The sequence below is a fragment of the Rahnella selenatireducens genome, assembly GCF_046449555.1.
Classification (GTDB): domain Bacteria; phylum Pseudomonadota; class Gammaproteobacteria; order Enterobacterales; family Enterobacteriaceae; genus Rahnella; species Rahnella selenatireducens.
The window spans coordinates 55,437-112,445 of record NZ_JBKEZJ010000005.1 but is presented as its reverse complement, the minus strand read 5'-3'; the positions used below and the strand labels follow the sequence as shown (position 1 = coordinate 112,445).

At 54.1% G+C, this 57,009-nt stretch carries 56 protein-coding genes (2 of these 56 running past the window's edge); 25 read left to right on the top strand and 31 right to left on the bottom strand.

Features of this window, described 5'->3' with window-relative positions; translation table 11 throughout:
• The 8 genes from ACLBVC_RS10335 to fliR form a co-directional block, all read left to right on the top strand.
• Positions 1–498: the 3' portion of a flagellar hook-length control protein FliK gene (locus tag ACLBVC_RS10335; protein ID WP_410149524.1), read on the top strand. 897 nt of this gene lie to the left of the window's left edge; only the last 498 of its 1,395 coding nucleotides appear in the window; the start codon falls outside the window, past its left edge; its stop codon occupies positions 496–498.
• Positions 499–712: 214 nt separating this feature from the next.
• Positions 713–1,213, top strand: coding sequence for a flagellar basal body-associated protein FliL (gene fliL, locus ACLBVC_RS10330; RefSeq protein WP_410149523.1), 501 nt, complete (start codon positions 713–715; stop codon positions 1,211–1,213).
• A gap of 7 nt (positions 1,214–1,220) precedes the next feature.
• Positions 1,221–2,237, top strand: coding sequence for a flagellar motor switch protein FliM (fliM, locus tag ACLBVC_RS10325; protein ID WP_410149522.1), 1,017 nt, complete (start codon positions 1,221–1,223; stop codon positions 2,235–2,237).
• Complete coding sequence (gene fliN, locus ACLBVC_RS10320; RefSeq protein WP_104922229.1) at positions 2,230–2,646, top strand: flagellar motor switch protein FliN; 417 nt, start codon at positions 2,230–2,232, stop codon at positions 2,644–2,646. The genes fliM and fliN overlap by 8 nt, the downstream gene beginning before the upstream one ends.
• A complete protein-coding gene (fliO, locus tag ACLBVC_RS10315) occupies positions 2,646–3,083 on the top strand; it encodes a flagellar biosynthetic protein FliO (RefSeq protein ID WP_410149521.1) in 438 nt (145 codons plus the stop codon). Before fliN ends, fliO begins: the two co-directional genes overlap by 1 nt.
• 23 nt (positions 3,084–3,106) lie before the next feature.
• Positions 3,107–3,880: a flagellar type III secretion system pore protein FliP gene (gene fliP, locus ACLBVC_RS10310; RefSeq protein WP_410149694.1), complete on the top strand. Its 774-nt coding sequence runs from the start codon at positions 3,107–3,109 to the stop codon at positions 3,878–3,880.
• Between the two features lie 161 nt (positions 3,881–4,041).
• Complete coding sequence (gene fliQ, locus ACLBVC_RS10305; protein ID WP_104922231.1) at positions 4,042–4,311, top strand: flagellar biosynthesis protein FliQ; 270 nt, start codon at positions 4,042–4,044, stop codon at positions 4,309–4,311.
• Positions 4,312–4,314: 3 nt separating this feature from the next.
• Complete coding sequence (gene fliR / locus ACLBVC_RS10300; protein ID WP_410149520.1) at positions 4,315–5,100, top strand: flagellar biosynthetic protein FliR; 786 nt, start codon at positions 4,315–4,317, stop codon at positions 5,098–5,100.
• 85 nt (positions 5,101–5,185) lie between these two features.
• On the opposite strand, the gene rlmC is transcribed toward fliR, so the two are convergent.
• The 10 genes from rlmC to ACLBVC_RS10250 form a co-directional block, all read right to left on the bottom strand.
• Positions 5,186–6,319 carry a 23S rRNA (uracil(747)-C(5))-methyltransferase RlmC gene (rlmC, locus tag ACLBVC_RS10295; RefSeq protein WP_410149519.1) on the bottom strand — a complete coding sequence of 378 codons (1,134 nt, stop codon included), beginning with the start codon at positions 6,317–6,319 and terminating at the stop codon, positions 5,186–5,188.
• Between the two features lie 86 nt (positions 6,320–6,405).
• Entirely contained in the window at positions 6,406–6,852 is a 447-nt protein-coding gene (locus ACLBVC_RS10290) for a YbjO family protein (RefSeq protein ID WP_410149518.1), read from the bottom strand.
• A 64-nt stretch (positions 6,853–6,916) separates the two neighbouring features.
• Positions 6,917–7,762 carry a putrescine ABC transporter permease PotI gene (potI, locus tag ACLBVC_RS10285; RefSeq protein ID WP_152326960.1) on the bottom strand — a complete coding sequence of 282 codons (846 nt, stop codon included), beginning with the start codon at positions 7,760–7,762 and terminating at the stop codon, positions 6,917–6,919.
• Complete coding sequence (potH, locus tag ACLBVC_RS10280) at positions 7,759–8,712, bottom strand: putrescine ABC transporter permease PotH (RefSeq protein ID WP_410149517.1); 954 nt, start codon at positions 8,710–8,712, stop codon at positions 7,759–7,761. The genes potI and potH overlap by 4 nt, the downstream gene beginning before the upstream one ends.
• 10 nt (positions 8,713–8,722) lie before the next feature.
• On the bottom strand, positions 8,723–9,856 hold the full coding sequence (gene potG, locus ACLBVC_RS10275) for a putrescine ABC transporter ATP-binding subunit PotG (protein ID WP_410149516.1): 1,134 nt from the start codon (positions 9,854–9,856) through the stop codon (positions 8,723–8,725).
• 167 nt (positions 9,857–10,023) lie between these two features.
• Positions 10,024–11,133 carry a spermidine/putrescine ABC transporter substrate-binding protein PotF gene (potF, locus tag ACLBVC_RS10270; protein ID WP_218522394.1) on the bottom strand — a complete coding sequence of 370 codons (1,110 nt, stop codon included), beginning with the start codon at positions 11,131–11,133 and terminating at the stop codon, positions 10,024–10,026.
• Between the two features lie 425 nt (positions 11,134–11,558).
• The gene (locus tag ACLBVC_RS10265; RefSeq protein ID WP_410149515.1) at positions 11,559–12,041 is read right to left on the bottom strand and encodes a type III secretion system chaperone family protein; all 483 of its coding nucleotides are present in this window, start codon (positions 12,039–12,041) and stop codon (positions 11,559–11,561) included.
• 148 nt (positions 12,042–12,189) lie between these two features.
• Positions 12,190–13,092, bottom strand: coding sequence for a 30S ribosomal protein S6--L-glutamate ligase (gene rimK, locus ACLBVC_RS10260; protein WP_410149514.1), 903 nt, complete (start codon positions 13,090–13,092; stop codon positions 12,190–12,192).
• An 18-nt stretch (positions 13,093–13,110) separates the two neighbouring features.
• A complete protein-coding gene (gene nfsA, locus ACLBVC_RS10255) occupies positions 13,111–13,833 on the bottom strand; it encodes an oxygen-insensitive NADPH nitroreductase (protein ID WP_410149513.1) in 723 nt (240 codons plus the stop codon).
• A 49-nt stretch (positions 13,834–13,882) separates the two neighbouring features.
• On the bottom strand, positions 13,883–14,086 hold the full coding sequence (locus ACLBVC_RS10250) for a hypothetical protein (RefSeq protein ID WP_410149512.1): 204 nt from the start codon (positions 14,084–14,086) through the stop codon (positions 13,883–13,885).
• Between the two features lie 31 nt (positions 14,087–14,117).
• Between ACLBVC_RS10250 and ACLBVC_RS10245 the strand changes: the two genes are divergently transcribed.
• Positions 14,118–14,384 carry a GrxA family glutaredoxin gene (locus tag ACLBVC_RS10245; RefSeq protein WP_120130989.1) on the top strand — a complete coding sequence of 89 codons (267 nt, stop codon included), beginning with the start codon at positions 14,118–14,120 and terminating at the stop codon, positions 14,382–14,384.
• A 63-nt stretch (positions 14,385–14,447) separates the two neighbouring features.
• On the opposite strand, the gene ybjM is transcribed toward ACLBVC_RS10245, so the two are convergent.
• A complete protein-coding gene (ybjM, locus tag ACLBVC_RS10240; RefSeq protein WP_410149511.1) occupies positions 14,448–14,822 on the bottom strand; it encodes an inner membrane protein YbjM in 375 nt (124 codons plus the stop codon).
• A 327-nt stretch (positions 14,823–15,149) separates the two neighbouring features.
• Here ybjM and ACLBVC_RS10235 point away from each other — a divergent pair, with 327 nt between their 5' ends.
• Complete coding sequence (locus ACLBVC_RS10235) at positions 15,150–16,832, top strand: aspartate:alanine antiporter (protein WP_410149510.1); 1,683 nt, start codon at positions 15,150–15,152, stop codon at positions 16,830–16,832.
• Between the two features lie 208 nt (positions 16,833–17,040).
• On the opposite strand, the gene ACLBVC_RS10230 is transcribed toward ACLBVC_RS10235, so the two are convergent.
• From ACLBVC_RS10230 to ACLBVC_RS10210, 5 genes are all read right to left on the bottom strand, one after another.
• A complete protein-coding gene (locus ACLBVC_RS10230; RefSeq protein WP_410149509.1) occupies positions 17,041–17,352 on the bottom strand; it encodes a hypothetical protein in 312 nt (103 codons plus the stop codon).
• 76 nt (positions 17,353–17,428) lie between these two features.
• The gene (locus ACLBVC_RS10225) at positions 17,429–17,788 is read right to left on the bottom strand and encodes a bleomycin resistance protein (RefSeq protein WP_410149508.1); all 360 of its coding nucleotides are present in this window, start codon (positions 17,786–17,788) and stop codon (positions 17,429–17,431) included.
• 177 nt (positions 17,789–17,965) lie between these two features.
• A complete protein-coding gene (ompC, locus tag ACLBVC_RS10220) occupies positions 17,966–19,075 on the bottom strand; it encodes a porin OmpC (protein ID WP_410149693.1) in 1,110 nt (369 codons plus the stop codon).
• Between the two features lie 455 nt (positions 19,076–19,530).
• On the bottom strand, positions 19,531–19,818 hold the full coding sequence (locus ACLBVC_RS10215; RefSeq protein WP_152326950.1) for a hypothetical protein: 288 nt from the start codon (positions 19,816–19,818) through the stop codon (positions 19,531–19,533).
• The gene (locus ACLBVC_RS10210) at positions 19,811–20,326 is read right to left on the bottom strand and encodes a GNAT family N-acetyltransferase (RefSeq protein WP_410149507.1); all 516 of its coding nucleotides are present in this window, start codon (positions 20,324–20,326) and stop codon (positions 19,811–19,813) included. The genes ACLBVC_RS10215 and ACLBVC_RS10210 overlap by 8 nt, the downstream gene beginning before the upstream one ends.
• 86 nt (positions 20,327–20,412) lie before the next feature.
• On the opposite strand from ACLBVC_RS10210, the gene ACLBVC_RS10205 reads away from it, so the two are divergent.
• A complete protein-coding gene (locus ACLBVC_RS10205; RefSeq protein WP_410149506.1) occupies positions 20,413–21,147 on the top strand; it encodes a class I SAM-dependent methyltransferase in 735 nt (244 codons plus the stop codon).
• Positions 21,148–21,447: 300 nt separating this feature from the next.
• Positions 21,448–22,053, top strand: coding sequence for an undecaprenyl-diphosphate phosphatase (gene ybjG / locus ACLBVC_RS10200; protein ID WP_410149505.1), 606 nt, complete (start codon positions 21,448–21,450; stop codon positions 22,051–22,053).
• A gap of 82 nt (positions 22,054–22,135) precedes the next feature.
• Here the strand turns inward: ybjG and ACLBVC_RS10195 are convergent, their stop codons facing one another.
• Complete coding sequence (locus ACLBVC_RS10195; protein WP_152326946.1) at positions 22,136–23,347, bottom strand: serine hydrolase; 1,212 nt, start codon at positions 23,345–23,347, stop codon at positions 22,136–22,138.
• 310 nt (positions 23,348–23,657) lie between these two features.
• On the opposite strand from ACLBVC_RS10195, the gene ACLBVC_RS10190 reads away from it, so the two are divergent.
• Positions 23,658–23,996 carry a GlpM family protein gene (locus ACLBVC_RS10190; protein ID WP_410149504.1) on the top strand — a complete coding sequence of 113 codons (339 nt, stop codon included), beginning with the start codon at positions 23,658–23,660 and terminating at the stop codon, positions 23,994–23,996.
• Positions 23,997–24,003: 7 nt separating this feature from the next.
• On the opposite strand, the gene ACLBVC_RS10185 is transcribed toward ACLBVC_RS10190, so the two are convergent.
• Positions 24,004–24,939: a LysR family transcriptional regulator gene (locus tag ACLBVC_RS10185; protein ID WP_410149503.1), complete on the bottom strand. Its 936-nt coding sequence runs from the start codon at positions 24,937–24,939 to the stop codon at positions 24,004–24,006.
• 156 nt (positions 24,940–25,095) lie between these two features.
• Here ACLBVC_RS10185 and ACLBVC_RS10180 point away from each other — a divergent pair, with 156 nt between their 5' ends.
• The 3 genes from ACLBVC_RS10180 (at position 25,096) to ACLBVC_RS10170 (ending at position 28,565) form a co-directional block, all read left to right on the top strand.
• Positions 25,096–26,517, top strand: a complete 1,422-nt coding sequence (locus ACLBVC_RS10180; RefSeq protein WP_410149502.1) for a M20 family metallopeptidase — start codon at positions 25,096–25,098, stop codon at positions 26,515–26,517.
• The gene (locus ACLBVC_RS10175) at positions 26,514–27,797 is read left to right on the top strand and encodes an MFS transporter (protein ID WP_410149501.1); all 1,284 of its coding nucleotides are present in this window, start codon (positions 26,514–26,516) and stop codon (positions 27,795–27,797) included. Before ACLBVC_RS10180 ends, ACLBVC_RS10175 begins: the two co-directional genes overlap by 4 nt.
• 147 nt (positions 27,798–27,944) lie before the next feature.
• Positions 27,945–28,565 carry a glutathione S-transferase family protein gene (locus ACLBVC_RS10170; RefSeq protein WP_410149500.1) on the top strand — a complete coding sequence of 207 codons (621 nt, stop codon included), beginning with the start codon at positions 27,945–27,947 and terminating at the stop codon, positions 28,563–28,565.
• 53 nt (positions 28,566–28,618) lie between these two features.
• On the opposite strand, the gene ACLBVC_RS10165 is transcribed toward ACLBVC_RS10170, so the two are convergent.
• On the bottom strand, positions 28,619–29,770 hold the full coding sequence (locus tag ACLBVC_RS10165) for a PQQ-dependent sugar dehydrogenase (protein WP_410149499.1): 1,152 nt from the start codon (positions 29,768–29,770) through the stop codon (positions 28,619–28,621).
• A 297-nt stretch (positions 29,771–30,067) separates the two neighbouring features.
• On the opposite strand from ACLBVC_RS10165, the gene ACLBVC_RS10160 reads away from it, so the two are divergent.
• The 3 genes from ACLBVC_RS10160 (at position 30,068) to yicI (ending at position 35,174) form a co-directional block, all read left to right on the top strand.
• On the top strand, positions 30,068–31,141 hold the full coding sequence (locus ACLBVC_RS10160) for a sugar ABC transporter substrate-binding protein (protein ID WP_410149498.1): 1,074 nt from the start codon (positions 30,068–30,070) through the stop codon (positions 31,139–31,141).
• A gap of 182 nt (positions 31,142–31,323) precedes the next feature.
• Positions 31,324–32,691 carry a glycoside-pentoside-hexuronide family transporter gene (locus ACLBVC_RS10155; protein ID WP_195814624.1) on the top strand — a complete coding sequence of 456 codons (1,368 nt, stop codon included), beginning with the start codon at positions 31,324–31,326 and terminating at the stop codon, positions 32,689–32,691.
• 158 nt (positions 32,692–32,849) lie between these two features.
• Positions 32,850–35,174 (top strand): alpha-xylosidase, encoded by a 2,325-nt coding sequence (gene yicI / locus ACLBVC_RS10150; RefSeq protein ID WP_410149497.1) that lies wholly within the window; start codon positions 32,850–32,852, stop codon positions 35,172–35,174.
• 90 nt (positions 35,175–35,264) lie between these two features.
• On the opposite strand, the gene xylR is transcribed toward yicI, so the two are convergent.
• From xylR to xylF, 4 genes are all read right to left on the bottom strand, one after another.
• A complete protein-coding gene (gene xylR, locus ACLBVC_RS10145; protein ID WP_410149496.1) occupies positions 35,265–36,452 on the bottom strand; it encodes a D-xylose utilization transcriptional activator XylR in 1,188 nt (395 codons plus the stop codon).
• 188 nt (positions 36,453–36,640) lie between these two features.
• On the bottom strand, positions 36,641–37,840 hold the full coding sequence (gene xylH / locus ACLBVC_RS10140; RefSeq protein ID WP_410149495.1) for a xylose ABC transporter permease XylH: 1,200 nt from the start codon (positions 37,838–37,840) through the stop codon (positions 36,641–36,643).
• Positions 37,833–39,374, bottom strand: coding sequence for a xylose ABC transporter ATP-binding protein (locus ACLBVC_RS10135; protein ID WP_410149494.1), 1,542 nt, complete (start codon positions 39,372–39,374; stop codon positions 37,833–37,835). The genes xylH and ACLBVC_RS10135 overlap by 8 nt, the downstream gene beginning before the upstream one ends.
• 67 nt (positions 39,375–39,441) lie before the next feature.
• On the bottom strand, positions 39,442–40,434 hold the full coding sequence (xylF, locus tag ACLBVC_RS10130; protein WP_410149692.1) for a D-xylose ABC transporter substrate-binding protein: 993 nt from the start codon (positions 40,432–40,434) through the stop codon (positions 39,442–39,444).
• A gap of 383 nt (positions 40,435–40,817) precedes the next feature.
• On the opposite strand from xylF, the gene xylA reads away from it, so the two are divergent.
• Positions 40,818–42,137 (top strand): xylose isomerase, encoded by a 1,320-nt coding sequence (xylA, locus tag ACLBVC_RS10125; RefSeq protein WP_410149493.1) that lies wholly within the window; start codon positions 40,818–40,820, stop codon positions 42,135–42,137.
• A 137-nt stretch (positions 42,138–42,274) separates the two neighbouring features.
• Complete coding sequence (xylB, locus tag ACLBVC_RS10120) at positions 42,275–43,726, top strand: xylulokinase (protein ID WP_410149492.1); 1,452 nt, start codon at positions 42,275–42,277, stop codon at positions 43,724–43,726.
• A gap of 701 nt (positions 43,727–44,427) precedes the next feature.
• Here the strand turns inward: xylB and lsrG are convergent.
• The 6 genes from lsrG to lsrA are packed head-to-tail and all read right to left on the bottom strand — an operon-like array spanning position 44,428 to position 50,329.
• A complete protein-coding gene (gene lsrG / locus ACLBVC_RS10115) occupies positions 44,428–44,718 on the bottom strand; it encodes a (4S)-4-hydroxy-5-phosphonooxypentane-2,3-dione isomerase (protein WP_410149491.1) in 291 nt (96 codons plus the stop codon).
• Between the two features lie 3 nt (positions 44,719–44,721).
• Positions 44,722–45,597 (bottom strand): 3-hydroxy-5-phosphonooxypentane-2,4-dione thiolase, encoded by an 876-nt coding sequence (lsrF, locus tag ACLBVC_RS10110; protein WP_410149490.1) that lies wholly within the window; start codon positions 45,595–45,597, stop codon positions 44,722–44,724.
• Positions 45,598–45,629: 32 nt separating this feature from the next.
• Positions 45,630–46,634 carry an autoinducer 2 ABC transporter substrate-binding protein LsrB gene (gene lsrB, locus ACLBVC_RS10105; protein ID WP_410149691.1) on the bottom strand — a complete coding sequence of 335 codons (1,005 nt, stop codon included), beginning with the start codon at positions 46,632–46,634 and terminating at the stop codon, positions 45,630–45,632.
• Positions 46,635–46,659: 25 nt separating this feature from the next.
• Entirely contained in the window at positions 46,660–47,682 is a 1,023-nt protein-coding gene (gene lsrD / locus ACLBVC_RS10100; RefSeq protein WP_410149489.1) for an autoinducer 2 ABC transporter permease LsrD, read from the bottom strand.
• The gene (lsrC, locus tag ACLBVC_RS10095) at positions 47,682–48,758 is read right to left on the bottom strand and encodes an autoinducer 2 ABC transporter permease LsrC (protein ID WP_410149488.1); all 1,077 of its coding nucleotides are present in this window, start codon (positions 48,756–48,758) and stop codon (positions 47,682–47,684) included. The genes lsrD and lsrC overlap by 1 nt, the downstream gene beginning before the upstream one ends.
• Positions 48,752–50,329: an autoinducer 2 ABC transporter ATP-binding protein LsrA gene (gene lsrA, locus ACLBVC_RS10090; RefSeq protein WP_410149487.1), complete on the bottom strand. Its 1,578-nt coding sequence runs from the start codon at positions 50,327–50,329 to the stop codon at positions 48,752–48,754. Before lsrA ends, lsrC begins: the two co-directional genes overlap by 7 nt.
• A 231-nt stretch (positions 50,330–50,560) precedes the next feature.
• On the opposite strand from lsrA, the gene lsrR reads away from it, so the two are divergent.
• The 4 genes from lsrR (at position 50,561) to ACLBVC_RS10070 (ending at position 54,613) form a co-directional block, all read left to right on the top strand.
• A complete protein-coding gene (gene lsrR / locus ACLBVC_RS10085) occupies positions 50,561–51,535 on the top strand; it encodes a transcriptional regulator LsrR (protein ID WP_410149486.1) in 975 nt (324 codons plus the stop codon).
• Positions 51,536–51,605: 70 nt separating this feature from the next.
• Positions 51,606–53,198, top strand: a complete 1,593-nt coding sequence (gene lsrK, locus ACLBVC_RS10080) for an autoinducer-2 kinase (protein ID WP_410149690.1) — start codon at positions 51,606–51,608, stop codon at positions 53,196–53,198.
• 322 nt (positions 53,199–53,520) lie between these two features.
• Positions 53,521–53,925 (top strand): CidA/LrgA family protein, encoded by a 405-nt coding sequence (locus ACLBVC_RS10075; protein ID WP_410149485.1) that lies wholly within the window; start codon positions 53,521–53,523, stop codon positions 53,923–53,925.
• Positions 53,918–54,613, top strand: a complete 696-nt coding sequence (locus ACLBVC_RS10070; RefSeq protein ID WP_410149484.1) for a CidB/LrgB family autolysis modulator — start codon at positions 53,918–53,920, stop codon at positions 54,611–54,613. The genes ACLBVC_RS10075 and ACLBVC_RS10070 overlap by 8 nt, the downstream gene beginning before the upstream one ends.
• A gap of 304 nt (positions 54,614–54,917) precedes the next feature.
• On the opposite strand, the gene flgL is transcribed toward ACLBVC_RS10070, so the two are convergent.
• Both flgL and flgK read right to left on the bottom strand, forming a co-directional pair.
• Positions 54,918–55,880: a flagellar hook-associated protein FlgL gene (gene flgL, locus ACLBVC_RS10065; RefSeq protein ID WP_195814613.1), complete on the bottom strand. Its 963-nt coding sequence runs from the start codon at positions 55,878–55,880 to the stop codon at positions 54,918–54,920.
• Positions 55,881–55,907: 27 nt separating this feature from the next.
• Positions 55,908–57,009, bottom strand: the 3' portion of a protein-coding gene (gene flgK / locus ACLBVC_RS10060) for a flagellar hook-associated protein FlgK (protein WP_410149483.1). 551 nt of this gene lie beyond the right edge of the window; only the last 1,102 of its 1,653 coding nucleotides appear in the window; the start codon falls outside the window, past its right edge; it ends in the stop codon at positions 55,908–55,910.

Here is a 57,009-nt window from a genome sequence, read left to right as displayed (position 1 = left end):
ACCACCACCAGCGTCGTCACCGCGCCGTCCACGCCGGTGCTGAACGCCCAGCTGGGCACGCCGGAATGGCAGCAACAGCTCGGTCAGCAGGTGATGATGTTTAACCGTCAGGGACAACAGACGGCACAACTGCGTCTGCATCCTGAAGATCTGGGTTCCATTCAGATCAGCATGAAGATTGAGAACAATCAGGCACAGCTGCACTTTGTGTCCGGCCACAGCGGCGTTCGTTCCGCCCTTGAAGCCGCCATGCCAGAGCTGAAAACTGCGCTGGCCGACAGCGGCATCAGCCTCGGGCAAAGCAGCGTCGGCAGCGACAGCTCGCAATGGCAGCAGGCTCAGCAACAAAGCTCACAGTCCGGTACGCCTCAGGGTGACGCATCAAGCTGGGCGGCGTTCAATTCCGGCAGCAGCACGTCGGTCAGTGACGCCCTGCCCGTTCCTGCGTCAATTGCGCAGCGGATTGGCGGAAATAACAGCGTGGATATCTTTGCGTAGCGTTTTGCAGATGCGTAAAACCTCGCAAAATTGTTTCAGATAATTGCAGCCGGTCAGTTCTCCCTTAATTCAAACGGCAGAGCTGACCTTATTTACCCCGCCTATTCTGACTATTGAACAACAGGATAAGCGGGATAATCATTCTCAGAATTGACTCAGCAGTCCGGTGCTCCTCACGCCAGTCTGCTCATACTTACAGGAAATCGCCTCATCCATGTCTGACTCTGCTCTCACGGCGTCGCGTAAGAAAAAAAAGCGGCCGTTAATGATGATTCTGCTGTTACTCATTACCCTTGGAGCCTGTGGTGCGGCCGGTTACGCCTGGTGGATGATGCACAAACAGCAGCCTGCGAACGGTAGCGCGGCTGAAGTGAAGAAGAGCGAGCCCCCTGCGGCGCCGATCTTCCTGGCACTGGATACCTTTACCGTTAACCTGCAAACGCCGGATAACGATCCGGACCGCGTGCTGTACATCGGACTGACCCTGCGTCTGCCCGATGAACAGAATCGGGCTATTCTGAATGAATACCTGCCTGAAGTTCGCAGTCGTCTGTTGCTGCTCTTGTCCCGCCAGAAGACCGGCGATCTGGCCAGCGAAGCGGGTAAGCAACAACTGGTGCAGGAGATCAAACAGGTTCTGGACGCGCCACTGGTCAAAGGTCAGCCACCTCAGGTGATCAACGACGTGCTTTTCACTGCTTTCATACTGCGATAAACAAATTATGGGCGACAGCATTCTCTCACAGGCCGAGATCGACGCACTGCTTAACGGCGACAGTGACAGCGCAGCCGAGTCGGCAAGCGCAGCACAGACCAAAGCGTCGGACGACGGTGTAAAACCTTTTGACCCCACGACGCAACGTCGCGTTGTGCGTGAGCGGTTACAGGCGCTGGAAATCATCAACGAGCGTTTTGCCCGTCACTTCCGTATGGGGCTGTTTAACCTGTTGCGCCGTAGCCCGGACATCACGGTCGGGCCGATCAAAATCCAGCCTTACCATGACTTCGCCCGCAACCTGCCGGTGCCGACCAACCTGAACCTGATCCACCTGAAGCCCTTACGCGGCACGGCGCTGTTTGTGTTTGCGCCAAGCCTGGTCTTTATTGCGGTGGATAACCTGTTTGGCGGTGATGGCCGTTTCCCGACTAAAGTGGAAGGCCGCGAATTCACCCACACCGAACAGCGCGTCATCAAACGTATGCTCACGCTGGCGCTCGACGCTTACGAAGATGCGTGGAGCGGCGTTTACAAGCTGAGTGTGGAATATGTCCGTGCTGAATTGCAGATTAAGTTCACCAACATCACCTCTTCCCCGAACGATATCGTGGTCACCACGCCGTTCCACGTGGAAATCGGTGCGCTGAGCGGTGATTTCAACATCTGTATTCCGTTCAGCATGATTGAACCTTTACGCGAGTTGCTGACCAATCCGCCGGTCGAAAACTCGCGTCATGAAGAAAGTCAGTGGCGTGAAAACCTGGTGCATCAGGTTCAGCAATCTGAACTGGAGCTGGTGGCGAATTTCGTTGAAATCCCGCTGCGCCTGTCTCAGATACTGAAACTGCAACCGGGTGATGTTCTGCCGATTGAAAAACCGGATCGTCTGATTGCACACGTCGACGGCGTTCCGGTGCTGACCAGCCAATATGGCACCATAAACGAACAATACGCCCTGCGCGTTGAACATTTGATCAACCCAATTTTAAATTCTCTAGATGAGGAACAGCCCCATGAGTGACACCAATAAACCGTCTGACGCCGGATCGGATAACGTTGACGATTTATGGGCTGATGCGTTTAACGAACAACAATCTGCGGGCAGCGCCAAAGCGTCAACCGAGGGTGTTTTCGCCGCGCTGGGTGCCCAGGACGGAGCGGGCAGTTTGCAGGATATCGACATGATCCTCGATATTCCGGTGAAGCTGACCGTCGAATTAGGCCGTACCAAAATGACCATAAAAGAACTGCTGCGTCTGTCGCAGGGTTCTGTTGTCGCACTCGATGGCCTGGCCGGTGAACCGCTGGATATCCTCATCAACGGTTATCTGATTGCTCAGGGTGAAGTCGTGGTTGTCGCCGACAAATATGGCGTACGCATCACCGACATCATCACACCGTCCGAGCGTATGCGCCGGTTGAGCCGCTGATGAGCCAGACTGCGGCCACGGATTCCCCGTACGTTCAGGGTGCTCAGACTCTCGCCACGACGCAGACTTCAGCCCAGGCATTGCCCGCCAGTTCTGTACTGACACAGGTCAGTACGGTACTCGGCGGCATTCTGCTGCTGATCCTGTGCATCGGCTGGGTGGCCAAACGCACCGGCTTCGCGCCGCAGTCCAAAAATAACAAACTGCTGAAAGTGACGGCCAGTGTTCAGGTAGGTCGTAGCGAAAAAGTGGTGATCGTGGAAGTGGATAATACCTGGCTGGTGCTGGGCGTGACCGCGCAAAACATCACTCCGCTGCACACACTGAGCGCGCCACCGGAAGTACAAACGCCGGATTCAGGCACTACAGACAGTCAGCCTGCGGATTTCCGTCAGCTGATGCAGAAAATGTTGAAACGTCCGGGAAAGCAGGCATGACCCACTCCGCCGTGAACAAATTGATGAAATCCGCCTTTACCGCTGCCCGTCAGCGCCCTGTTCGCCTGTTCACCCGCCTGTGCCTGCCGCTGCTGCTGTTTATCAGCCCGGCCGCGTTCGCACAGTTGCCCGGTATTATCAGCCAGCAGATGTCCAATGGTGCCCAGAACTGGTCGCTGCCCATTCAGACGCTGGTGTTTATCACCACGCTGACTCTGCTGCCCGCCATGTTGCTGATGTGTACCAGTTTTACCCGAATCATTATCGTACTTGGCCTGCTGCGAAATGCGCTGGGTACGCCGTCCGCGCCGCCAAACCAGGTTCTGCTGGGGCTCGGCCTGTTCCTGACCTTTTTCGTGATGGCGCCGGTCTTCGACAAAATCTACACAGACGCCTATCAGCCGTTTAGCGAAAACAAAATCACCATGCAGGATGCGATGGACAAAGGCGCTCAGCCGCTGCGCCAGTTCATGCTGCGCCAGACCCGTGAAAGCGACCTCGCACTGTACGCCCGTCTTGCAAACATCCCGCCGCTGGCGGGCCCCGAAGCCGTACCGATGCGTATTCTGCTGCCCGCTTATGTCACCAGCGAACTGAAAACGGCATTCCAGATTGGCTTCACTGTATTCATTCCATTCATGATTATCGACCTGGTCGTCGCCAGCGTGCTGATGGCGCTGGGGATGATGATGGTGCCACCGGCTACCATCTCACTCCCCTTCAAGCTGATGCTGTTTGTGCTCGTCGACGGCTGGCAACTGCTGCTCGGTTCATTGGCACAGAGTTTTTACAGTTAATAAAACGCCTGACCTGATGGGCGTCTTGCTCCTCCCACTGCGAAGGGGGAGGCCGGTAGGGGGTTTAGCAGGCAACGCCAGAGATGCCATTAATACCCCACCCCAACCCTCCCCTTCGCAGGGGAGGGAGCTAAACCGTCTTCTTTTATGAGAACCGTGAAATGACACCAGAGTCCGTTATGGCATTAGGTAATGAAGCGATGAAAGTGGCTTTGGCCGTTGCCGCACCGCTGCTGCTCGCGGCGCTGGTCACCGGGCTTATCGTCAGCCTGTTGCAGGCGGCGACGCAGATCAACGAACAAACGTTGTCCTTCATTCCTAAGATTCTGGCCGTGGTCGCGACCATCGTAATCGCCGGTCCGTGGATGCTGAATCTGCTGCTCGATTACATGCGTACGCTGTTTTCCAACCTGCCTTACATCATCGGTTGACCCATGGTTTCCTTCGACAGCACGCAACTGGCCGGATGGCTCAGCATGTATTTCTGGCCGCTGCTGAGGATTCTGGCCCTGATCAGCACCGCGCCGATCACCAGCGAGAAATCCGTCCCGAACCGCGTCAAACTCGGTCTGGGCATGATGATCACGTTTCTGATTGCGCCTTCGTTACCGCCTGTCGATACCCCGATATTTTCCACGCCTGCACTGTGGCTGGCGATGCAACAAATCATGATCGGCACCGCGCTGGGCATCACGATGCAGCTGGCATTTGCCGCTATCCGCATGGCGGGTGAGATCATGGGACTGCAAATGGGGATTTCTTTTGCAACGTTTTACGACCCCAGCAACCGCCTGAACACCCCGCTTCTGGCGCAATTTCTGAACCTGCTGGCCGTCCTGCTTTTCCTGAGTTTCAATGCCCATCTGTGGCTGATTTCCCTGCTCGCCGACAGTTTCCACACGTTGCCCATCAGCCCGAATCCGGTCAACGCCGAAGGATTTATGGCCGTGGCGAAAGCGGGCAGTATTATCTTCAGCGGTGGCCTGATGCTGGCCTTACCGATTGTGACGCTGCTGCTCACGCTCAACATGGCGCTCGGCCTGTTAAACCGCGTCACGCCACAGCTTTCCGTATTTGTTATCGGCTTCCCGTTAACCCTCAGTATCGGCATTCTGGCCATCGGCCTGATGATGCCCATGCTCGCCCCGTTCAGCGAGCATCTGTTCAGCGAAATTCTGGATAAACTGGTATTAATCATGAATCAGTTTGCGGCAGAGTAGCGTCGCTACGACCCATTCGCCACAAACTGCATCTCCCCGATTTTTCAGACGGTGAGTTTGCCGTTCTTGCACCGGACTCATCGCATTATATTTCCCGTGTCAGCAGCGCCATCACTTCGTAATGCACAGTATGCGGAAACATGTCGAAAAGCTGGACACGCTGGATGCGGTAGCCCGGCAACAGAGTCAGATCTTTCGCCATCGTCTGCGCGTTACAGCTGGAATACAAAATGGTGTCCGGCGCCATCTGGTTCAGGTAATCACAAAGCGTTTTGCCGATGCCACGGCGTGGCGGATTCACCAGGACCAGATCCGGAACGTCACCTTTTCCGGTCGCAAAACCAGTGGAATCCAGCGCCTGGAATTCGACGTTTTTCAGCCCCAGACGGCTGGCTGATTCTCTGGCACAGGCGATGGCTTCCGCGCTGATTTCAATGCCGGTCAGTTTCATATCCGGCGTGGCACAATGCAGGCCAAAACCGCCGACACCGCAGAACAGATCCCACATGCTGGCAATATTGCCGCGTTCATGTACCCAGTCACGCGCGCTGGCGTAAAGCCGTTCAGCGACCTGCGGATTGGTCTGGAAGAAGCTCTGCGGACGGATAAACATCGGCACATGGTTAAATTCTTCTTCGAGACGTTGCATGTCCGTTAGCGGGATTTCGGTGTCGCCTTCGAGGATCGCCATATGCACCGGCTGGATATTGGCCGAAATCACGGTCAGCTGTGGCAACTGCTGTTGCAGCCACGGCAGCGCGGCGCGCAGCTGGGCAAGTTTGGCTTCAGAACGCAGAACAAAACGCAGCATCATGCCGCCGTCTTTCTGGCTTTCGGTCAGCAGCAGGAATTTCAGTTCGCCACGCTTACGCGCCACGTTGTATGGCGTAAGACCGGCACGGGCGATAAAGGTTTTGAGCACTGAAAATACGGCCGGAAAACGGGCGGGATACAGCGGACATTCGCATAAATCTACCGGCGTACCGTCGCGATGCAACATGCCGAGCAACGGGCGCTCCACGCTGCCGCTGACCACCATTTTCGCTTTATTACGAAACGCACTTTCCGGCCCGGTCACCGGTTCGCGCCATTCTACCACCGGCAAACCTTCCAGCAGGGAGTGTAAATCCCGCTGTTTGTCGGCTAACTGTTGCGAATAAGGCGTGTCGAGCCACTGACATGAGCGGCAGGTTCCGGCGGTATAAAGTGCGCAGTGCATGAAAGAATTCCGGTCATCGAATACGGGGAAAAATCTGGCGCGCAGTGTATCACCACAAGGCCTGAAAGGCTCACCTGCGGCAGGTGCTATTTACGTTTCGCAAAGTAGCGACGGCTGCTGGCTGGCACGAAAAGCAGGAGCAGAACCACAATATCGGGGATTTTTTGCACCAGCAGCGCAGTGAGAAAATCGCCCTGTGTGTCGACATCAAAGCGAAAAATACGCGGCCCGAACCATTCGAAAGACGCCAGCAGCATGTAACCGACGACAATCAACTGGCAGCCAATAAACGCCCGGCGCCCCCAGATCCGCGCACGCATCATCGCGTACGCCGCACGGCATTCAATCAGCACAATCAGCAGGCTGGTCAGCAGAATAAAACAGTTCAGCCACGACTCTGCGCTGACTTCGATAAAGCTCATCAGCCCTGAAAAACCCATGGCGTCAAACAGCAAGATAAACTCAAGGCAGCGCGTGGCAACAATCGCCGAGGCTGCAATCATGACGGGAACAGGGATAAATGCCAGTTTCATACTTCCGTTTGGGCTCTCCATTTACGTTCAGGGCGGAAAATCCGCCCTGAAAATTATCTTATATTTAGCTACGCTGTGCGCGCTGGATATCCTTGATCCGCTGTTTCTCAGCTCTGGACATAAACCACCAGGCAATCATGCCAATGATGCCCACCACCAGCAGGATGAGCGTCGCCAGTGCGTTGATTTCCGGGTTAACGCCCATACGCACACTGGCGAAGACCAGCATCGGCAAGGTCGTTGCGCCCGGCCCGGCGACAAAACTGGCGATAACCAGATCGTCAAGCGACAGCGTAAACGCCAGCAGCCAACCGGAAATCAGCGCGGGCAGGATCATCGGCAACGTAATGATGAAGAAGACTTTCACCGGCGCCGCGCCTAAATCCATTGCGGCTTCTTCGATGGAACGATCCAGTTCGCGCAATCTCGCCGACACCACGACCGCCACATATGCACTACAAAACGTCACATGCGCCAGCCAGATGGTGAACATGCCGCGCTCAGCAGGCCAGCCAAAAGCGTGCCCCATCGCCACAAATAGCAGCAGCAGCGCCAGACCAGTGATCACATCGGGCATAACCAGCGGTGCGGTCAGCATAAACGCAAAACCCGTCGAGCCACGAAAGCGCTGGAATCGCACCATCACGACCGCCGCCAGCGTACCGACAATCACTGCCATGGTGGCGGCTGCGGTAGCAATCGTCAGGCTCATTCCCACCGCGCTAATCATCGCAGAATCGTGGAAAAGCTGAGTATACCAGCGGGTAGACCAGCCCGCCCAGACCGTAACAAGCTTGGAGCTGTTAAACGAATAAATAACCAGCATCAGCATCGGCGCATACAAAAAAGTAAAGCCGAGCACGAGAATAAGAATTCGCCACGGCGAACGGACAACCGGCAACTGATTCATTCTTTTTCTCCCAGCTCTTTATTTTGGTATTTCTGGAACCACAGGATTGGCATGATCAGCAGCAACAGCATGACCACCGCCACCGCAGAGGCCACCGGCCAGTCGCGGTTATTGAAGAATTCCTGCCACAACACGCGCCCGATCATGTTGCTGTCCGGGCCACCGAGCAGTTCAGGGATCACGTACTCGCCGACAGCCGGAATAAACACCAGCATGGAACCGGCGATAATCCCGCCTTTGGTCAGCGGCATAATCACTTTGAAGAAGGTTTTCATCGGCCGCGCACCGAGATCGGACGCCGCTTCCACCAGCGAATAGTCCATGCGGGTCAGCGCGGTGTAAATCGGCAGGATCATAAACGGCAGATATGAATAAACAATCCCGATATACACCGCCAGATTGGTGTGCAAAATCACCAGCGGCTGGTCGATGACGTGCAGCCAGAGCAGCACGTTGTTCAGTACGCCGTTGTCTTTGAGGATGCCAATCCAGGCGTAAACGCGGATCAGGAATGACGTCCACGACGGCAGGATCACCAGCAACAGCAAAATGTTACGCATGGATTTGCTGCTGTGCGCCACGGCCCACGCCAGCGGATAACCGATGAGCAGGCACATAATCGTGGAAATGGCGGCCACTTCCAGCGATTGCAAATAGGCATCAATATAAAGCGGATCCTGCGTGAGCCCGATGTAGTTACCGATATTGAGCGCAATATCGAGCATGCCATCTGACCAGGTGACCAGATCGGTATACGGCGGAATGGCGCGCGCCATCTCGGCAAAACTGATTTTAAAAACAATCAGGAACGGCAATAAAAAGAGCAGCAGGAACCACACCAGCGGCAATAAAATCACCAGTTTGCGGCCATGACGTTGTTGCAGGCGTCCAATCCCGGCTTTGAATCCGCCCGGAGGTTTCGCGGTGGTCACTTCAGAAATCACAGACATCATCGCCCCCTTAAACTGTCAGCACGACGCAGCTGTCGGCTTGCCAGCACAGACGCACTTCGTCGCCCCAGGTTGGCATGCCTTTGCGGAAACGGTGACCGTTTTGCAATTGCGCTGTAATCATCTGGCCGCTGTGCAGTTTGACGTGGTAAATCGACAGGTCGCCCAGATACGCAATGTTCACGACTTCGCCCACCGCAAAGTTGCAGCCGTCTTTCGGCACCTCTTCGCAGAGCATGATTTTTTCCGGACGCAGCGCGACAAACACCGGTACGCCGTCCACCACCGAGACATCCGGATCCACTTTCAGCGGATGCAAAAGCCCCGGCGACGTCAGCACTAACGCATCATCCAGACGTTCTTTCAGCACGCCTTCAAACACGTTCACCGAACCGATAAATTCGGCGCTGAAACGGCTGGTCGGGTGCTCGTAGATTTCTTCCGGTTCACCGATTTGCACAAACTTGCCGCGGTTCATGATGGCGATACGCCCCGCCATAGTCATGGCTTCTTCCTGATCATGCGTCACCATCACGCAGGTCGCACCGACGCGCTCAAGAATATCGACCACTTCGAGCTGCATACGGTCACGCAATTTTTTATCCAGCGCGCCCATCGGTTCGTCGAGCAGCAATAATTTTGGCCGTTTCGCCAGACTGCGGGCTAACGCCACGCGCTGACGCTGACCGCCGGAAAGCTGATGCGGTTTACGTTTGGCGAATTCCTGCATGTGGACCAGCGTCAGCATTTCTGCTACGCGGCTTTTGATTTCCGCAGACGGCAATTTGTCCTGCTTAAGCCCGAACGCGATGTTTTGTTCAACCGTCATGTGCGGGAACAGCGCGTAGGACTGGAACATCATGTTGATCGGACGCTGATACGGCGGTACCTGCGAGAGGTCCACGCCATCGAGCACAATCTGCCCCTGCGTGGGCTGCTCAAAACCGGCGAGCATGCGCAACAGAGTCGATTTCCCACAACCGGACGCGCCGAGCAGTGCGAAAATCTCCCCTTTATAGATGGTCAGGCTGACATCATCCACGGCGGCCTGGCCGTCAAAAGACTTGGTTAAATTGCGGATCTCCAGCAAAGGCGTGAAACCTTTCTGGGACTTAGGCTGAGGGCGTGGAATGACGTCGTTCACTCAGAGGAATCTCCGGTATCAAAATGAAGCAGTATCAAATAAGCATAACAGTCAGGGGGAAAAGTGCCTGATTTCTATGCCCAAAAGCGGCCGGAACAAAATGCCAGCGGCCCCGCAGTGATTGTGCGGAGCCGCTGTAGTCTTCCTGACCTTTTCTAAAACGGGTACTACTTGCCGGTTTTTACCTTGGTCCACGAGCGTGTAATTACGCGGTCAATCTTCGGATCCTGAACTTTCAGGCTGAAGAGTTTGGCCTGCACATCGGCCGGTGGATAAATGCCCGGGTTGTTGCGCACATCTTCATTCACCAGTGGCGTAGCCGCTTTGTTGCCGCTCGCGTAGTAAACGGTGTTACTGATTTGCGCGATCACTTTCGGTTCCATCAGGTAGTTGAGGAACTGGTAGGCTTCGTCGAGATTTTTCGCATCAGCCGGAATAGCGAAGACGTCGAAGAATGCCAGCGCGCCCTCTTTCGGAATGCTGTACGCCACGTTTACGCCGTTTTTCGCTTCTTTCGCGCGGTTAGACGCCTGCATTACATCACCCGCCCAGCCGATCGCCACACAAATGTCGCCATTGGCCAGATCGTTGATGTACTGGGAAGAGTGGAAATAGCGAATGTTCGGACGCAGTTTCAGCAGCAGATCGTTCGCGGCACCAGTGTAATCCGACGCTTTGGTGCTGTTCGGATCGAGATGCAGGTAGTTAAGCACGGTGGCGTAAATTTCAGCCGGTGCGTCGAGGAATGAAACGCCGCAGCTTTTCAGTTTCTCTAAGTTTTCAGGTTTGAGCACCAGATCCCAACTGTCTACCGGCGCGTCTTTACCCAGCACGGCTTTCACTTTATCGACGTTGTAGCCGATACCGGTGGTCGCCCACAGATAAGGGATCGCGTATTTGTTGCCCGGATCATGTTGCGCCACCATTTTGAGCAAATCAGGATCGAGATTTTTGTAGTTGGGCAGTTTGCTCTTATCCAGCGGCTGGAAAACGCCCGCGGACAACTGACGCTCAAGGAAACTGGCCGACGGCACAACCAGATCGAACCCGGTGCTCCCTGCCATCAGTTTGCCTTCCAGCACTTCGTTGGAGTCAAACACGTCGTAAACCACTTTGATGCCCGTTTCTTTCTGGAAATCAGGCACGGTGTTAGGTGCGATATAATCGGACCAGTTATAGATATGCAGCGTTTTCTCTTCCGCAGACGCTGTGACGGACGCGGCCATAACCAGACCGGCGACAACACCCGATAACCACTTTTTACGCAGGGTGAACATCCGTTACTACCTCCAAGACAGGGGAATATAAATTGAATTTGTATCACTCAGACTGATACAAAACCTTTCACACTAATGCCAGCGCTCACCCATGAAACTTGCATAGACATTCAACGCTGACGCATACGCTGCCTGCGAATTAACCGTTTGGTTTTACGACGTAATCACGCGTGGTGCAGAGTCAGAAGCATAGCGCCTGCAACCCCGGTGTACCAGCCTCCTGAGACAAAACCGGCGTTTATCGATTATTTATGCAGATTTGGTCTATACCGTCTGGCATTTTGGCTTTTAACAAAGTGAAATATCTGGCAACACCGACACAAACGCAGCATAACTTATGGCGAAAGCGAATAAAGGCAGCGGAGCCGCAATAAACACGGCTCGCAGGAAAGGATCTTCAGAGGGAGAGAAATAACTAACGGGCTTTAGTGCAACAAAGGCAGGTTCATGGAAACGGCCGGTGTGCCTTCTTCATCATCGCCAAGGAACAGTAAATCGTTGGCGTGGGCTTCAAGAATAATCATCGACATCTGCTCTTCCGCCTGTTGCAGAAAGAAAGCGAATTGCTCTTCGGTCACGCCCACGGCTATCGTCAGCGACTGGCAAACAATCAGTTTCGGCAAATTGTCATCCTGAATATCGACAAAGGCCTTGATGGTCAGCGAGCTGGCGTTAATCGAGCTTAAATCTGCGACCAGCGGGATCAGCGCTGTGGGTTTCACTTCGGCCAGCGCGGAGAACAAAATTACGTTATCCACGATATCGAGTTTGGCATCAAAAATGCCATCAAAATTCTGCATATGCGGCAAATGGAGAGCCTGACAGGAATCACACTCGAAAAAAGAAATGCCCAGCTGATCCAGCCAGCGCCGCAGCAGCGCCAAATCAGGGACGATGAGCGAATCCATAGAATGCCTCACAAGTTCAAAACAACGAGAATAACCACGCCTTCGCAACACCCGCAGCGTTACGAAGGGGGTCATAGCTTACGGAATATTACCGGTCAGCGCTACGACCAAAGGCCTTTTGATGCAGATTAGCGTCGGTAATTAAGATTTAGCCGCCAGATTTGAGCCGGAATCCCGGCTTCGCCCGCTGTTCGATGTAATCAATCATCATGCCCGCAATATCCAGGCCGGTTGTGGTTTCTATGCCTTCCAGGCCCGGCGATGCATTGACTTCCATCACCAGCGGGCCACGGTGCGCACGCAAAATATCCACACCGGCGACGTCAAGCCCCAGCGTCAGCGCCGCTTTTACCGCAATTTCTTTCTCTTGCGGTGTGATTTTGACGTTGGTCGCGGTTCCGCCGCGATGAAGGTTGGAACGGAAATCGCCCGGTTTGGCCTGACGTTCAATCGCCGCCACCACACGTTTTCCCACCACCAGACAGCGGATGTCACGCCCTTCGGCTTCGCGGATATATTCCTGAACCAGAATGTGCGCATTCAGCCCGCGGAATGCGTCAATCACGCTTTCCGCCGCCTGACGGGTTTCAGCCAGCACCACGCCGATGCCCTGCGTGCCTTCGACCAGTTTCACCACCAGCGGCGCGCCGCCGACCAGCGCGATGAGATCGGACGTGTCATCCGGCGCATTGGCAAAACCGGTGATCGGCAGATCAATGCCTTCGCGCGCCAGAATCTGCATCGAGCGCAACTTGTCTCGCGCGCGGGTAATCGCCACGGATTCATTGAGTGGAAAACTACCCAGCATTTCAAACTGGCGCAGCACAGCTGTGCCGTAAAACGTTATTGCGGAGCCGATGCGCGGGATCACTGCATCATATTTATCCAGCTGACGCCCGCGATAATGCACGCTTGGCGCAGCCGGGTTGATATTCATATAGCAGGAGAGCGGATCGATGATGTCGATCTCATGCCCCCGGGCCTCTGCGGCTTCACGCAGCCGTTTACATGAATACAAAGACCCGTCACGGGAAAGAATTGCAATCTTCATCCGACACTCCATCGCCGATTAGCGTGTTGCCCAGCCTTGCATGTGTAATGCGTCCAGCATAAATGGACGCTGTTCCTTTTTCAGGGTACGGATTATCAGCGCGCTCCAGGTATCATGGCGAGCGTTGCTGTCACGTTGCAGATAGTAGGCGCTGAGTTCTTCGTCATATTGCGCCAGACGTTCTTTATCCATCGGCTGATAACTGTTTTCATGAACCAGCATAGACTGTGGCATACGCGGCTTGACCTGATGATCCTGCGCCGGGGTGCCGATACAAAAACCGAATAACGGCATCACGAATTTCGGCAATTTCAGCAGCGCGACAACATCTTCCACCTGATTACGGATCCCCCCGATAAACACGCCGCCCAACCCGAGTGATTCGGCGGCGGTCATGGCGTTTTGCGCCATCAACGCGGTATCCACGCAGCCGAGCAGCAGTTGTTCCGCCAGCCCCAGTTCGGCCTCGGGGTTAATCTGCAAGTTGCGGTTGAAATCGGCACAGAAGACCCAAAATTCAGCGGCACTGGCCACGTATTGCTGCCCGCCGGTGTACTGCACCAGCGCTTCGCGTAGCGCGGGATCGGTGACGCGGATAATCGATGAACACTGCAAAAAGCTGGAAGTCGAGGCAGATTGCGCGGCAGCAATGATCGCCTCACGCTGTTCATCGGATACCGGCTGGCCGGTAAAAGAACGGATAGAACGGTGTGAGCGCAGAAGATCGATAGTCGGCGTCATTAAAAATTTCCTGAAGGGATGAAAAAGCGAAAACAGATGCTGCAATCATTCATGCTGCGCGCCCTGTTTGCAAGGCTTGTGACATCAAATGCTGTAACAATGTGCGGTGCCAAAAAAAACCTGATTCTTCATTTGGATAGGCAAAAGGTATCAGACCGACAGGTAATTCCTGCTTTTTTTTGTGGCTTGCAACAGGCATAGTAGCGACATCAAAAAGGTGACGTGCATAACAAAAATAGTCACTCCCTTTCATTTATCTCGCTGGTATTAACAAAGGAGTCTCCATGTTTGCAGTAATTTTCGGGCGTCCTGGCTGTCCTTATTGTGTTCGCGCAAAAGAGTTGGCTGAAAAACTGACTGAAGAACGTGATGATTTCAATTTCCGCTACATCGACATCCACGCGGAAGGCATCACCAAAGCTGATCTGGAAAAAACAGTGGGTAAACCTGTTGAAACTGTTCCTCAGATTTTCCTCGATCAGAAACACATTGGCGGCTGCACTGATTTCGAAGCCTATGCCAAAGAAAACCTGGCTTTGTTCAGCAACTGATAAGTTCTGAACTCAGCAAAAAGGCGCTCATTGAGCGCCTTTTTTTATTGCATCGGAAAATGTTTACCTGTGTTGTATGAACTGTTTATACGCAGTAAAAAGCAGCTGTATCAACATCGCGCCCAGCACGCACCAGAAAATTGCACTGGTCGCATAAGCCACTTCCTGCACCAGCGGACGCACTCGCGGATAAAACATCAAACGCAATGCGGTACAAACGGGTACCGAAATCAGCGCACCAATCAAAGATGAAAATATCGGCGAATCGCGATATATCAGCCCGGTCAGCAGACCCGGCAATAAAAATAGCAACAACCCGTATTCCGGACCGGGCGTAATATCTCTAACAACTATCCAGCTATTTTTTAACGAAATAAAAATAATAACAAACATAATGCAACAAAATAGCGGGGCTATTAACTTTCGCAAAAATGCCATCTGACTTCCTCCTTAAAGTTGGCGAGATTTACAGGCCATTGCACTGCATGAAATGCGGTCATTTTTACCTGACAGAGCCTTGCCGGCTCACTTCCCTGACGCGTTCCGCAATCCCGCGAAACACAAAAAAAGCGTTCAGTTGATTTATACGGGCTTTTCTCTGGCTGAACAGACGTTCTATGACTAAAATGACGCCCGAAACCTGCTTTTCTATTTCACGATTTGAGAAACATAGAGTGTTTTAAAAAGTAGGAATTTTCCGGATCTGAATTTATCCTTTACATTCTCCTATATCAAGAATTTGTTGGTAAACAATAAGTTATCCTTGTGAACATAAACGTCGCTAGTTTGTTAAACGGGAATTACATCCTGTTATTATTTGTGGTTTTGGCACTGGGCTTGTGCCTGGGGAAAATTCGCCTGGGCTCCGTTCAGCTCGGAAATTCTATTGGCGTATTAGTGGTTTCGCTGCTTTTAGGCCAGCAACACTTCAGCATTAATACGGAAGCGCTTAACCTCGGTTTTATGTTGTTTATTTTTTGTGTTGGCGTTGAAGCCGGTCCTAACTTTTTTTCAATTTTCTTCCGGGATGGCAAAAATTATCTGATGCTGGCGCTGGTAATGGTGGGCAGCGCGATGCTTCTGGCGCTCGGTCTGGGCAAGGCTTTTGGCTGGGACATCGGTCTCACCGCCGGTATGCTCGCCGGTTCCATGACCTCCACACCGGTTCTGGTGGGTGCGGGAGACACGCTGCGCAATACCCTCGCAGGCAGTAATATGCTCAGCCCCGCGCTGGATAATCTGAGCCTCGGCTACGCGCTGACGTATCTTATCGGGCTGGTCAGCCTGATCTTCGGCGCACGCTATTTGCCAAAACTGCAACATCAGGATTTGCCAACCAGTGCGCAGCAAATCGCCCGCGAACGTGGTCTGGACACAGACAGTAAGCGAAAAGTTTATCTTCCGGTGATCCGCGCCTATCGTGTCGGACAGGAACTTGTGGCCTGGGCGGACGGTAAGAACCTGCGTGAACTGGGGATTTATCGCCAGACGGGATGTTACATCGAACGCATCCGCCGTAATGGAATTCTGGCGACGCCTGACGGTGATGCGGTATTGCAGGTCGGCGATGAAATTTCGCTGGTCGGCTATCCGGACGCGCACTCACGTCTTGATCCGAGTTTCCGTAACGGGAAAGAAGTTTTCGACCGTGACCTGCTCGATATGCGCATCGTGACGGAGGAAGTGGTGGTGAAAAACAATCACGCCGTTGGTAAACGTCTGAGCCAGCTTAACCTGACCGATCAGGGTTGTTTCCTTAACCGCGTGATCCGCAGCCAGATTGAAATGCCAATCGACGACAGCATTGTGCTTAACAAAGGCGATGTGTTGCAGGTTAGCGGCGACGCACGTCGTGTGAAAAGCGTGGCAGAGCGCATCGGCTTTATTTCCGTTCACAGCCAGCTTACTGATTTGCTCGCCTTCTGCGCCTTTTTCATCGTCGGCCTGATGATCGGGCTGATCACCTTCCAGTTCAAAAGCTTCAGCTTCGGGATTGGTAACGCCGCGGGCCTGCTGTTCGCCGGTATCATGCTCGGCTTCCTGCGCGCCAACCACCCTACTTTCGGCTACATTCCGCAGGGTGCGTTGAATATGGTGAAAGAGTTCGGGCTAATGGTCTTTATGGCAGGCGTCGGGCTCAGCGCCGGAGCGGGGATCAACAACGGACTTGGCGCAGTCGGCGGACAAATGTTGCTGTCCGGCCTGATTGTCAGCCTGGTACCTGTGGTGATTTGCTTCATCTTCGGCGCCTACGTTCTGCGGATGAACCGGGCATTACTGTTCGGCGCCATCATGGGCGCACGCACCTGCGCACCGGCCATGGAAATCATTAGCGACACCGCCCGCAGCAACATTCCGGCACTGGGTTATGCAGGAACCTACGCCATTGCTAACGTATTACTGACACTCGCGGGGACGCTGATCGTCATCATCTGGCCGGGAGCCTGACGTAAGTTGTTGATCACGAATGTGGCAAAAAAAAATCAATAATTTTTTTATATTTTTGCCACATTGCGCGAACTTTTAAAGTGGAGCGAAGTCTTAATTAGTGCCACTGCTTTTCTTTGAAGTCCCCAAATTTGGAGAGCCCGTCAATCCCGCCTTTTTAGGTTCAAGATTGTCGGGTTTTTTCTTTTCTGGTTGCTGAAACACCCTCTTAAAGCTCTGCCACACCCTTCACTTCATGCTGAAATACATAGGGATCTGAGAGCAATTCGAACCGCTCATCGTCTTGGTAAGTAACTGCAACATGGTAGTCATCGCCAGCAAAAGCTTTCACTGCCTCGATATCCTGCCAATAAGTAGCAAGAAAGAAATGTTCCCAATCACCCTGCGTAACTCTTTTAATAAGCGAACCCAGATTACCTTTAATTCCCTGTGAATGCTGTACACCGGTAATTTGCAGATGTTCAGCAAATCCTGTTGCATGTTTTGCCGGTACACATCCGTGCCAGGTTCTTACAATCATTTTTGCATCTCCAAAATGTATTGAGTTCGATAACATACCGAAGATCTAACTGATATGTTCCACTTCAGTTTTTTCCCTAATTCTCAATCACCCGCAATAACGTTCCGTCGATATCAATCAGCGCGCCCATTTTTAATCCCCACGGCTGCATTTCTGGCAGATGAATGCATGGCCGCGTTTTCCTGTCCTGCCCTATTCCGGCGGCAATAAATTCATCAAAAATGGCATCGGCATCATCCACGCGCAGGCAGCAACTGAACCAGCTGGTTTGCGGGTCGAGATCGACGTGCAGGAAGAATTCCAGCGTAATACCGCCGCGGCTCATGATGAGCCAGCTGTCGTCGATATAGCCGGTAGTAAAGCCTATACTGCTGTAAAAGCGTTGAGTCTCTGCGAAATCCCGGGAGGGAAGATTGGGTGTGGCGTGATCAGTCATTGGCGGCTCTCAGTCGTCGGATTCGAACTTCACGTGCCGTGAATCATGCCTGAACGAAAATACAGGGGAAAGTGCGGGGAATAAGATTTTGTGAGAAAGGTCATCTCCCGCCTTGCAGCGGGAGATTTAGACACGAGAGACGCAGATGCCCTTAACTTTCAGGGCAGCGTCGGTTTATCAGAACTGATAAACCAGGCCTACGGCCACAACGTCGTCGGTATTGATGCCAGCATCGCGAGTCAGGCGGGTGTCATCCATCAGGTTAATTTTGTAATCCACGTAGGTCAGCATGTTTTTGTTGAAGAAGTAAGACGCGCCAACATCAACATATTTGGTCAGGTTCTGGTTGCTGTAACCTGGGACATTACGTGCGTGAGACTGTACGTAGGCAATGGACGGACGAAGACCAAAGTCGAACTGGTACTGTGCCACGGCTTCAAAGTTTTGCGCTTTATCAGCGTAACCGTAAGCGGTGCTGCCTGCTTTACCGAAGCGGTTTGCGTTGTAGCTTTGGGTGTACATCGCCGCCAGGTAAACATTGTTGGCATCGTATTTCAGGCCGCCGCTGTACGCGGTCGCTTTGTCGCCGTTACCAATGATTGCCGGGTTGTTGCGGCCGTTCTGCTCGTTGGTGCGGTCAGAAGCCATCATTGCGGCTGCTGCGCTGAAACCTTCGCCCAGGTCATAAGACAGGGACATGCCGTAACCGTCGCCGTTCTGAGCTAATACGTCACGACCGTTGTTAGATTCAGTTGCGCTGCCGTTTTTTCCCTGGTACTGAACCGCGATATCCAGACCTTCGACTGCGCCGAAGAAGTCTTTGTTACGGTAAGTCAGCACGCCGTTTGCACGCTGGAACATGAAGTTGTCTGCGCCGTAAGTGTCGCCGCCGAATTCTGGCAGAACGTCGGTCCAGGCTGCGACGTCATACATCACGCCGTAGTTACGGCCGTAGTCCAGTGAACCCCACTGCCCAAATTTCAGACCGGCAAAACCTACACGGGTGAAGTTGTTATTATCAGCGCTTTCAGCAGAGTTCAGGGCTGCCTGATATTCCCACTCACCGTAACCGGTCAGTTCGTTATTAATCTGCGTTTCACCACGGAAGCCCAGACGCATATAAGACTGGTCGCCATCAGTGCTGTCATCGTTGGAGAAATAATGCAGACCGTCCACTTTACCGAATAGGTCGAGTTTGTTGCCGTCTTTATTATAGATTTCAGCAGCGCCGGCAGTGCCAGCCATCATCAGAGCGGGAATGACCAGAGAAAGTACGCGTAATTTCATCATCAATATCCTTGATTATTTATAAGCCGTCTAAAATGCCATCCGGCAAGTGTTATTATCCGGTTACCGTGAAGTTATACCTTCCCTTCTTATGGCCCGGAATTGACGTGCGTAAAATTAAACGATGAGAACTTTGGTTGCAACCTGTAAATATTTGAAATAAGTTTCGTTTGGAAATCGTTTATATAAAAACCACGCACCACATTGAGATATATGCATTTAATAACAATGCTTTATGTTAAGATAATAACGAATTGAAATTATAATAAATTACAGAAACCATTCTGAATCGAAGAGATAATATCCACTTCTGGCGGAGTCAGCAGGCGAATTTACCCGTCAGATTAAAGATATTCTGTGTAAGGTTTTGTATATTCCAGTGAGATAATTCATCCTTTGGTTAATAAAAAACCACCAAGATGGTGGCTTTTCAAACATCAATTCCGTGCGGAAGTTTACATAATTCGTTCGAGCCGCTGATCCTTACCGCCTAAACGTCCGTCAGTCTGATTCCACTCTTTTTCATACGCTTGATAGGCAAATACAAATGCCTGATGCCCGTCTTCAAATATCTGATCAGGACGTTTGTGCCAGCCGGAATACGCGTCATAACGCAATATTTCAAAACCGTCTTCCGCCGGATGAATAAGGTAGGTGTAATGCTCACAAAACTCCGGCGCATAGGGAATATCCTCCCCGGCTTCGAGCGTGATAAACAGACCGCCAAGACGTAATTTAATCATTGATATCCTTTTTCATGATCCACAATGGAGTGGTTTGCGTTGCCGTCACATAGGCCGTCTCAACGACCTGATGCATGCGCTGACGCTGATAAAATCCGATAGCCGGGAGATTACTTTGCAAAACCGTCAGCCACAAGCACGATTGTCCGTTTTCACGGGCGGCGGTTTCCACGGCGTCAAATAACATCGCGCCCAGGCCGCGAGCCCGGTTTTGGGGTTTAAAATACAGCTTACACAACTTCGCCCCGTGCCCTTCCGCGCCCTCAAGAGGCTGATCAAAGTGTACTTTGGCAAAACCGACCGCTTCGCCCTGTTCCTGTAACACCAGCCAGCGGTGATCCGGGCTCTCAAGCGTGTTCTGCATTTCTTCGTTACTGAAATCATCGGCCAGAAACTGTTCCAGCTCGTCACTATTTTGCCACAGGTCGCCAAAATAGTGGCGATAGGTCTCACGGCCCAGCGTTTGCAGCTCGCGCTGGTCGGCCAGCGTGGCCTGACGAATGTCCATTTTGCTGCTCTCCTGTCTGGTTTTTACTACAATGTTCAGGCCAAAGTGGATTGGCAATGATGATTATTTTTATAGGAGTCATGCATATGACGCAAAATATTTACGATGATCCGGCCTTTTTTGAAGGCTACGCACAACTCGGACGTTCGCAGTTCGGGCTGGAAGGTGCGCCGGAATGGCCTTCACTCAAAGCGATGCTGCCTGATATGCCGGGCGCACGCATCGTCGATCTGGGTTGTGGCTACGGCTGGTTTTGCCGTGCTGCGCGCGATGCCGGTGCCGCGGAGGTTTTGGGGCTCGACGTTTCAGAGAAAATGCTGGAAAAAGCCCGGTCGATGACTCACGACGGCGCAATTCATTATGTCCGTCAGGATCTTGAAAGCCTGACGCTGCCGGAAACTGCTTTTGATCTGGGATACAGCTCGCTCACGCTTCATTACATCGACGCCCTGCCTGCGCTTCTGCAAACGGTGTTTCACGCGCTCAAACCGGGCGGAAGTTTTGTCTTCTCAGCTGAGCACCCGATCTATACCGCGCCTTCCAGCCCGGCATGGCTGATTAATGAAAACGGGCAAAAAACCTGGCCGGTCGATGGTTATCAGCATGAAGGCAAGCGTGTCACAAACTGGTTTGCCGAAGGCGTGGTCAAACAGCACCGAACGCTGGGAACCTACATCCGCCTGCTCACTGATGCGGGTTTTGTTATCCGCGAGCTTAATGAGTGGGGTCCGTCGGCGGAACAAATTGCCGCACAACCGGCGCTGGCCGAAGAGGCTGAACGCCCGATGCTGTTCCTGATGTCCGTCCAAAAACCTCGCTAATCGTCTTCTCAGACACTTTTCCTTTCATTTTTTCGTCAGGCAATTGCGCCGGGAGGCTCGTCCTCCCGCCTGCTTAAGGCTTCCTTAAGTTCTTCTCTTTACACTCTATTTCATCGCGAAACTATACCGCCGTTCAACGAGTGCGGATATTCAGACGATACCTCCTTTACCTCACAGGCAGCACAAACTAACGTGGCATCCACGTTTTTTGCCGGTTGTCAGTGGGTTACCGGAAATTTGTGATCACTATTTTGGCCTGTTTATTTGGCCTGTCTGGCCTGTACATACGAGGGTAGTTTTATGGAGCAGCTGAATCATCTGGTGTTTTTATGGATCAACGCGACGCCCGCTTCGCCGCACGCGCTGATCAGTCTGGCGGCTTTTCTGGCCAATGACCTGATTATCATCGTCCCGCTTCTGATTGTCGGACTCTGGCTTTGGGGTCAGCGCGACCAGATCGGCCAGCAACGTGAACTGGTCAGTAAAACTACCATTGCGCTGCTCTTTGCGATGACGACCGCCAAAACGCTCTCCCTGCTTTTCCCTCACGCGCGCCCTTTCGTTGAAGGTTTTGGTTATAACTTCCTGCATCACGCGCCGGATGATTCTTTCCCTAGCGACCACGGCACGGCGATTTTCACTTTCGCGCTGTCATTCCTTTTCTGGCACCGTATCTGGTCCGGCGCGCTGCTGATGGTGACGGCCATCGCCATCGCGTGGTCACGTGTTTATTTAGGCGTTCACTGGCCGCTGGATATGGTGGGCGGATTACTGGTCGGCATGCTCGGCTGCCTGTTCGCGCAGCTGTTGTGGAATCTGTTCGGTGAGCAGATTAACGCGATGATGTGCAAAGTATACCGGTTCGGATTCGCCTTCCCGATCAGGAAAGGCTGGGTGCAGAACTGATTTCCCGGCCGTTCAGGCAAAAAAATGCGAGGCTCAGCTGGCCTCGCTTTTTTTGTGTCAAATTCCAGAGGTTAAGTCGCAGTTACTTACCGAAAATGCTGCCAAACAGGCCGCTGATCTTCATCATCACGAAGTCCCAGATACGACCAAAGAAGCCCGCTTCCTTCACTTCCTGCAACGCCACCAGCGGACGCTGTTCAATAACTTTGCCGTCCAGACTGAAGTCCACCGTTCCCACAACCTGATTCTTCGCCAGCGGCGCTTCAAGCTGCTTATTGGTCAGCGTGAAGCTGGCTTTCAGGTTTTTCAACTGGCCTTTCGGCATCGTCAGTGAGGCATTTTCAGCCACACCCAGCGGAACCATTTTTTCATCACCAAACCAGACGCGCTGGCTGGTGAATGCATCACCGGCTTTAATTGGTGTGAGTGTTTCAAAGAAACGGAAACCCCAGGTCAGCAGGCTTTCGCTCTCACTGAAACGGATACGGTCGCTCGGCGCGCCCATCACCACGGCAATCAGGCGCATGCCGGTAGAGTCGCTGGCCGAAGACACCAGGTTATACCCCGCGCCGGACGTGAAGCCGGTTTTGATGCCGTCCACATTCAGATTCGAGCTCCACAACAGGCGGTTACGGTTAATCTGTTTGATGTGGTTGAAGGTGAATTCTTTCTCTTTATGCAGCGCATATTCGTCCGGCGTATCGCGGATCAACGCCTGTGACAGCAGCGCCATATCTGTTGCCGACGTGTACTGCCCGTCCGCATCCAGCCCGTGAACGGTTTTAAAATGGGTATTTTGCAGTTTCAGCTGTTCGCCGTAGCGGTTCATCAGATTCACGAAGGAGTCCTGGCTGCCCGCCACAAAATCAGCCAGCGCGATACTCGCATCGTTGCCCGACTGGATCACAATCCCTTTATTCAGCTCGGAAACCGGCACGCGGTCACCGGGTTTGAGGAACATCAGTGACGATCCGCGCAGCACCGGGTTGCCGGTTGCCCAGGCATCGTTACCGACAGAAACCAGATCGTCGGATTTGATTTTGCCGGATTTAATGGCCTGGCCGACCACGTAGCTGACCATGATTTTGCTCAGGCTGGCCGGGTCAAGGCGTGCGTCAGGATTCGATTCAGTCAGGATCTTCCCGCTGTTGTAATCCATTAGCACCCAGGATTTGGCATTAATCTGTGGTGCGACGGGGCCGTTGTCCGCCTGAGCGGCGGGAAGCGCCAGCAGCATTACTCCACCGCCCAGCGCGTAAATGAAAGTCCGTTTGAATTGGGAAGAAATTGTCATAGGTATCAGCGCTTTTGTCCGGGTAACTGAAATTTATCTTATCTTTCAAACAGATTGTACAACTCTGTCTGACGTAAAACCTACTGCGTTCTGGGTCTGGAATAAACCTAAATAGTGTAAAGATCTTAAGAATAGTTGAGATTTCCACTGCTTGCGCTGATTCAATCGGCGATAAAAACAGCAGTCAGCACTTGACCAATTCATTCATGTGCGTCAGTTTGGGAAGCAAATTCATATAAAATATCTATAACAATAAGTGGCTTAATCGCAACGGCGCTTTAACGACGATGAACGAGCCGCAGGGGCAGAAATGGGACTGATAATTAAGGCGCTGATTGGAGCGCTGGTCGTGATTTTAATCGGGGTGCTGTCTAAAACCCGAAACTATTATATCGCCGGACTGGTTCCGCTTTTCCCAACATTTGCCCTGATTGCTCACTACATTGTGGGCACGGAACGCAGCATCGAGGCGCTGCGAACCACGATTATCTTCGGCTTGTGGGCCGTCATTCCTTATATGGTGTACCTGATTTCACTCTATTTTTTCATCAGCTCGATGAAATTGCCTTACGCCCTGCTCTGCGCTGTGGTTTGCTGGTCGCTGGCGGCGTGGTTGCTGATTAGCCTGTGGACGCGTTTTCACGCATGAATTTTTATTACAAGGCAGTATTCAAACCGAAATCACGGATAAAGGCCTCGTTTTCCCGCACCAGTTCGTCACGGATAAAATCGACAAACTGACCCAGCGCCGCCGAGCGCCTTTTACCGACAGGTGACTGCAACTGCAACGTCCGCTGGCTCAGCTGTTCAATGTTCACCGGTTTGACCCGCAAATTATCGCGTCGCGCTTTATACATAATGGAAAAGTGGCTGCACGCGACAATCGCCCCCGGCGTCTGCACCATAAAATCGTAAAGCGTCGAAAAACGGTTACAGCTCACTGCGGGTTCCAGAAAAATTCCGCTCATCCGGCACGACAAATCAAACAGCTGGCGAATGGTGCTGCCCTGCTCGTTCATCGCCAGCGGGTACGGATGCAAATCCGTCAGCAAAACGTCCTTATCCGCCAGCGGATGATCCGGGCGCATCACCATGCGTACCGGCGCAGGGAAAGACGCCATGATGTCCACGCCGCGCTCCGCTACCAGACTGAACTGTAACGCGAGTTCCACTTCGCCGTTGTGGATCATTTCCGACACTTCCACCGCCGTGCCGACGTTGAGATAAAACATCACGCCGGGGTTTATCTTGCGAAACCGCGAGAACAGCTGCGGCAGCAAATCAAACGCCAGCCCGTCAGTACAGGCCATGCGGATCACGGTTCGCCTCACGGCGTTCAGCCCCTGAATTTCCGCAATCGCGTGCTCCATTTCCATCATGCTTTTACGCACATGGTTTTCCAGAATCTGCCCGGCATCGTTGAGCACCATTCCGCGCGCGTGACGTTCAAACAGCGGCGCGCCGATGCGTTCTTCCAACCGCTGGATCTGACGGCTGATGGCCGATACCGCCACAAATAATTGCCGGCTCGCTGCGCTCAGCGAGCCGGTATTGGCCACCACCAGAAAATAGCGAATCTCCGTACTTTGCATGACCGTATTGCCTCATAACTGTGCAGATGAGCATTACAATAAAAGCAACGCTAACTTGCAATTATTATTATTGTGGCAACGCTGACGCAGCGCTTAGAGTGAAACTGCTAAAAAAACCAACAATAAAATCACAAACACAACAAAAGCAGGATCCTCATGACAGCGGAAAATATCGTTGAACAGGCGTTAGTCTGGTTCGATCAGGGTGAATACCAGCGCACGCTGGCGCGCAGGGTGGCGATAGCCTCCGAAAGCCAGAGTAATCAGCGGGACGCAGAACTGGCGCGTTATCTCGACCAAGAGATTAAACCAGCACTCGCAGCGATGGGTTTCAGCCTGCTGAGCGTCGAAAATGCGTATGCCGCTAACCGTCCTTTTTTGATCGCCACCCGCATTGAAGACGATGCATTGCCCACAATCCTGAGCTACGGCCACGGCGACGTGGTGTTCGGCGACGATGAAAACTGGCGCAGGGACTTATCGCCGTGGGAACTCAAAGAAGACGGCGACCGCTGGTACGGACGTGGCAGCGCCGACAACAAAGGCCAGCACAGCATCAACATTGCCGCGCTGGAGCAAATCTACCAGGCTCGCGGCGGAAGCCTCGGTTTTAACTGCAAACTGCTGTTCGAAATGGGTGAAGAAATCAGTTCACCGGGGCTGGCCGAACTTTGCCGTGAATATAAAGAACAGCTCAGCGCCGATATTTTTCTCGCCTCCGACGGCCCACGCCTGAGCGCCGTGCGCCCGACGCTGTTCCTCGGTTCACGCGGTGCGGTGAATTTCCATCTCACCATCAATGCTCGCGACAACGCCTACCACTCCGGCAACTGGGGCGGGCTGCTGACCAATCCGGGAACGCAGCTGGCAAATGCGCTGGCCTGTCTGGTAAATCAGCACGGCCAACTGCAGGTTTCTGCGCTGAAACCGCCTGCGGTCAGTGACGCTATCCGTGAAATTCTCAGCGATGTGGACGTCGGCGACGGCAAAAACGATCCACAGATTGATCTGAACTGGGGCGAGGAAGGTCTCACGCCAGCCGAACGTCTCTATGCGTGGAATACGCTGGAAGTGCTGTCGTTCCTGACCGGCAATCCGCAGCGCCCGATGAATGCCATTCCCGGTTCGGCGACGGCGGTGTGTCAGCTGCGTTTTGTCGTCGGCACCGACTGGAAACATCTGGCAGAGCACGTCCGTGCGCACCTGGATGCACACGGTTTTTCGCAGGTTGAGGTGGAATTTATGCGTGGCTCACCGGCCACCCGCTTCGACCCGACCGATCCTCTGGTGGACTGGGCGCTGAATATCATGCAAAAAACAACCGGTAAAAAACCGGCATTACTGCCGAATCTCGGCGGCTCACTGCCTAACGATGTCTTCGCCGATATTCTCGGTTTACCGACGTTATGGGTGCCGCACTCTTATCCGGCCTGCGGTCAGCACGGCGTGAATGAACACATGCTGATTTCCGTCGCGCGCGAGGGGCTGGCGATCATGACCCATCTGCTGTGGGATCTCGGTGAAAACGGTGCGTCCGTTCTTGCCCGTCACTGCGCCCATAAAGGAGGTGCGCAATGAGCCAGTTAAGCGCCCCTTCCGCTTCCGTCAGCACCGCGGCTGAAAAACCGAGCCTGATGAAAACCCTCTTTGCGACCTGCATCGGGAACGCGCTTGAGTGGTTTGATATCGCCATTTACGGCTTTTTCGCCAGCTATATTGCGCATGCGTATTTCCCGACGTCCGATCCGACCGTTTCACTGTTGCTGGCGTTCGGCAGTTTCGGAGTTTCATTCCTGATCCGGCCGCTCGGCGCAATCGTTCTCGGCGCGTATGCCGACAAACACGGGCGTAAAGCGTCGCTGCTGATGTCCATCAGCCTGATGATGATTGGCGGTTTAATCATTGTCATCACGCCCTCCTACGCCACTATCGGCATGGCTGCGCCGCTGCTGATCCTCGCGGCGCGTCTGATTCAGGGCTTCTCGGCGGGGGGTGAGTTCGGCAGTTCAACGGCGTTTCTGGTTGAACATTTCCCCGAACGTAAAGCGTTTATCGCCAGCTGGCAGTTTGCCACGCAGGGTGCAAGTACCTTGCTGGCCTCGGCATTTGGCCTGGGTTTGTCTGCCATTCTGAGTGAAACGCAGTTGCAGGACTGGGGATGGCGCATTCCGTTTATTTTCGGTCTGCTGATTGGCCCGGTCGGTTTGTATATCCGCCGCCATATCAAAGAATCAGAAAGCTTCAGCAAAGCAGAGAAAACCGCGTCGCCGCTGAAAGAAATTGTGCGCTCACAAAAAGGCCTGTTCTTTACGGCTATCGGCCTGATGGTGGTTTCCACCGCCATCAACTACATGCTGAACTACGTGCCAACGTACGCCACGAAAACGTTGCATCTGCCTGCCTCGGCGGGCTTTAGCGCCACGTTATCGGCGGGGATTATCCTCACCGTCGTCACGCCGATTATGGGGCTGTGGGCGGAAAAAATCGGTCGTCTGCCGCTGATGTGGGGCTCGCTTATCCTACTGTTGCTGACCATTTATCCTGCGTTCTGGCTGATGCTGCAATACACATCGGCGCTGTCTTTACTGCTGCTGATAAGCTGGCTGGCGCTGCTGAAATCGGTGTATTTCTCCACCGTGCCGTCGATGATGGCGGATTTGTTCCCGATCACCACCCGTGCCAGCGGCATGGCGATCAGCTACAACGTGGCGGTTACCGTGTTCGGCGGCTTTGCGCCGTTCATCTGTACCCTGCTGATTTCCGCCACTGGCAGCAGCCTGGCACCGGGTTACTACCTGATGATGGTCGCCCTGCTCAGCGTCTGGGCACTGTTTAAGGCGCAGAAAACCCAGCGCTGATTTACCACTATCCCGCTCAGCGGCAGGAAATCTGTCGCTGAGTGTTACGTTTAACCTTTCGCAAAACCCCTTCACCTGCCCTATAGTCATTGCCATTGTGCTGGCTAACGTTCTGTTTATTTACCCTTTTACGACGAGGAGTTCTGAATGATCACCCTGTGGGGCCGCGATAACTCAACTAACGTGAAAAAAATCCTGTGGTTGCTGGATGAACTGAAACTGCCTTTTCAGCAAATTAACGCCGGGGGCGCTTTTGGCAAAAACCATGAGCCACTTTATTTGTCACTGAATCCGAACGGGTTGGTACCCTGCATACAGGATGATGATTTTGTCTTGTGGGAATCGAACGCCATTTTGCGCTATCTGGCCGAACGCGCCGGTAATGAGGCATTCTGGCCGTCAGATCTGCGGGCACGCGCCAGCGCGGATAAATGGCTGGACTGGACCGCAAACAGCCTGACCATTCCTTTCCGTCAGGTGTTTCTGACACTGGTTCGCGTTCCCGAACCGGAACGTGATATGAACCTGGTGACCACCGGCATGGCGGCATTTGAAAAACACTGGGCGATTGTCGATAAGGTCCTGGCGAAGCAGGAATGGCTGTCAGGCGAACATTTCGGCCTCGGCGATATCCCGCTGGCGATCTACGCCTACGCCTGGTACGGACTGAATATTGAACGTCAGACCCATCCGAATGTGGAGCGCTGGTATCAACAAATCACGCAGCGTCCGGATTTCCAGAAACGCGTGATGATCCCGCTGACCTAGACTTAAACACAAAAGGCGTGCCGCAACGACACGCCTTTTATAGCTTCCGGCAGTCATTTGTCCGGCGACACCTTCAGCAGCTTCCCGTCACTGTCATCCGTCAGCACGTACACAAATCCGTCCGGGCCAACCTGTACCTCACGAATACGTTCGTTGCGGTCGCTTAGCAGACGTTCTTCATGGGTGATTTTTTCGCCGTCTACGGTCAGACGGATCAGCGATTTCCCGGCCAGCGCGCCCGCAAACAGAGAGTTTTTCCACTGCGGAAACTTTTGTGCGTTATAAAACGCCATGCCGCTCAGCGCCGGGGAAATCGCCCAGTAGTATATTGGATCTTCTGCGCCCGCCAGCGTGGTGCCTTTTGCTTCCGGGATGGGCTGTCCGGAATAGTTAATCCCAAACGTCGCCAGCGGCCAGCCGTAGTTTTTCCCGGCTTTCGGCAGATTCACTTCGTCCCCACCGCGTGGCCCATGTTCCGTTTCCCACAAGGCACCGCTCCACGGATTTACCGCCAACCCCTGAGGGTTACGGTTGCCGTAAGTCCAGATTTCAGGCCTCGCATTTTTGTCGTGAACAAAGGGATTATCCTGCACAACGCCCCCCTCCGGCGTCAGGCGTAAAATCTTGCCTTGCAGCTGGTTCAGATGTTGAGCGTTAATGCGCTGATTATTATCCCCGACAGACAGGAAAATATTGCCCTGCGCGTCAAACGCCATGCGCCCGCCCAGATTTATGCCGCTTTCCAACGCCGGCTGCTGCACAAAAATTACTTTAAAATTTGTCAAACTTTGTTCGTCTGCCGACAGTGTGCCGTAACCCAGCGCCGCGTGAGGCTCACCCTTTTCACCTGGTTGTGCGAAAGAGAGATAAACCCGGCGGTTTTTCGCAAAGTCCGGCGACAGGCGTACATCCCACAGCCCCGCCTGCCCGCTGACCCACACACGCGGTACGCCTTTGAGCGGCGCGGAAAGTTTTTGGTCTGGCTGCCACAGGCGCAACTGTCCGCTGCGTTCGGTGATCAGCGCGCCCTGCGAATCGGGCAGAAATGCCAGCGACCACGGGTGATCCAGACCTTTCGCCAGTTCGGTAACCTCCGCGCGGGCAACCGCAAAGGGAACCGGCGATTTCGGCGCGGCAAATGCGCTAGCCGCCAGAAGAGAGGTTGAGAAAACGATTAAAGTGGCTGCGCGGAAAGAACAGGACATGAGGCTTCTCCCGAGATGTTGATCAGCGTTGAATATTCAAGTTTAGGCCATGTGCCTGATTTTGCTCAGCGCCACTCTTCGTTCTATAACCAACAGGAATAACGCCAACCGGAAATATACTATCAACAAAGCATTCCCTCCTTCTTAACATACCGGTAGACTGCGTTGTCACAATGGACGTCCAGACAGACGGACTTCCAAACATCCTCAATTTGGTCCGTTCTTTTTGTTCCGAATTTTTATGCCAAAAAACACCTGTGAAACACACATCGCACCCGACGACGGAGTTGTTAAATAATGAATAAAATATCCGCATCCCTGCTGGCACTTAGCCTGTTCTCCGCCCTGCCCGCGTTTGCCGCTGATGCCCAGCTGGCACCGGTTCCGGCTGCGATTGCACAACACAACGGCCCGGTGCGCATTGCCGTGATCCGTAACCTCGGCTCCGATGACAACACCACGCAATTTCTGGCGGGCGCCATCAAACAAGGCCACGCATTGGGCTTTAAAGTCGACACATTCCTGAGTAACGGCGACGACGCCAAGTTTCAGGATTTCGTGAATCAGGCCATCAGCCAGAAATACGACGGCATTATCCTGTCGCAGGGTCGTGGCCCTTACTCTGAAGCGCTGGCAAAACGTATTGCCGCCGCAGGCATCGCGGTTTCGGCGTTTGATACCGAAGTGCCGGATACCCTTCCGGGCGTCACCGTCACCCGTCAGGACGATGCGTCTCTGGCGAAAGCCTCCGTCGGCCAGCTGGTGAAAGATTTCAACGGCAAAGCCAACATCATCAAACTGTGGGTGGCCGGTTTCCCGCCAATGGAACGCCGCCAGAAAACCTACGAAGCAATCCTGAAAGAAAACCCGGGCATTCATCAGCTTGAGTCTATCGGTGCGGTATCTTCAGACGTTCAGGGCGACACGGCCAATAAAGTCGGGGCGATTCTGGCGAAGTATCCGAAAGGCCAGATTGACGCGATCTGGGGTTCATGGGATGCCTTCAGTCAGGGCGCTTACAAAGCCCTGAAAGAGAATGGACGTACTGAAATTAAACTCTATAGCATCGATGCTTCGAATCAGGATCTGCAACTGATGCGCGAGAAAGGCAGCCCGTGGCTGTTCACGGCGGCGGTGGATACGCAACTGATCGGTGCGGTAAACCTGCGTATTGTGGCGCTGAAAATTGCCGGTGAAAAAACGCCGCAGACTTATGAGTTCCCGGCGCAGACCATTCCGCAATCCTTGCTGCTCAGCCAGCCGGATAGCCTGAATGTCAGCGGCCTGAGCAAAATCATTCCGGGCTGGGGTAAATCCGAAGATTTTACCGCACCGTGGTTTGCCACTCTGGAAGCAAAATACAAAAAGTAACCGTCTCAGACCTCCCGGAAACGGGAGGTTATTTATCCACTTTTCCGCTCAACATTCCCCCGTTTGCCCTCTGCGATCACAGAAATAAAGAAACATAATTTCAGAAGTAAAAATCTCAATAGCCGCAAGCCCTTACAACCGTTAAAACCTGTACTCTCCCTTTTCATATGGACATTGAAGCAATGAGTACAGAAATCCTTTCGGTCAAGGAAAAGATTGGATATGGATTAGGCGACGCCGCCAGTCATATTATTTTCGATAATGTCATGCTGTACATGATGTTTTTCTATACCGACATTTTCGGCATTCCCGCCGGATACGTCGGCACCATGTTCCTTCTGGCCCGCGCACTCGATGCTATCTCTGACCCCTGCATGGGATTACTGGCTGACCGCACCCGCACACGCTGGGGAAAATTTCGCCCTTACGTCCTGTTCGGCGCGATCCCTTTCGGCATTGTGTGTGTCTTCACTTACACCACGCCAGAGCTAAGCATGACCGGCAAAATGATTTATGCCGCCATCACCTACACGCTGCTCACACTGATGTATACCGTGGTCAACATCCCGTATTGCGCGCTGGGCGGTGTGATCACCTCTAACCCGACACAACGTATTTCGCTGCAATCCTACCGCTTTGTGCTGGCGACGGCGGGCGGCATGCTGAGTACCGTGCTGATGATGCCGCTGGTTAAGCTGATTGGCGGTGAAAATCAGGCGCTGGGCTATCAGGGCGGGATTGCCGTACTGGCGATTGTTGCGGCGATCATGCTCGCCATCTGTTTTGCCACCACCAAGGAACGAATCGATCCAGGCAAACCGACCGGCACCATGCGCGAGGATTTGCGCGACATCTGGCACAACGACCAGTGGCGTATTGTCGGCCTGCTGACCATTCTCAACATCATCGCTGTGGCGGTTCGCGGTGGCGCCATGATGTATTACGTCACCTATATTCTGGGTAATCCGCTGTTGTTCGTTTGGTTCCTGGGCGTGTATTCCGTCGGTAACCTGTTCGGCAGCGCGCTCGCCAAACCGCTCACCGACTGGAAATGCAAAGTGAGCGTGTTCTGGTGGACCAACGCCATTCTGGCCGTGCTCAGCGTCGCAATGTTCTTCCTGCCGGTTCATGGCAGCATCGCGATGTTTGCGTTCATCTTTGTTATCGGCGTACTGCATCAGCTGGTGACGCCAATTCAGTGGGTCATGATGTCTGACACCGTCGATTACGGCGAATGGAACGACGGCAAACGCCTGACCGGTATCAGCTTTGCGGGCACCTTATTTGTACTCAAACTCGGGCTGGCATTAGCGGGCGCGATGATCGGCTGGATGCTGGCCGGTGCCGGTTATCAGTCCGGTGCCGCCACGCAGAATGCTACCACCATGGCCTGCATCGTCGCACTGTTCACGCTGGTGCCCGCCGCCTGTTACCTGCTGAGCGCCATCATCTGTAAGCGTTATTACATCCTGCGCACGCCGCTGTTGCGCCGCATCCTTGATGAAGTCGCGCAAGGCATCCGCCGCAATCAGCAAGAATTTATGAAATGACATTTTTTGACTCAACGGAATATGCCCAAAATCATTCGTGCTGAATCAAGGCGGCAACGGAGCGAATTCCGGGAAGCATACATCAGTATGTGCCCCGGATCCGCGACACCAGCCAACGCAGAGTCAGTGCGAAGGATGAAGGGTAAAAGGAGGACGTAATGAAAATTAGTGACGGCAACTGGTTGATCCAGGAAGGTTTAGTGCTCACGCACCCTTTGCAAGTATTCGAAGTGCAGCGCGCCGGAAATGAAATGGTGATTTACGCTGCGCCGAAAGATGCCTCGGAGCGAGCCAGCCAGCTCGATTCCCCACTGTTTACGCTGCGCTTTTTCTCGCCGCAAACCGGTGTAATTGGCGTACGCATTACCCATTTTGACGGTGAAAAGGACAAAGGTCCGCATTATCCGTTAATGCAATCCGACACCTCGGAACTGCGCTTTGAAGACAACGCGCAATTCGCCGCCTTGCACAGTGGCTCGCTGAGCGTCCGTGTGACCAAAGGCGATAACTGGACGCTCGATTTCCTGCGTGATGGCCGTCGTATTACCGGCAGCGTCGCGAAATCCAACGGTTACGTGCAGGACAGCAAATCGCAGAAAAACTACATGATGGAGCGGCTGGATCTGGGCGTCGGCGAAACGGTTTACGGGCTGGGCGAACGTTTCACAGCTCTGGTTAAGAACGGGCAAACCGTTGACACCTGGAACCGCGATGGCGGCACCAGCACCGAGCAATCCTATAAAAACATTCCTTTCTATCTGACAAATCGCGGCTACGGCGTGCTGGTCAATCATCCAGAATGCGTATCGTTTGAAGTCGGTTCTGAAAAAGTCTCGAAAGTGCAGTTCAGCGTGGAAGGCGAATATCTCGAATATTTCGTCATCGACGGCCCGACGCCGAAAAAAGTGCTCGACCGCTATACCCGCCTGACCGGCCGCCCTGCGCTGCCGCCCGCCTGGTCTTTTGGCCTGTGGTTGACCACGTCTTTCACCACCAATTACGACGAAGCCACGGTCAACAGCTTTATTGACGGTATGGCGGAACGCAATCTGCCGCTACACGTTTTCCACTTCGACTGCTTCTGGATGAAAGCTTTCCAGTGGTGCGATTTTGAATGGGATCCGCAAACCTTCCCGGATCCGCAGGGCATGTTGCAGCGCCTGAAAGCGCGCGGTCTGAAAATCTGTGTGTGGATTAACCCGTACATCGGACAGAAATCCCCGCTGTTCCACGAAGGCAAAGAGAAAGGATATCTGCTCAAACGCCCGGACGGCCGCGTGTGGCAGTGGGATAAATGGCAAGCGGGAATGGGCATTGTCGATTTTACCAACCCGCAGGCCTGTGAATGGTACGCCGGACACCTGAAACGGCTGGTGGATATGGGGGTGGACTGCTTCAAGACGGATTTCGGCGAACGCATTCCGACCGACGTAGTCTGGCACGATGGCTGCGACCCGCAAAAAATGCACAACCACTACGCGTTTGTGTACAACAAGCTGGTGTACGAAACGTTGCAGGACAAACTGGGGGCGTCCGAAGCCGTACTCTTTGCACGCTCAGCTTCCGTAGGCGCGCAGCAATTCCCGGTTCACTGGGGCGGCGACTGTTATGCGACATATGAATCGATGGCGGAAAGCCTGCGTGGCGGCCTGTCTATCGGATTGTCCGGCTTCGGGTTCTGGAGCCACGACATTGGCGGTTTCGAAAACACCGCACCGGCACATATTTATAAACGCTGGTGCGCCTTCGGCCTGCTGTCGAGCCACAGCCGCCTGCACGGTAGCAAATCCTACCGTGTACCGTGGGTTTATGACGACGAAGCCTGTGACGTGGTGCGTCAGTTCACGCAGCTAAAATGCCGCCTGATGCCGTATCTGTACCCGGCATCCGCGCAGGCCGCCAGCAGCGGCACGCCGGTAATGCGCGCCATGATGCTCGAATTCCCCGAAGACCCGGCCTGCGATTATCTCGACCGCCAGTACATGCTGGGCGATAACCTGCTGGTCGCGCCGGTATTCAGTGAACAAGGCGACGTGGACTTCTATCTGCCGCAGGGCCGCTGGACGCATCTGCTCAGCAATAAGGTGGCCGAAGGTTCACGCTGGCACCGTCAGCAGCATGGCTTTGACAGCCTGCCGTTGTATGTCCGTCCTAACACGTTACTGGCTACAGGCAGCAACAGTGAGAAGCCGGATTACGATTACAGCGAACGTCCGGAATTCCATCTGTTCGAGCTGGAAGATGGTGCGATTGCCGAAAGCCAGCTGACCGACCTGCAGGGGAATGTGGTCTTTACGCTGAATGCACATCGCAGCGGGAATACGCTGACGATGACCACGGAAGGCCAGGCAACCGGCTGGACGCTGTGTCTGCGCAACATTCACAACGTATCGAAATGTCATCTGGCGGCCACTTCGGCGACAGCACAGGGGATACGCGTGACGCCTGAACACGGCACCCATCAGTTCATTATTGTTTTATAAATGACGTTGTAAAAACCGTCTTATCAGCCTTAATACACAGCCCCGACGCGAATTCAGCGCGGGGCTTTTTTCTGGCATTAGCACTCTGATTTACACGTCCTGATAAACGCTTTCGCCGTGAATACTGCGGTACTCTTTGGGCGTCATCTCATACCCTTTCCTGAATACCGAATAGAAATATTGCAGTGACGGATACCCGCACATTTGCGAGATCTCATTGATGGAAATCGACGTGGCGGCCAGCAGATTACGGGCGCGGTCGAGCTTTTCTTCGTGGATCACGCCGTGAATAGTTTGCCCGGTTTCATCCTTAAAACGCTTCTCCAGGTTTGAGCGGGACATGCCGATGGCGTCCAGAACCTGCTCGACTTTGATGCCTTTACAGGCGTGATAACGGATGTAATGCATCGCCTGAATTACCGCCGGATCCCGCAAAGAGCGGAAGTCCGTTGAACGGCGTTCGACAACTTTGACCGGCGGAACCAGAATGCGCTGCAACGGCAGGTCACGCTGATCCAGCAACTGATGCAGAAGTTTTGCCGCGCGATAGCCCATCTGCCGCGTGCCCTGCACCACGGAAGACAACGCCACGCGGGAAAGATAGCGGGTTAATTCCTCATTATCGATTCCAATAACGCTGAGTTTTTCAGGCACGGGGATGTTCAGATGCTCGCAGACCTGCAGTAAATGCCGGGCGCGGGCATCGGTGACGGCGATAATGCCGGTTTGCTGCGGCAGCGTTTGTATCCAGTCCGCCAGTCGGTTTTGCGCATGCTGCCAGTTCTCCGGAGCGGTTTCCATTCCCTGATACACCACGCCCTGATACTGCTCGGCGGACACCAGTTTCCGGAAGGCGAATTCTCGCTCCTGTGCCCAGCGTTTCCCTCCCGCATCCGGCAAACCGTAAAAGGCAAAGCGGTTAATCCCCTTTTCTTTCAGGTGCATAAACGCCGCTTCAACCAGCGCGTAATTATCAGTCGCGATGTAGTGAACCGGCGGATAATCTTCTTCCCGATGATAAGACCCGCCCACGCCGACAATCGGCACATTGAGATCTTCAAGCAGGGTTTCAATTTCGCGGTCATCAAAGTCCGCAATGACGCCGTCACCCAGCCAGTCTTTAATGTTGTCGATACGACAGCGAAAATCCTCTTCAATAAAGATATCCCAGTCACTCTGTGAGGCCTGTAAATATTCGCCAACGCCTTCTACCACCTGACGGTCGTAAACTTTGTTTGCGTTAAATAACAGCGTGATCCGATAGCGTTTTTCAAACATGCCTGTTTCTCACCGATGATCAAATAGGCTAAAGCCCTGTTCACGTAAACTCATGAACAGGGCGAGTTGCGTTGGTCTGCTGGTCAATAGCACAACGCAGGTTCTCCGTGGCGTTGACACTCAGAATATGTGAGGCTCCTCAGAATTTTGTGAATCACTGTCCGTAAACGCACTGTTTACCGGCGCTTTTATGCGCGGCGCTTGGTGGCGGAATCCATCCACACTGCCAGCAGTAAAATCGCGCCTTTAACGATGTACTGCCAGAACGTCGGGACATCGAGCATACTCATGCCGTTATCGAGCGAGGCCATGATAAACGCGCCCATCACCGCACCAGCTACGCTACCGACACCGCCCGCCAGGCTGGTGCCGCCAATGACACAGGCCGCAATCGCATCAAGTTCTGCGATGTTACCGGCAGAAGGTGAACCTGCCCCCAGACGTGAGCTGAGGATGAGCCCGGCAATCGCCACCATCAGGCCATTGATGGCAAACACCGCCAGTTTGCTGCGCTCTACATTGACGCCCGATAATCTGGCGGCTTCAATGTTGCCGCCAATGGCGTAAATACGTCTGCCAAAGGACGTGCGCGATGCCATAAACATTCCGCCGAGCATTAGCGCCACCAGAATCAGCACCGGCGTCGGTACACCGCGATAATCATTGAGCAGATAAATCGCACCCAGCGCAATAATCGCCGTCAGCGCCTGACGCGTGACGTGGCTTTTCGCCGCCGTGACCGGCAGGCCGACTGCCGCACGCTGTTTACGTCTGCGCCATTGCCAACCGATAAACAGCGCCAGAGCGACTGCGCCGATGCCAAAGCCGAAGGAATCCGGCAGATAACTCTGGCCTACCAGGGACATCGCAGGCGTGGTAGGCGCGACGGTCGTTCCGCTGGTGATACCAATCAGAATGCCGCGAAACGCCAGCATTCCGGCGAGTGTCACGATAAACGAAGGTACTTTGCGGTAGGCCACCCACCAGCCGTTCCATGCACCGAGTAACAGGCCCAGCGCCAGCGTGACCACAATGGTCAGCGGCAGCGGCCAGCCTAACCAGACGTCAAAAATAGCCGCTGCGCCCCCGAGCAATCCCATCATTGAACCGACAGAGAGATCGATCTCAGCGGAGATAATCACAAAGACCATGCCCACGGCCAAAATACCTGTGATAGCGGTCTGGCGCAGCAGGTTAGAAATGTTACGTGCACTGATGTACGAGCCGTCCGTCGTCAGGCTGAAAAAGACGATAATCACGGCAATAGCCGCCAGCATGACAAAAACCTGAAGGTTAATGTTCTTCAGCTTCGGGAGCGGCAATGCGCTGCCGGTTTCACCCTCACCCGCCGCAGCAGATGGAGTTCCTGGTTGCGGAAATTTAGACATGAGTTTCACTCCTCAGGGCGGCTTCCATAACCTGTTCCTGACTTAAATTATTGTTATCCAGGCAGGCTTTTACCTGCCCGAGATGCATAACCACCACGCGGTCGCTAAGCCCCAGCACTTCGGGTAACTCGGAGGAAATGACAATAATCGCCATTCCCTGCGCCGCCAGCTGGCCGATCAGTTTGTAAATTTCATGCTTCGCCCCGACGTCAATGCCGCGCGTCGGCTCGTCGAGAATCAAGATTTTGGGTTTGAGTAACAGACAGCGGGCCAGAATGGCTTTTTGCTGATTACCGCCGCTGAGACGACCAATCGCCAGCTCGGGAGAGGAGGTTTTAATTTTGAGCTGTCTGACCGATTCACTGATGGTGTGCTGCTCCTGCGCTTCACGCAGAACGCCACCGCCGCTGAACTGATCTAACGCCGCCAGCGTGATATTGCTGCCCACTGCCATCACCGGCACAATGCCGTCGCGTTTGCGATCTTCCGGCACCATCGCCAGGCCACGGCGCATGGCGTCACGGCAACCGCTGATTTCCACCTTCTCACCGCCAAGCCAGATATCCCCGCTCCAGCGTCCCGGATAAACACCGAAAAGACACTCCATTGTTTCTGTTCTTCCGGCCCCGACCAGCCCGGCAACGCCCAGCACCTCGCCTCTATGCAGGGTAAATCCGGCGTTATCGACGCGTTTGATGTGCCTGTTCACAGGATGCCAGGCCGTGAGATTCTCGACGCGCAGCACTTCCTCGCCAATCTGGCGTTTACGGGGAGGAAACAGCTCGGTCAGTTCACGCCCGACCATCATCGAAATGATGTCTTTTTCCGACGCACTGGCTGCCTCACAGGTCGCAATATGCCGGCCATCGCGGATCACACACAGCTTGTCTGAGATGGCTTTCACCTCATTGAGCTTGTGCGAAATATAAATACAGGCGATATCGTGATGCCTCAGGTCGCGGATAATATCGAGCAGCACGGCAGTTTCGCTTTCGGTTAGCGACGCAGTCGGTTCATCCAGCACCAGCAAACGCACCTGTTTGTTCAGCGCCTTGGCGATTTCCACCAACTGACGCTGACCCAGGCCGAGTTCACCCACCGGCGTGTGTGGATCAATATCCAGCTTCACCTGTGCCAGCATGCGCTGGCAGCGCAAATACATATTGTCGGTATCTAGCATTCCGTAACGACCCCACTCGTTACCCAGAAACATGTTTTCCAGCACGCTGAGTTGTTTCACCAGCGCCAGCTCCTGATGAATAATCGCAATCCCTTTTTGTTCGGTATCGCGTATCCCTTTTGCGGTCAAACGTTCTCCTGCGAAATAAATTTCCCCTTCATAGGTGCCGCTGGGATAAATACCGCATAACACTTTCATTAATGTGGATTTGCCGGATCCGTTCTCCCCGCACAGTGATAACACTTCTCCGGACGATAATGTCAGGCTGATATTATCCACGGCTTTTACCGCGCCAAATTTCTTGGTGATATTGCGCATATCCAGTAAGGCTGATTTTTCATATTTCTCTGGCATAGTATTTTATCCTGATAAAAACAACACGCCGCAAAGACGTGTTGTTTTCATAGAAAACATTGAAAAATTAAAGGTCAGATTTTTTATGGAATCCGTCAGCCACTACGGTGCTTTCGATATTATTTTTATCAACCGGGATCGGTGTTAATAAATAAGAAGGAACCTCTTTCTTGCCGTTATTTAACGTGGCATTAGGTTTTGGCGCTTCCCCCTTGCCTAACTGGACGGCAATTTCCGCCGCATCATTAGCCAGTTTAGTGATCGGTTTATACACCGTCATGGTTTGCGTACCGGCTTCGATACGTTTGATCGCCGCCAGATCAGCATCCTGCCCGGAAATGGCCACTTTGCCCGCCAGACCCTGTGCTGACAAAGCCTGCACCGCGCCACCTGCCGTGGCATCGTTGGACGCCACAACTGCATCAATCTTGTTGTTATTAGCCGTCAGCGCGTTTTCCATGATCTTGAGCGCATTCTCCGGCAGCCAGCCGTCAGCCCACTGATCGCCGACCACTTTGATCTTTCCGTCTTTGATTAACGGGTTCAGCACTTTCATTTGCCCGGCGCGGAACAGCTTGGCGTTGTTATCCACCGGCGAGCCCCCCATCAGGAAGTAATTGCCCTGCGGTACACGGTCTACCAGGCTTTGTGCCTGAAGCTCACCCACTTTTTCGTTATCAAACGAGATATAAAAATCGATATCGGCGTTGTTGATCATGCGGTCGTACGCCAGCACTTTGATACCCTCCCGTTTGGCTTCGGCAATCACATTACTCAGTACTTCGCCGTTGTACGGGATAATGACCAGCACATCGACGCCCCGGTTAATCATGTTCTCGATCTGCGCCATCTGTGTTTCTTCATTACCATTGGCAGACTGAACAAAAACATCCGCACCCAGCGTTTTGGCTTTAGCCACAAAAATATCGCGGTCTTTTTGCCAGCGCTCTAAACGTAAGTCATCAATTGCCATACCAATTTTAATTTCTTTCGCGAGCCCTGACTGGCTGAACAATACTAAAGCGGCACAGGCAGAAAGAATTATTTTATTCATTTTCATCATGTCAGACCTTTTATAAGAATAAGAAATGGCAGATACAGAGAAACTCGTACAGAAATGACTCAAGGATTGTTGACGCTGGGTTATTAATCGGCAATTGCAGATTTTAATCACTGCGTTATGTTTTTTTGTTTATTCTCGGAATTATGATGGAGATCATGGTTTGATTGTAATAAGCACAACATAAGTGCAATTAATCTCGATACATCATGGAGAACGAATAAAAACGCTAAACAGATCGCCTTATTTATGCGATCTGACGCACACTTAATAATTCTATTAATTTGAGTGTGAAATAACGTAATTGTGAGAAACGCCATCAACTCCGAAGATAGAAGCTCAGCCTCCCAGTCCCGCTGGGCCCGTTTTCAAGGAGTTATTCAATGCACGCATATTTCGACAAGCTCGACGCCGTTCGCTACGAAGGTGCTAACAGCACTAACCCGCTGGCATTCCGTCATTACAACCCTGAAGAAGTGATCCTCGGCAAAACCATGGCTGAGCATCTGCGTTTTGCGGCGTGTTACTGGCACACATTCTGCTGGAATGGTAACGATATGTTCGGTGTGGGCGCTTTTGACCGCCCATGGCAGCAACCCGGTGATGCGCTGGAACTGGCAAAACGCAAAGCCGACGTGGCTTTCGAATTCTTCAAAAAACTGAACGTCCCTTACTACTGCTTCCACGATGTCGATGTCTCGCCGGAAGGCGCAACGGTCAAAGAATACATTAATAACTTCGCCATCATGACCGACGTCCTGGCGCAAAAGCAGGAATCCAGCGGCGTGAAACTTTTATGGGGCACAGCAAACTGCTTCACTAATCCTCGATACGGCGCAGGTGCGGCCACCAATCCCAATCCGGAAATCTACAGCTGGGCAGCCACACAGGTGGTTCACGCGATGAACGCCACTCAACAACTGGGTGGCGAAAACTACGTGTTGTGGGGGGGCCGCGAAGGTTACGAAACCCTGCTCAACACTGACCTGCGCCAGGAACGTGAACAGCTTGGCCGCTTCATGCAAATGGTTGTTGAACACAAACATAAAATCGGTTTCCAGGGCACGTTGCTTATCGAACCGAAACCACAGGAACCGACCAAACATCAGTACGATTATGACGTGGCTTCTGTATACGGATTCCTGAAACAATTTGGTCTGGAAAAAGAGATCAAAGTGAATATCGAAGCTAACCACGCCACGCTGGCGGGTCACTCTTTCCATCATGAAATTGCCAATGCGATTGCGCTGGGGATCTTCGGTTCCGTGGATGCCAACCGTGGCGACCCGCAGTGCGGCTGGGATACCGATCAGTTCCCGAACAGCGTCGAAGAAAACGCGCTGGTGATGTACGAAATCATCAAAGCGGGCGGTTTCACCACCGGCGGCCTGAACTTTGACTCCAAAGTACGCCGTCAGAGCACCGACAAATATGACCTGTTCTACGGCCATATCGGTGGCATGGACACCATGGCGCTGGCGCTTAAAGTCGCTGCCCGTATGATTGAAAGCCGCGAGCTGGATAAACACGTCGCACAGCGTTACGCGGGCTGGAATACAGAGTTCGGTCAGCAGATCCTGCAAGGTAAAATGTCGCTGGAATCACTGAGCAACTACGCCCAGCAGCATGCGTTAGCGCCTCAGCATCAGAGCGGTCAGCAGGAACGTCTGGAAAATCTGGTTAACCGTTATCTGTTTAGCTAATTTATCAGGATAGACAACGCCCTGCTGCCGGTGGTTCGCAGGGCGTTGAACGTTCAGGAAACGGGTTAACCCATCAACCTTCTCCCGCGCGCCGCGGTGTATGACCGCCCTGCGTGGAGCAGGAAAAAGGAAAATGTATGTATCTTGGTATAGATCTGGGCACCTCAGGCGTGAAAGCCATTTTACTCAGCGAAGAAGGTCAGGTTGTTGCCAGCCACAGTGAGGCGTTAACCCTTTCCCGTCTGCACCCGTTATGGTCTGAACAAAATCCTGCCGACTGGTGGGCCGCGACGGATAAAGCGGTGACTGCGCTTGACAAAAAACACGCGCTCAAAGATGTCAAAGCCCTGGGTCTGACCGGCCAGATGCACGGTGCCACGGTGCTTGACGCTGATCAGCGGGTTTTACGTCCGGCGATTTTATGGAACGATGGCCGCAGCTTCAGCCAGTGCGAAACGCTGGAAAAAACCGTCCCCGATTCACGCCAGATCACCGGCAACCTGATGATGCCAGGTTTTACCGCGCCGAAGCTGCTCTGGCTGCGTGAGAATGAACCAAAATTATTCGAGAAAATCGATAAAGTCTTATTACCCAAAGATTATCTGCGCTGGCTGATGACCGGTGTTTTTGCCAGCGATATGTCAGACGCGGCGGGCACAATGTGGCTGGACGTCGCAAAACGCGACTGGAGCGAAACAATGCTGGCCGCCACCGGTCTCACGCGTCAGCACATGCCCGCGCTGTTTGAAGGCAATCAGATCACCGGCCACTTGTTACCGGAACTCGCCTCACGCTGGAAAATGGATTCCGTACCGGTGATTGCTGGCGGTGGCGATAATGCGGCGGGCGCGGTGGGCGTCGGGCTGTATAAAACCGGGCAAGCCATGTTATCGCTGGGCACATCCGGCGTTTACTTCGCGGTCAGCGACGGTTTTCTCAGTAATCCGCAGCAGGCCGTCCACAGTTTCTGCCATGCCCTGCCCGACACCTGGCACCTGATGTCCGTGATGCTTAGCGCCGCGTCCTGTCTGGATTGGGCAGCAAAACTCACCGGCACCGCCTCCGTGGGTGAACTCATCAGTCTCGCCGAAAAAACGCCCCCAGCCGCTTCCCCGGTCTGGTTCCTGCCGTATCTTTCCGGTGAACGCACACCGCACAACAACCCGAATGCGAAAGGCACGCTGTTTGGCCTGACGCACGAGCACGGCCCGGCTGATATCGCCCGCGCCGTACTGGAAGGTGTCGGTTTTGCACTGGCCGACGGCATGGATGTGCTTCACGCCACTGGCCTGAAACCGCACAGCATCACCCTGATTGGCGGCGGCGCACGCAGCCCTTACTGGCGGCAGATGCTGGCTGACATCAGCGGTGAAACGCTGGAATACCGTACCGGCGGAGATATCGGCCCGGCTCTTGGTGCAGCCAGACTGGCGCAGATAGCCATGAATGCCCGTAAACCGCTGGCTGAGTATTTACCACCACTGCCGCTGGAGCAGGTTCATGAGCCGGACATGATGAAACACTCAGATTATCTCGCGCGACGCGAAGTTTTCAGGGAGTTATATGTGAGGCTTGAGGGAGTGATGTGATTTCCGATTAGCCATCGGGGGGCGGTTTTTTACTCGCCGTGGGGCTGGGTCGAGAAGATTGCGGTTCCTCGCTTGCAACGGGGACTCTGACCGAGAAGATTTCGGTTTTTCAATTGCAGTGAGGCGCTCTCAGCGGATCGCGCCGAAACCGACCAGAGGAGGAAAGTGCTTTTCCTCCTCTGGACTCCTCCTCGCTTTTTTCAACCAGCGCTGTCGCTGGGTCGATGGACGTGTTCTGTCACTCCGGCGCGTGGCGCGAAATCTTGCCGCTACGCGGTGCCTTCCCTACGGGCTTCGAGCCTTTCGGTCTCGAACCCTCGGTTAGCAAAATTTCTGAGCGCGTCATCTCAACTTTGAAAGAATCGATTCTGAAGCTTCTTTGTTTTTCAAAATTATGAATGTTATGGCGAGGTTGTGAACTAAAAAGCCCCTCGCCGCTTTCAAAAATCACGCTGAAAGGAGAGATGGAAAACCGCGTATTTTTCGCGCGGTTTGTAATCCGACGGGAAGGAATCGCGCAGCGGCGGGATTTTGCGGCAATAGCCTGAGCCGCTGGAAAATAGCCAGCGAGCGGTAACGCGCAGTTAAAAAGCGCGGGTGTCCAAAGGGCGCGTTAACGCGCCCTTTGGGCCAGTTTGGGCGGCGAGCCCAAGGTCTTGGGCTTGATTTTGAATTTAAAAGAAATTTGAAATCAAAAACCCCTACGGATATACCCCCTTAAACACGGTTTTCCTCCGTGGCCCTGTCATGATTTCCTCAAGCGCCTCCACGCATTTGAGATAATGTGGCGTTTTCTTGTGCGCCAGCACCGCTTCGTTATCCCGATAGGCTTCGTAGATGAAGAACTTCGTCGGTTCGTGTTCATCCTGCAACACGTCAAACCGCAGGTTGCCCTCTTCTTTTACCGCGCCCAGATGATTGGCGTGAAACACTTCGAGGAATTCCTCAATTTTGTCCGGCTTCACATTAATCTCAACCAGCGTCACTTCCATGATTTACCCCTTTTCACTCAGGAACAGTTCGTAGGCATGCGCCACGCTGGAATTTTCATGCACCACCGTTTTGACCGCGTGCAACATGGCGACCGGTGATTCGGACTGGAAGATGTTGCGGCCCATATCCACACCCGATGCGCCCTGATCTATAGCCTGATAACACATTTCCAGTGCCTCGCGCTCCGGCAGTTTCTTGCCTCCGGCAATCACAATCGGTACCGGACAACCGGCGGCGATGCGTTCGAAACCGCTGTCCACGTAGTAAGTTTTGATGATGTTCGCGCCCATTTCCGCCGCAATGCGCGTTGCCAGAGAGAAATATCGCTGGTCGCGCGCCATGTCTTTGCCGACGCCGGTGACCGCCATCGTCGGCATGCCGTAACGCATCCCCTGATCCACCAGCTGAATGATATTCTTGATCGACTGGTGTTCGTGTTCGCTGCCGATGTAAACCTGTGCGGCCATCGCGGCAACGTTCAGGCGAAGTGCGTCTTCGATGGCGACGGCCACCGTTTCGTTGGAAAGCTCGGTCAGAATCGAGTTCCCCCCGGAGGCGCGCATTACGATCGGTTTATTAATGGCCGCAGGCACCACGCTGCGCAGCACGCCGCGGGTACACATCAGCACATCGGTATGCGGGAACAGTGGCGCAATGTTGATGTCGATACGCTCAAGGCCGGTGGTCGGCCCCTGAAAATAACCGTGGTCAAACGCCAGCATGACGGTCCGGCCGGAATCCGGATTAAAAATCCGCGCCAGCCGCGACTGCATTCCCCAGTCGAGCTGTCCGCTGCCCTTGAGGAAAAACGCATGGTTATCCTGCGGCGTACCGATGCCGAAGTTTTTACCGTCTCTGATATCATCCAAATCTGCCATTTCAATATCTCCTTAGCTGCAAACCGTTATCGTCAGAAATCGTATTTCGCAATGTTGTCTTTGGTGAAGACCACGCGTTCAGGCAGCAACACGATGCCGTTGCCTTTGGCCTCATACTGGTAGCCCTGCACGCTGTTCGGCACCACTTCCACCGCCCCGACGCCCGGCACATCCAGCTTGTCACCCACGTTGAGTTCGCCTTTTTTCAGTAACTGATCGGCGACGTAAACCGAAATTTTGCCCTGGCTGACCACGTCCCACAGGCCGAACTGTTTCACCGTGCCGCGCTCAACGTACGGGCGCATGACGTTTGGCGTACTGAAGCCAACGATGGTCACATTGGTGCGTTTGAGGTTTTCTGCCGCCTGCGCGGCGGCCGGTAAGGCGTTGGCATCCGGCGCAATAATGGCGTCCAGATCGCCATAAGATTTGAGGATCCCTTCGGCGGTTTGCAGTGATTTGGTGGCATCGTTATAGCCATACTGCGTGGTCACCACTTCCCAGCCCGGATGCTCTTTGGCGATTTTGGCTTTCGCCTCTTTCACCCACTGATTCTGGTCGGTGACCGTCGGGCTGGAGTAAAAGAACGCCACTTTGGCTTTTTCTTTGGTGACCTGGCTGGAGGTCATATCGACCAGCATTGAACCGAGTTGTTGCGGGGTGCCCTGATTGATGTAAATCGAGCGACATTCCGGTTTGGTGTCGGAATCCCAGGTCAGCACTTTCACGCCGCGCTGCATGGCGCGTTTGAGCGCCGGGCACAGGCCGTCCGGCGAAACCGCCGCCACCACAATGGCGTTGTAGCCCTGATTGACGAAGTTATTGATCATCTGCACCTGACCGGACACGCTCGGTTCGGTCGGACCGTCGTAAGTGACATCCACGCCCAGCGCTTTCCCCGCCGCCATAGCCCCGTTGCCGCCGCTGGTGAAATAGCCAACACCCACCAGTTTCGGGATAAACGCAATACGTTCGGCGGCCTGCGCGCTCAGGCACGCAAGGCTCACGGCGCTGGCAATCAGCATGGTTTTCAGCATTTTTGTTTTCATCTTGCACCCCGGTTCATTTGGTGGATAAAGAAGGAGAAGACGCAGACCCGCGCTGGCGATAACGCTGGAAAACACTGCGGATAAGACCACGGTTAAGGCTGGCAGAACGGCCAATCACCACCAGAATCAGCAGCGCACCCGAAAGCGCGCTGGATACCTGGCTGGATACGCCGACCATCTGTAAACCCTGCTGTAAGTACCCGATCAGCAGCGTCGCCAGCGCCGTGCCGAGAATAGAACCTGAGCCGCCGTAAATATTGGCTCCGCCTAACACCACTGCGGTGATCGCGGGCATCAGCAAGGAGACGCCGAGATCAGAGCGTGCGGAACCGAAATAGGAGGTCATGATGATCGCCGCCACCGCCGACGCCAGCCCAGTCATGCCGTATAACGCAAACGCCGTGCGGCTGACCGGCAACGCACCGTAGCGCGCCACGCGGGCATTCTGGCCGATCAGAAAAACGTTGCGACCGGTGCGGCTGCGGTGCATCAGCAGCCAGAAAAACAGCGTGGCGAGCAGGAAAATCAGCAGCGGCATCGGCAGGCCGAAAATCACCTGATTCGCAAAATTCGTAAACGCATCCGGGAAGTTACCGATGCCTTCAAAACCGGTCGCACCCGCCAGCCCGGAAAGCAGTAAGGCGCTGCCGCCAAACAGGTACAGCGTGCCGAGGGTGATCACCAGCGGATTGACGCCGGTATAGAGAATGAGTGCCGCATTGAGCAGGCCGCAGGCCAGACCGAGCGCCAACGTCAGTATGATGGCGAACGCCAGCGGAACCCCCGCCTGACACAACACGCCCAGCGCAATGGCACACAATCCGATGGTCGAACCGAACGAAATATCAATACCACCGCTGACAATCACCAGCGTTAACGGCAGCGCGACAATGCCGATAGTGATGAAGTCGCTGGTGCTGAACAGCAGCGTATTAGCATCCAGCATGCGCGGGTTTGCGATGCCGAATAACGCAATTTCAAGGATCAGCAGCGCCAGCAATGCCACTTCCCAGCCGTAGTTGCGTAAGGAATTCATCACATCACCCCGCTTTTTTTACCGGTGCTTAACCGGCGTGTGAGATGTTTCGGCTGCGGGTTTTTATGTCCGGCAGATTTCTTCTGCACCGGCGGGCTGGCGGCCAGAAAACGGGCATATTTCTGACGACGCAGGTTTTTTTGCAACGCCTGCCGCAATCGTCCGTCGAGTACCAAAACGCCGAGCAATACCAGTCCGGCGATGAAGTCGTTCCACCACGCGGGCAAACGCAGCAACACCAGCACGCTGTCGATTTGCGTCAGGAAATACGCGCCCAATACTGCGCCAAGCAGCGAACCTGTACCGCCGAGCAGGCTGATCCCGCCCAGCACGCAGGCCGCGATAGCTTTCATTTCCAGCCCGCTGCCGGTCTGGTTGGGGACGAAACCGATTTGTGAGGCGAAAACGATCCCGGCGATCGCAGCCATCACGCCGTTGATGCCGAACGCGAGAATGCGCACCCGGTTCACCGCTACGCCGAGCTGGCGTGCGCCCTGTAAATTGTCGCCCACCGCGTAAAAGCTGCGGCCAAACGCTGTCCGGCTGAGCACCCAGAACATCGCCACCAGCAGAACAACCACCAGCCAGCCGAGCGCGGAGACATTAAGAAATACCGGAGCCGACAGGGATTTCAGCCCGGCAGGTAAGCCTTCAATCCATTTGCCGCCGGTCATGAGCAACATCAGGCCGCGGTATAAACCGAGCGTCCCCAGCGTGGCGACAATCGCCGGAATGCGCAGCCAGGCGACCAGTACACCATTGAACAATCCCGCCAGCAAACCGGTGCCGAGTGTCAGTAAGCAAGCCAGCGTCAGGTCAACGCCGCTGTTGAGCAAAACGCCGAGCGTTACCGCGCAAAGGCCGGTGATGGAACCGACCGAGACGTCTATGTTCCGCGTCAGCATGACCAGCGTCGCGCCCATCGCCAGCAGCATCAGGATCTGCGCGCTGCCGAAAATCATGCTCAGGGTCTGGAAGCTGAACGACTGGCTGTCCATCACGCCGAGCAGCGCAAACAGCGCAATAATCGCCATCAGCGCGGTCAGTTCACGGTTGTTTTGAATCCGCTTCAGCATGAGGTTCCTCCGGTGTCAGCCGTCTGGGGATGATTGCCAAAAGCAATGTGCATGATGTTGTTGACGTTGATTTCACTGCCCTGCAATTCGCCACTCATTTCGCCCTGATGCATGACGAAAACCCGGTCGGCAAGCCCTTCAATTTCGTCCAGGTCCGATGAAATCAGAATGACCGTGACGTTCTGTTCCACGACGTTTCGCAACAGCTGATAGATGTCGGCGCGTGCGGCGACGTCAACGCCGCGCGTCGGTTCATCGACAATCAGCACCGCCGGTTGCGCTTCCAGACATTTGGCAATGAGCAGTTTTTGCTGATTCCCGCCGGAGAGCGTGCGCGCCGTTTGTGCGCCGTCGCGATATTTAATGCCCAGCGCGCGGTGATAACGCTCCAGTACCGCGGCTTCACGTTTGATATTCAGCCACCAGTTTTGCCGGTTAAACGTCAGCGACGTGGTATTCCAGCTCAGCGGCGCATCGAGGTATAAGCCGGAGGCCTGCCGGTCTTCCGGCAGATAAACCAGCCCCTTTTTCAGGCGTTGCACGGTGTTCAGCCCGCTGATGTCTTGCTGCATCAGAAGCACCTGACCACTTTGGGCATCACGCAGGCCGTACAGCGTTTCCGCCAGTTCGGTCCGCCCTGCGCCCACAACGCCTGCCAGCCCGACGATTTCCCCGGCGCGGGCGCTAAATGAAATATTGATAAACCCTTCACCGGTGAGGTTCAGCACCTGTAAAACCGGCACGTTCCCCGCCCTGTTTCCTGCCGACGCGTGGCGACGCGATCCGGGTAAATCCAGCCACAGTTTTTGTTCCGCCGGTAAGTCGGCGTCCTGCGTGTGCGGCGTGATGGCACGAATTAAGGCGTCGTTATCCAGCTCGGTCAGCGTCCCGCTCAGGGCAATTTTACCGTCGCGCATGACGCTGACGCGGTCGCTGATGGCGCGGATCTCAGGCAGTTTGTGCGAGATAAACACCACGCCCACCCCGCCCGCCGTCAGATGACGAACCTGAGTGAATAAGCGGGCGGATTCCGCCGGTGTCAGCGAGGCCGTCGGTTCGTCGAGGATCAGCAGACGGGCGTCGCGCATCAGCCCACGGAGGATTTCCACCAGTTGCTGATCGGCCACTTCTAATGTGCCCGCCGGTGCGCCGAGCGGCAGATTGCAACCCAACTCCGTCAGGGTTTGTTGCAGCTTTTTCTCGCTGTTCTGGTGCGCCGGTAAACGGAAGAGGATGTTTTCGCGCACGGTCAGGCTGGGAAATAGCATCGGTTCCTGCGGCACCAGATAAATTCCGGCCTGATGCGCTTTCGCAGGCGAGCGTGCCAGCAGCGGTTCATCGTTTAACAGCATCGTGCCGCAGTCTGCGGTTTCAACACCGGCAATGATTTTCATCAGCGTGGATTTTCCCGCGCCATTGCCGCCGAGCAGCGCATGCACTTCGCCGCGTTGAAGACTGAAATCGATATCTTTCAGTACCGCCACGCCGGAAAAGCTTTTACTGATACCTCTCACTTCCAGAAGTGGCGCGGCAGATATCGGGGAATGTGCTGAATGCTCGCTGTGTTGCATACATCAACCTCAGGCCAGATACATTTAATGAACAAATGTATTTATCATTTAACATTGTTCATAAACCTAGTCTGACACGCTGAGGAAAACTTTTGCGTTGATCACAGTTTGTTCAACTCATAAATTCTGCGATATGATTCAACCAGAATTCATTTGGTATTTGCCAAACACATCACAGTTAACAACATTCCGTTAACGAACAATTGATCTACATTTTGATAAGTGTTCACTATGAATGATAAGACAACGCTTTCTGATCTGACTAACCATCCGGAATTCAGCATGGGCGAAGAGGAACTGCTGGCGCGCACCGCCTGGTTCTATTACCACGACGGTCTGACCCAGAATGAGATTGGTGAACGACTTGGCCTGACGCGGCTGAAAGTCTCGCGTCTGCTGGAAAAAGGCCGGCAATCCGGGGTGATCCGTGTGCAAATCAACTCGCGGTTTGAGGGGTGTCTGGCGCTGGAAAACACTCTGCTCGAACGTTTTGGTTTGCAGCAGATCCGCGTCCTGCCGCAGCTTGCCGACGGTTCGCTGAGTGCCCGTCTGGGTGTCGGCGCGGCGCATATGCTGATGACGTTGCTGAAACCTGAACAACTGCTGGCGGTAGGATTTGGCGAAACGGCCATGAGCACGCTGCAACATCTGAGCGGCTTTATCGCCTCGCAGCAGATCAGGATGGTCACGCTTTCCGGCGGTGTCGGCCCGTATATGACCGGCATCGGGCAGCTCGACGCGGCCTGCGGCGTCAGCATTATTCCCGCGCCGCTGCGTGCCTCATCGGCCAGCGTGGCGGCGATTTTCCGGCAGGAACGCAATGTTCATGACGTCATGCTGGCGGCCTGTGCGGCGGATATTGCGGTGGTCGGCATCGGTTCACTGAACCAGAAACAGGAAGCGACAATCTTGCGCTCCGGTTACATCAGCGAAGGCGAGCAGTTGCTGTTTGGCCGCAAAGGTGCGGTCGGCGACATTCTCGGCTTCTTTATGCAGCGCAGCGGCGAGCTGGCGGAAAACATGGCGGTCCACGATGAACTGATTGCCGTCGCCCCCGCCGATCTGGCCAGTATTCCGACCGTTTTAGGCGTGGCAGGCGGCGTCGAGAAGGCCGAAGCCATCGTCGCAGCGCTGAAAGGTAAACGAATTAACGCACTGGTTACTGAAGAGAGCACAGCAAGAGCCATGCTGGCGTTGCTCGACTGACCCGCAGGGAGTGAGGGGTGTGGCGGTCAGGTAAACGGTGCCCGATAAACTGGCACGAGAGAACGTAGCGATGACCTCTACCCTGAACTCTGACGACGATCGTAGCTATTTAATGGCGCTGGATGCCGGTACCGGCAGTATCCGTGCAGTGATTTTCAATCTCGAAGGTGAACAGATTGCCGCCGGACAGGCCGAATGGATCCATCTGGCGCTGCCGGATGTGCCCGGTTCTATGGAATTTGATCTGCACAAAAACTGGCTACTGGCCTGCCAGTGTATTCGCCAGGCCCTTCACGAAGCACATCTCCCCGCCTCCGCCATCCGCGCCGTCGCCGCCTGTTCGATGCGCGAAGGGATTGTGCTTTACGATAAATCCGGCGAACCGATCTGGGCCTGCGCCAACGTCGATGCCCGCGCCAGCCGTGAAGTTTCGGAACTGAAAGAAATCCACGATTTCGAATTTGAACGCGAAGTGTATGAATGCTCCGGGCAGACGCTGGCGCTAAGCGCCATGCCGCGCCTGCTGTGGCTTGCGCACCACCGGCCCGACATTTATCGTCAGGCCGCGACAGTCACCATGATCAGCGACTGGCTGGCATATATGCTCAGCGGCGAGCTGGCGGTTGACCCGTCTAACGCCGGCACCACCGGTATGCTAGATTTGGCGACCCGCAACTGGCGGCCGGAGCTTTTAGACATGGCCGGGCTGCGCGCCGATATGTTATCCCCCGTCGCCGAAACCGGCACGCGTCTGGGTTACGTGACTGCCAGCGCAGCGGAACTCAGCGGCCTGAAAGCCGGCACGCCCGTCGGCATGGGCGGCGGCGATGCCCAGCTCGGTACGCTCGGTTTAGGGCTGGTGCGCCCCGGCCAGACTGCCGTTTTAGGCGGCACTTTCTGGCAGCAGATTGTGAATTTACCGCAGCCGGTCACCGATCCGGAGATGAACATCCGCGTCAATCCGCACGTCATTCCCGGCATGGCGCAGGCCGAATCCATCAGTTTCTTTACCGGCCTGACGATGCGCTGGTTCCGCGATGCGTTCTGCACCGAAGAGAAAACCCTCGCCGGGCGGTTGGGTGTGGATGCCTACAGCCTGCTCGAAGATATGGCTGCCCGTGTGCCGGTGGGTTCATGGGGCGTTACGCCGGTCTTCTCCGACGCAATGCATTTTAAGAACTGGTATCACGCCGCACCGTCGTTTATCAATCTGTCTATCGATCCGGAAAAGTGCAACAAACCGACGTTGTTCCGCGCGCTGGAGGAAAACGCCGCCATCGTCTCGGCCTGTAATCTGGATATGATCGCCAGTTTTTCCGGCGTGCGCGCAAAATCGCTGGTGTTTTCAGGCGGCGGTTCAAAAGGAAAATTGTGGTGTCAGATTCTGAGTGACGTCACCGGCGTTCCGGTTAACGTACCGGTCGTAAAAGAAGCCACTGCGTTAGGCTGCGCGATTGCGGCAGGTGTCGCGGCAGGCGTTTATGCCTCGCTGGCCGAGACCGGAGAAGCGCTGGTGCGCTGGGAACGGGAATATCAGCCTGATGTGGTGAATCACGCGAAATACCTGGTGCAGAAGGCCAACTGGCAGGAAGTGTATGCGGATCAGCTGAGGCTTGTTGACAGGCAGTTGACGACATCGATGTGGAAAGCACCCGGGTTGTGATGCCGGAGGGTGGGTTGCCGCACAAACAGGCTTAAAAACAAAGACAAATTTAACACCTTGGGCTCGCCGCCCAAACTGGCCCAAAGGGCGCGTTAAGAGATCACTGCAATTGAAAAACCGAAAATTTCTCGATCTATTTAAGAAATGCGCTCGACTTTAAACTGTGGGCGTTGGGCTACCAGCCCAAAAATCAAATACGTTTTCCCCGTTTCTTAAACACCGAGATGGAATACACTTCATTCCTAAATTTCATACTTGCTTATGTGGCGTAGATCACATCTTAATTGTATGATGAATACATCATTCAAGCGGGCAAATCACTATGAGCAACGCATTATCTCTGGCTTTCCACTATATCCGGGCATTTATCCTGATATACCTCTGTCTGTTCGCCGGGAACGCGATTTCATCTCTTTTACCGATCACTATTCCCGGCAGCATCATCGGGATGCTCATCCTTTTCGGGCTACTTTCCACGCAAATTCTGCCGTTTAAATGGGTCAAACCGGGCTGCAATGTTCTCATCCGCTATATGGCGTTGCTGTTCGTGCCCATCGGCGTCGGGGTGATGAACTACTACGAACAGCTGCGTACACAGTTCGGCCCGCTGGTGGTGTCTTGCCTGGTGAGTACGATTATTGTGTTGCTGGTCGTCGCCTATTGTTCCCATTATATTCACGGTGGTCGCGGTGCGGTGACTGACAAGGCGGAGAAGAAAAATGATTGATATTCTGTGGTCACTTCCGCTGACGCTGCTGGTGTTTTTCGCCGCCCGCAAACTGGCGATCAAACTCAAAATGCCATTACTCAATCCGCTGCTGATGTCGATGGTGATTATCATCCCTCTGCTGCTGGTCACGAATATCCCTTACACCCGCTATTTTGCCGGCAGTAAAATTCTCAATGATTTGCTGCAACCCGCCGTCGTCGCGCTGGCGTTTCCCCTTTACGAGCAACTGCACCAGATCCGCGCACGGTGGAAATCCATCATCAGTATCTGTTTTATCGGCAGCATTGTGGCGATGACCACCGGGACCGCGATTGCGTTATGGATGGGGGCGACGCCGGAAATAGCCGCGTCAGTGATGCCTAAATCCGTCACCACGCCGATTGCGATGGCTACCGCGCAATCCATTCACGGTATTCCGGCCATCAGCGCCGTGTGCGTTATTTTTGTCGGGATCCTGGGCGCAGTTTTCGGCCACAGCATTCTGAACGTGCTGAAGATCACCACCAAAGCCTCGCGCGGTCTGGCGATGGGCACCGCCTCTCACGCACTCGGCACCGCCCGCTGCGCAGAAATGGATTATCAGGAAGGCGCTTTCAGCTCGCTGGCGCTGGTGATTTGCGGGATTATCACTTCCCTCCTCGCCCCGTTCCTGTTCCCCGTCCTGCTCACCTTATTTGGTCATTAGTCCGTTTCATTGATCACCTTTTCCTCGAAATAGTCCGGATTGGATCAAGGCGGCAACTGAACGAATTCCCGGGAGCATGCAATAAGTATGTGACCCGGGTGAGCGAAGGCGCCAACGCTGAGCCAGTTCGGAATATGAAGAGGAAAAAGCGTATGTCACTTCAACCTTAGAAAAAGTGACATACAAAGCTGAAGGTACCCGGTTTAAGTACAATCAGAAAAGGGTCTGCGTGTCTGCTTTAGCCACAGACGGCAGTCGATAACGAAGAGAGTAAGCGGGCGCGTCAGGTGACGCGCCGGAAGAATTACGAATTCATCTGGAACAGGGACATCCCCTGCATGGCGCTGTAGGTTTTGTAAGAGGCCTGAAGCGCAACCTGTTGTAGCGTGTATGTCGAAATTGCGGATGTCCATTCGGTATCGACCAGATTACTGAGTTTGGTCGAGTTTGCCACGTCGCGGTTATCGCCGAGCGTATCCAGATTATCCAGTTCGCTCATCTGAGTACCCAACTCTGAACGCACAGACAGCACGTTGTTGAGTGAGTTGCTCAGCCCGCGGTTGGCTTTGCCGATCGCATCTGAATATTCGGTATCAGACGTGTAATCCGCAGAAGGCGTTTTCAGCGCAGTCAGCGCACCGTCGATGGTTTTGAAGATATCGGATTCGCTGGCGGAGCCATCGGGTTCCGCTTTTGCATCGCCGGTTAAGGAATCGAAAACCTGATTACCGGTATGGCTGATGGTCATGGTACGGCTGGCATCCACCTGCTGGGTCAGCGCTGTCGTGCCACCGGTATAGGTTACGGCACCGGTCGTCGCGTCCTGCGTGTACGGCGGCGTATCACTTTTGTAACCGGCAAAAATGTAACGGCCATTACCGTCGGTGCTGTTTGCCAGGTTCAGAAGCTGAGATTTCAGGCTTTCGAGTTTAGTCGCCAGTGACGAACGGTCGTCGTCGCTCAGGGAACCGTCACCGGCCTGAACGATCAGCGTCTGCGCATCCTGAATGGTGGATGTCACGCTGCTTAGCGTCGATTCCTCCTGACTCATGCTCTGGTTGGCAAAGGTACGCGCCACAGAATACTGCGCGTTTTCTGCCTGTGCCTGACGAACCAGTACGGCCTGTGAAGCAGCCAGCGGATCATCGGAAGGCTTGCTGACTTTCGAGCCGGTGGACAACTGTAAACCGGTCGCCTGGAAACGGTTCTGACCATCTAACACTGCGTTCATGTTCTGGTCGTAAATCATGTTGGTACTAAGGCGCATGGCATCAGTTCCTTATCAGTTCAAAGATCAGCGAATGTTGATGATCGCGTCAAAGATGGTCGAAGCCGTCTGCACAACCTGCGCGTTCGCCAGATAATATTGCTGGTAACGTTGCAGATCGCCGTATTCTTCATCGAGGTTAACCCCGGAGATAGACTGCTGTTGCGTGGTCAGTTGCGTCACGATATTGGCCTGCGCCGTGCTGGTGGTGGTCAGCGTGGCAACCTGGTTACCGACGTTACTCACCAGGCTGGCATACGCGCCGGTCAGAGTAGATTTACCTTCCACCAGTTTTGCCGTTTGCAGGTTCAGCAATTTCTGCGCATTGGTGTTATCGCTGACGCCGCTGTCTGCTGCGCCTGCGGCGGCAATCAGGGAAGAATCGTTAATGGCGACATTAATGCTGCCCGCAACGTTGCTCACCGTTTTGATAGTGATGCTGTCGTTGGTGGCTGGCGTTCCGGTGACGGAAACGGATAAGCCGTCAAAGTCCATCGTCGGATTACCGCTGCTGTCGGTGCCTGCCGTTGGCGTAATGCTTGCGCCATCGGATACACGGGTCACTTTCCACGCGCTGCCGTCGTACGCCATGGTGTAATCGCTGGCTTTCACGGCCGTGGTGTCTTTATAAGCCACGCTCACATCGGCGGTGCCGGTGTTTTTGGTATTCGCCACCGTAGTTGCGCCGGTGAACGAAAAGAAATCTGTACCGGCGTCACCGTTGAGATCAAAACCGGCTTTGTTGGTGGTGTTGAATGCATCAGCCATGGACAGCGCAAGCTGGCCCAGCTGGTTGATCGCCGGTTCCAGGTTGTCTTTGCGGAATGCCAGCGTGCCGCCGAGTGTCCCGGTGGTCAGACGACTTTCCTGAAGCTGCGTCACCGAGCCATCAGGCTGGGTCATACCGACGGTCAGTTTAGACGGATCCGCACTGGACGCCATCGCCACAACGGTTTTCGCCGTTCCGCCGCTCACCAGCGGCGCACCGTTGGCGAAGGAGACGTTGTACGTGTCGCCGTCCTGCTGCGTGACGGTCACACCGGTAATATTATTGAGCTGGCTGACCAGCTGATCGCGCTGATCGAGGAGAGCATTCGGTTCCTGTCCGGTGCTGCCGCGCGTCGCGGTG

Bases quoted from the DNA above. Each gene is read 5' to 3' on its own strand.
- fliL (WP_410149523.1), top strand. From the start codon at position 713: ATGTCTGACTCTGCTCTCACGGCGTCGCGTAAGAAAAAAAAGCGGCCG.
- fliM (WP_410149522.1), top strand. From the start codon at position 1,221: ATGGGCGACAGCATTCTCTCACAGGCCGAGATCGACGCACTGCTTAAC.
- fliN (WP_104922229.1), top strand. From the start codon at position 2,230: ATGAGTGACACCAATAAACCGTCTGACGCCGGATCGGATAACGTTGAC.
- fliO (WP_410149521.1), top strand. From the start codon at position 2,646: ATGAGCCAGACTGCGGCCACGGATTCCCCGTACGTTCAGGGTGCTCAG.
- fliP (WP_410149694.1), top strand. From the start codon at position 3,107: ATGAAATCCGCCTTTACCGCTGCCCGTCAGCGCCCTGTTCGCCTGTTC.
- fliQ (WP_104922231.1), top strand. From the start codon at position 4,042: ATGACACCAGAGTCCGTTATGGCATTAGGTAATGAAGCGATGAAAGTG.
- fliR (WP_410149520.1), top strand. From the start codon at position 4,315: ATGGTTTCCTTCGACAGCACGCAACTGGCCGGATGGCTCAGCATGTAT.
- rlmC (WP_410149519.1), bottom strand. From the start codon at position 6,319: ATGCACTGCGCACTTTATACCGCCGGAACCTGCCGCTCATGTCAGTGG.
- ACLBVC_RS10290 (WP_410149518.1), bottom strand. From the start codon at position 6,852: ATGAAACTGGCATTTATCCCTGTTCCCGTCATGATTGCAGCCTCGGCG.
- potI (WP_152326960.1), bottom strand. From the start codon at position 7,762: ATGAATCAGTTGCCGGTTGTCCGTTCGCCGTGGCGAATTCTTATTCTC.
- potH (WP_410149517.1), bottom strand. From the start codon at position 8,712: ATGTCTGTGATTTCTGAAGTGACCACCGCGAAACCTCCGGGCGGATTC.
- potF (WP_218522394.1), bottom strand. From the start codon at position 11,133: ATGTTCACCCTGCGTAAAAAGTGGTTATCGGGTGTTGTCGCCGGTCTG.
- ACLBVC_RS10265 (WP_410149515.1), bottom strand. From the start codon at position 12,041: ATGGATTCGCTCATCGTCCCTGATTTGGCGCTGCTGCGGCGCTGGCTG.
- rimK (WP_410149514.1), bottom strand. From the start codon at position 13,092: ATGAAGATTGCAATTCTTTCCCGTGACGGGTCTTTGTATTCATGTAAA.
- nfsA (WP_410149513.1), bottom strand. From the start codon at position 13,833: ATGACGCCGACTATCGATCTTCTGCGCTCACACCGTTCTATCCGTTCT.
- ACLBVC_RS10250 (WP_410149512.1), bottom strand. From the start codon at position 14,086: ATGAAAGGGAGTGACTATTTTTGTTATGCACGTCACCTTTTTGATGTC.
- ACLBVC_RS10245 (WP_120130989.1), top strand. From the start codon at position 14,118: ATGTTTGCAGTAATTTTCGGGCGTCCTGGCTGTCCTTATTGTGTTCGC.
- ybjM (WP_410149511.1), bottom strand. From the start codon at position 14,822: ATGGCATTTTTGCGAAAGTTAATAGCCCCGCTATTTTGTTGCATTATG.
- ACLBVC_RS10230 (WP_410149509.1), bottom strand. From the start codon at position 17,352: ATGATTGTAAGAACCTGGCACGGATGTGTACCGGCAAAACATGCAACA.
- ACLBVC_RS10225 (WP_410149508.1), bottom strand. From the start codon at position 17,788: ATGACTGATCACGCCACACCCAATCTTCCCTCCCGGGATTTCGCAGAG.
- ompC (WP_410149693.1), bottom strand. From the start codon at position 19,075: ATGAAATTACGCGTACTTTCTCTGGTCATTCCCGCTCTGATGATGGCT.
- ACLBVC_RS10215 (WP_152326950.1), bottom strand. From the start codon at position 19,818: ATGATTAAATTACGTCTTGGCGGTCTGTTTATCACGCTCGAAGCCGGG.
- ACLBVC_RS10210 (WP_410149507.1), bottom strand. From the start codon at position 20,326: ATGGACATTCGTCAGGCCACGCTGGCCGACCAGCGCGAGCTGCAAACG.
- ACLBVC_RS10205 (WP_410149506.1), top strand. From the start codon at position 20,413: ATGACGCAAAATATTTACGATGATCCGGCCTTTTTTGAAGGCTACGCA.
- ybjG (WP_410149505.1), top strand. From the start codon at position 21,448: ATGGAGCAGCTGAATCATCTGGTGTTTTTATGGATCAACGCGACGCCC.
- ACLBVC_RS10195 (WP_152326946.1), bottom strand. From the start codon at position 23,347: ATGACAATTTCTTCCCAATTCAAACGGACTTTCATTTACGCGCTGGGC.
- ACLBVC_RS10190 (WP_410149504.1), top strand. From the start codon at position 23,658: ATGGGACTGATAATTAAGGCGCTGATTGGAGCGCTGGTCGTGATTTTA.
- ACLBVC_RS10185 (WP_410149503.1), bottom strand. From the start codon at position 24,939: ATGCAAAGTACGGAGATTCGCTATTTTCTGGTGGTGGCCAATACCGGC.
- ACLBVC_RS10180 (WP_410149502.1), top strand. From the start codon at position 25,096: ATGACAGCGGAAAATATCGTTGAACAGGCGTTAGTCTGGTTCGATCAG.
- ACLBVC_RS10175 (WP_410149501.1), top strand. From the start codon at position 26,514: ATGAGCCAGTTAAGCGCCCCTTCCGCTTCCGTCAGCACCGCGGCTGAA.
- ACLBVC_RS10170 (WP_410149500.1), top strand. From the start codon at position 27,945: ATGATCACCCTGTGGGGCCGCGATAACTCAACTAACGTGAAAAAAATC.
- ACLBVC_RS10165 (WP_410149499.1), bottom strand. From the start codon at position 29,770: ATGTCCTGTTCTTTCCGCGCAGCCACTTTAATCGTTTTCTCAACCTCT.
- ACLBVC_RS10160 (WP_410149498.1), top strand. From the start codon at position 30,068: ATGAATAAAATATCCGCATCCCTGCTGGCACTTAGCCTGTTCTCCGCC.
- ACLBVC_RS10155 (WP_195814624.1), top strand. From the start codon at position 31,324: ATGAGTACAGAAATCCTTTCGGTCAAGGAAAAGATTGGATATGGATTA.
- yicI (WP_410149497.1), top strand. From the start codon at position 32,850: ATGAAAATTAGTGACGGCAACTGGTTGATCCAGGAAGGTTTAGTGCTC.
- xylR (WP_410149496.1), bottom strand. From the start codon at position 36,452: ATGTTTGAAAAACGCTATCGGATCACGCTGTTATTTAACGCAAACAAA.
- xylH (WP_410149495.1), bottom strand. From the start codon at position 37,840: ATGTCTAAATTTCCGCAACCAGGAACTCCATCTGCTGCGGCGGGTGAG.
- ACLBVC_RS10135 (WP_410149494.1), bottom strand. From the start codon at position 39,374: ATGCCAGAGAAATATGAAAAATCAGCCTTACTGGATATGCGCAATATC.
- xylF (WP_410149692.1), bottom strand. From the start codon at position 40,434: ATGAAAATGAATAAAATAATTCTTTCTGCCTGTGCCGCTTTAGTATTG.
- xylA (WP_410149493.1), top strand. From the start codon at position 40,818: ATGCACGCATATTTCGACAAGCTCGACGCCGTTCGCTACGAAGGTGCT.
- xylB (WP_410149492.1), top strand. From the start codon at position 42,275: ATGTATCTTGGTATAGATCTGGGCACCTCAGGCGTGAAAGCCATTTTA.
- lsrG (WP_410149491.1), bottom strand. From the start codon at position 44,718: ATGGAAGTGACGCTGGTTGAGATTAATGTGAAGCCGGACAAAATTGAG.
- lsrF (WP_410149490.1), bottom strand. From the start codon at position 45,597: ATGGCAGATTTGGATGATATCAGAGACGGTAAAAACTTCGGCATCGGT.
- lsrB (WP_410149691.1), bottom strand. From the start codon at position 46,634: ATGCTGAAAACCATGCTGATTGCCAGCGCCGTGAGCCTTGCGTGCCTG.
- lsrD (WP_410149489.1), bottom strand. From the start codon at position 47,682: ATGAATTCCTTACGCAACTACGGCTGGGAAGTGGCATTGCTGGCGCTG.
- lsrC (WP_410149488.1), bottom strand. From the start codon at position 48,758: ATGCTGAAGCGGATTCAAAACAACCGTGAACTGACCGCGCTGATGGCG.
- lsrA (WP_410149487.1), bottom strand. From the start codon at position 50,329: ATGCAACACAGCGAGCATTCAGCACATTCCCCGATATCTGCCGCGCCA.
- lsrR (WP_410149486.1), top strand. From the start codon at position 50,561: ATGAATGATAAGACAACGCTTTCTGATCTGACTAACCATCCGGAATTC.
- lsrK (WP_410149690.1), top strand. From the start codon at position 51,606: ATGACCTCTACCCTGAACTCTGACGACGATCGTAGCTATTTAATGGCG.
- ACLBVC_RS10075 (WP_410149485.1), top strand. From the start codon at position 53,521: ATGAGCAACGCATTATCTCTGGCTTTCCACTATATCCGGGCATTTATC.
- ACLBVC_RS10070 (WP_410149484.1), top strand. From the start codon at position 53,918: ATGATTGATATTCTGTGGTCACTTCCGCTGACGCTGCTGGTGTTTTTC.
- flgL (WP_195814613.1), bottom strand. From the start codon at position 55,880: ATGCGCCTTAGTACCAACATGATTTACGACCAGAACATGAACGCAGTG.